This window comes from Blautia sp. AF19-1 (assembly GCF_003479155.1).
Classification (GTDB): Bacteria; Bacillota; Clostridia; order Lachnospirales; family Lachnospiraceae; genus Fusicatenibacter; species Fusicatenibacter saccharivorans.
The window spans coordinates 1-57,671 of the sequence record NZ_QUGQ01000016.1; the positions used below are offsets into that span (position 1 = coordinate 1).

A 57,671-nucleotide genomic window follows, 5' to 3' on the forward strand; every position below is an offset into this window, starting at 1 on the left:
GCCGCCGCCCGCCATCGAGCAGAGTTTTACACCTAATTGGGGATAAAACAGTTGATGGCCGGCGGCGGTGTCGCCCTCATCGGCATCACCCTTGTACCTCTGCTCTCCGGCCTGTTCGGTTGATCGTCCGGCGGTGATCGCTTATGGGCGGCATACTCGACAAACTCGATGAATGGCTCCGAGGGCTGCTCATCGAGGGGATCACGGGAAACCTGTCGGGCATGTTCGATACGGTCAATACCAAAGTAGGCGAGATCGCCGGTGAAGTGGGACAGACGCCGCTGGCATGGAACAGCGGCGTCTTTTCTATGATCCGAAACCTCTCTGAAACGGTGATCGTTCCAATCGCCGGGGTTATCCTGACATTCGTAATGTGTTATGAGCTGATCCAGCTTGTGACAGAGAAAAACAACCTTCACGATGTAGATACCTGGATGTTCTTCAAGTGGATTTTCAAAACATTCTGTGCTGTTCTCATTGTGACGAACACATGGAATATCGTCATGGGTATCTTCGATGTGGGGCAAAGCGTTGTGAACAGCAGCGCAGGCGTCATCATCGGGAATACCTCCATTGATATCAGCAGCGTCATCACGGATATGGAGGCGCAGCTTGAAGCCCTGGGCACGGGAGAACTGTTCGGGCTGTGGTTCCAGTCCCTTTTCGTGGGGCTTACCATGAACGCCCTTTCCATCTGTATCATGCTTGTCATTTACGGCCGCATGATTGAGGTGTATTTGACAACTTCCGTTGGACCGATTCCGCTTGCCACTATGACAAACCGGGATTGGAGCCATACAGGACAGAACTACTTGAAATCCCTGTTTGCATTGGCGTTCCAGGCATTTCTAATCATGGTGTGCGTGGGAATCTACTCTGTTTTGGTACAGAGTATCGCCACGGACGGAAATATCTCAGGCGCGATATGGGCCTGCATGGGCTACACGGTCCTGCTGTGCTTCGCCCTGTTCAAGACCGGCAGCCTCTCTAAGAGCCTGTTCGGAGCGCATTAAGGAGGCTTGATAAATTGGCGTATGTAACCATTCCAAAGGATTTGACGAAAGTAAAATCCAAAGTGTTGTTTGGACTTACCAAACGGCAGCTTATATGTTTCGGAGCGGCGGCACTCATCGGAGTACCGCTTTTCTTTTTGCTCAGACGCACGGCCAGCAACAGTGCCGCCGCGTTCTGCATGATTATCGTCATGCTCCCGTTCTTTCTACTTGCCATGTATGAGCGGCATGGTCAACCCCTGGAGGTGGTGGCCGGACAGGTCATCCGCTGTATGTTCCTGCGGACGAAAGAGCGGCCTTACCAGACAAACAATTTCTACGCAGCCCTGGAGCGGCAGGCCCAGGCGGAAAAGGAGGTGAAAGCCATTGTTCAGAAAGCGAAAGCCAGAGCCGCAGGCACGACAGGCGGCAAAACCAGCGGTAAAGCTGACCGCTGCGGAAAAGCGTGAGATCAGCCGTATCTTGGAAACTGCCAGAGGCGACGGCAAGGTACATTCCGCACAGGATACCTTACCGTTCCGCCAGATGTACCCGGACGGCCTGTGCAAGCTGGACGACCACACCTGGTCGAAGTGTATCGAGTTCGAGGATGTGAATTATCAGCTTGCAAAGCCTGACGACCAGACGGCGATCTTTGAAGCTCTCTGCGATATGTATAACGCCCATGACGCTTCTATCGGAATGCAGCTCTCCCTTGTGAGCCGCCGCATGAATCGGGAGGATTTTGTGAAGCGTATCGAGATCGCAGCGCAGGGAGATCACTTCGACCATATCCGTGAGCTTTACACGCAAATGCTCCGCAAGCAGCTTGAACGGGGCAACAACGGTCTTATCAAAACAAAGTATCTGACCCTCACCATCGAGGCACGGGACAGCAAAACCGCACGGGCACGATTTTCCCGGATCGTCATGGACGCCCTTAACCATTTCAAGGTCATGGGTGCTTTGGCAAAGGAGCTTGGCGGCAAGGAGTGGCTGGAAATGCTCCACGGCATCCTGCACCCGGACGGGGAACGGTTTGCCTTTGAATGGAGCTGGCTTGCCCCTTCCGGCCTGTCGGTCCAGGATTTTATCGCACCTTCTTCTTTCCGCTTCGGTGAAGCAAGGAAGTTCACGATGGCGGATAAATTCTGTGCCGTGTCCTTTCTGCAGATCAGCGCACCGGAAATGGATGACCGTATGCTCACCGAACTGCTGGATACGGACAGCGGGCTGCTTGTCAGCCTCCATATCCGCAGCATGGATCAGAACGAGGCAATCAAAACGGTCAAGCGGAAGATCACTGACATTGACAGTATGAAGATCGACGCGCAGAAAAAGGCAGTGCGGGAAGGTTTCGATATGGATATCATCCCCACCGATCTTGCCACCTACGCAGGCGAGGCAAAGAATATCCTCCGTGACCTGCAAAGCAGAAATGAGCGAATGTTCCTGATGACCTTCCTGGTGGTGAACTTTGCGGACAGCAAGCAAAAGTTGGAGAATGACCTTCTCCGTGCGGCAAGCGTGGCGCAGAAATATAACTGCTCCCTGGTGCGGCTGGATTTCCAGCAGGAGGATGGTTTCGTGTCGGCTCTGCCCCTGGGTGTCAACCGCATTAAGATACAGCGCGGGCTTACCACTTCGGCGGTGGCGGTGTTCGTTCCCTTCACTACGCAGGAGATTTTCCACGGCGGCGAAGCTCTCTATTACGGGCTCAATGCCACTTCCGGCAACATGATCCTTGCCGACCGCAAAAAGCTGAAAACGCCCAACGGCATGATCTTAGGCACACCCGGCAGCGGCAAGAGTTTTTCCGCAAAGCGTTCCATCGTGGGTGTGTTCCTGAACACAAAGGACGATATCCTGATCTGCGACCCGGAGGCGGAATATTTTCCGCTGGTGAACCGTCTGGAAGGCCAGGTCATCAAAATCTCACCTACCAGCACGCAGTATGTGAACCCTATGGATATCAACCTCAATTACAGCGAGGATGATAACCCGCTGGCGCTGAAATCCGACTTTATCCTGTCGTTCTGTGAGCTGGCGGCAGGCGGCCGGAACGGTCTGGAGCCGGTGGAAAAAACGGTCATTGACCGTGCCGTTCGGATCGTGTACCGCCCCTATATCGCAGACCCCCGCCCGGAGAATATGCCGCTGCTGGAAGATTTGTATGACGAGATCAAACGGCAGCCGGAGCCGGAGGCGCAGCGGATCGCAGCGGCACTGGAACTGTATGTGCATGGCAGCCTGAATGTTTTTAACCACCGTACCAATGTGGATATCAACAACCGCATTGTCTGCTTCGATATCAAGGAGCTGGGAAAGCAGCTCAAAAGTCTGGGTATGCTGGTGATCCAGGATCAGGTGTGGAACCGTGTTTCTCAGAACCGGGATCAGGGCAAATCTACCTGGTATTTCGTGGACGAGTTCCACCTTCTGCTGCGGGGCGAGGTTGGTTCCTGGAGCGTGGAGATTTGGAAACGCTTTCGCAAATGGGGCGGAATCCCCACGGGGATCACGCAGAACATTAAGGACCTGCTTTCCTCCCCGGAGATCGAGAACATTTTTGAAAACAGCGATTTTGTGTACCTTCTGAATCAGGCCAGCGGAGACAGAAAAATCCTCTGCGAGCGCCTGAATATCTCCAACCAGCAGGCGGCGCATATCAGCAACGCAGGCCCCGGCGAGGGGCTGATCTTCTTCGGCAATGTAATCCTGCCTTTTGTGGATGACTTCCCGAAGGACAATGAACTTTACAGCATTATGACAACAAAACTTGGTGAAACTGGGAAAGGAGAAAACGAACATGAATGATCCCCGCTATTTGAATACGGAAGAAAAGCAGGAAGGTGAAACCTTCTTTGATGTGATGAACCGGCTGATTGCCAGAAGCAAGGCGGTCACGGCGGATATGGAGGCGGTCCTTGCGGAGCTGGAAAGTGAGATCGAACCGTTCCGTGCGCCGAAGGACCATGAATAAACTGACCCATGTGAGCCTGTTTTCCGGCATTGGCGGTCTGGACCTGGCGGCGGAGGCTGCCGGGTTTGAAACCGTCTGCCAGTGTGAGTGGGCGGATTTTCCGCACTCCGTCCTCTCTGCACGATGGCCGGATGTTCCCAGGTTCCGGGATATTACTACTTTTACGAAGAAGGCGTTTTTTGAAAAAACAGGACTTGAAACAGTTACCGTTATCTCAGGCGGCTTTCCCTGTCAGCCCTTCTCCACCGCCGGAAAACGGAAGGGCTTTGCGGATGAACGCTACCTGTGGCCGGAAATGTGCCGCGTTATTACCGAGCTGCGGCCCCGTTGGGTGCTTGGGGAAAATGTTGCTGGCTTCATCAATATGGGGCTCGACAAAACGATCTTTGACCTGGCAAAAGCGGGATACGCTGTTCTCCCATTCGTATTTCCGGCTTGCGGCGTCGGCGCATGGCATGAGCGCCAGCGAACTTTTATCGTCGCGGCTGATGTTTCCCACGCCCCTTGCCTCCGACAACAACACCGCCAGGGACGCGGCAAGCCTGGATGTGTTCCTGTCGGACAATGGGATATTCCGCAAGAGGAACCGAAACGGGGCGATCTGGAGCCTCAGCCTGTCGGCGGCGGTATTCTATCTGACCCCGGTGGCGTCGGACGGTTTCCGCTCAACCTTGAAGCCGTCGGCCTTCGATCCGGCGAAGAAGGACGGGAACCTGTCGGCACAGATCATCTCCCAGGAACAGCCGGTATCCGAAACGGCAGCGCTGAACCCGGATTGGGTGGAATGGCTCATGGGCTTCCCGAAAGGATGGACGGACGTATCCTCTGGGCCGCCGAACCGGAAGGAATCCCCCGCATGACCGAGCGCATGGATGACCGGGCACTGCGGCTGAAAACTTTGGGAAATGCGGTCTGCCCGCCCCAGGCCTATCCCATTTTCCGCTATATCGCCATGATCGAGAATGGCACCTGCGGCGACTTTTGCCCTTATGGAAAGGAAGGTGACTGCCTATGAGGGAACTGAAAGCGACCGATAAGATCACGCAGAAAATGACCCGTGACGGTGCGGTATCGGAAAACCTTGCCACGGGAGAGGTGGAACATATCAGCAGCCGGGAGCCGGAAACGGAACTGTCCGCTTCTTCGGAAGAATCCGCTGGCGCTGCGGCTGACCTTGCCCTGCGTGCGGCGGAGCACCATGAGAAGAAAAACGCACGAAAGGCGGAAAAGGCTGACACCCAGGCGGTGCGGGATGGTTCTGCCGCAAGGCAGCGCCCGTCCTCCCGCCTGCAATTTACCGAGGAAGAACGCGCCGATCCCACACTTGGAAAATATATCGACCGTTCCGACCGTGCGGCGGACCGGCTGGACGCGGCAAAGGCCGCTATCCCCACAAAGAAAATTCTCCGTACCGAGCGTATTTTTGACGAGACAGTCGGAAAAGGCAAAACACAGCTTCACTTTGAAGAAGTGGAGAAACGCCCCAACGGACGCCTGCGGCACAATCCGCTTTCCCGGCCGGCCCATGAGATCGTCCACGCTGCCCATGCGAAGGTGCATGAGGTAGAGCAGGAAAATGTGGGTGTAGAGGCCGGACACAAAGGCGAGGTGTTGACGGAACGCGGGTTTGCCTATGGTAAAGGTAAAGTCCGTGCCGCCGTCCACCATCACCGCACAAAGCCCTGGCGTGATGCGGCAAAGGCGGAACAGGCTTCGGTCAAGGCAAACGCCGAGTACCTTTACCAAAAGGCACTGCATGATGATCCGGCACTGGCAGATTCTAACCCGCTATCCCGCTTTCTGCAGAAACAGCGGATCAAGCGGAATTATGCAAAGGAACTGCGGCAGGCAGAGAAAACCGCAAAGAACACAGCGGCCACGGCGAAAAGTGCGGCGCAGAAAGCAAAGGACACCTTCAAGGAAACTTTCCTCTACATCAAGCACCATAGCCGTGCGGTGCTACTGGTGATTGGCATTGGCGCCTGTGTTGCCCTGCTGTTTGGCGGGGTATCTTCCTGTTCCATGATGGCAGGCTCCGGCATAGGTAGCGTATTTACTTCCTCTTATCTCTCCGAGGACGCGGATATGCTGGCTGCAGAGGCGGCCTACTGCGAACTGGAACAGGAACTTCAATACGAGCTGGACCACTATGAGGCTTTGCACCCCGGATATGATGAATACCGTTTTGACCTGGACGAGATCGAGCATGACCCTTATGTGCTGATCTCCATTCTCACGGCGTTCCATGAAGGGGTGTTTACCATCAATGAGGTTCAGGAGGAACTGCAAATGCTCTTTGAAAAGCAGTACATCCTGACGCAGACCGTGGAAGTGGAGGTACGCTATCGGACGGAGACACGGACAGACAGCGAGGGAAACGACTATGACGTGGAAGTACCGTATAACTACTATATCTGCAAGGTGAAGCTGGAAAACTTCGACCTTTCCCATGTGCCGATCTACATCATGGACGAGGAAACACTTTCTTTGTACGCGGTCTATATGGCGACGCTGGGGAACCGGGAAGATTTGTTCCCAGGCTCCGGCTATGTAGACAAGTACACCAAACCGCCAACCACCTATGATATCCCGCCTTCCGCACTGGAAGATGAAACCTTTGCAGCGCTCATTACCGAGGCGGAGAAGTACATCGGCTATCCCTATGTCTGGGGCGGCAGCAATCCGAACACTTCTTTTGATTGCTCCGGCTTCGTGTCCTGGGTGCTGACGCAAAGCGGCGTCTGCAATACGGGCAGGCTGGGAGCCCAGGGACTCTACAATATTTCCACCCCGGTATCTTCTGCCAACGCAAGACCCGGCGACCTGATCTTTTTCGTCGGCACTTACGATACACCGGGCGTTTCCCATGTGGGTATCTATGTGGGCGGTGGAAAAATGCTGCACTGCGGCGACCCCATCCAGTATGCGGATATCAACACAAGCTACTGGCAATCCCACTTTTACGCTTTCGGGCGACCGCCCTACAACTAAAAAACGATATGGAGGTAATTTGATTTATGGCAACGACACAGAAGATCCGCAACGATATTGCGAAAACCAAAGAAAAGATTGCGGAACAGCAGAAACGCCTTCGCGCGCTGGAGACCCAGCTTGCGGAGGAAGAAAATCTGGAAATCGTCCGCATGGTGAAAGCCGTGAAGATGGATAACAAGGAACTGACCGCCTTCCTGAAAGCCTATGCCAGCGGTATGATCTCCCTGCCGGAAGGTATGCTGCAGGAGGCCAGCACCGAGCATGAGGAAACGGAGGGATACGAGGATGAAACATAACTTTATGACAAAAATGGTATCGGCTCTTTTGGCGGTGGTGCTCAGCACTGCCGCTTTTTCTGTCACTGCCTTTGCCAGCGGCGGCGAGGAAAGCACGGAATCCGTGACCGAACAGGAAACGGTCGGGGATGTTTCTGATCTGCTTTCCGCTCTGGCAGGCAGCCAGGTCACGGTATCCGTCACCGAGGATGGTATCCAGTTCAGTTCCGGCGAAAATGACTCCGGGCAGACCGGCACCGTCACCACGGGCGGCGGCAATCTGAATGTCCGCACGGGTGCGGGAATGGACTACACCGCCTTCACTCAGCTTCCCAACGGAACGACCGTGAAGGTGATCGGCACGGATGGAGACTGGCTGAAGGTCATCCTGCCGGAGAAAGTCGGCTATGTCTATTCCGGCTACATGACGGTAAGTGACGGCGAGGCTGGCTCCGGGGAAGGTTCTTTCTCTCTGGATGCGGAAACGCTGGAAAATCTGCTGGGGATGCTGGGCGGCGGTCTGAATGGCGGTGCCGCTTTGACGCCGGACGGGAACCTGTCACTGATTGACGATATCGGCAACCCTGTCACCAGTGGCAAGCAGTTTATTACAGTAGAAACGAAGAACGGCAATGTGTTCTATCTCATTATCGACCGTGATGACGAGGGCGAGGAAACCGTGCATTTTCTGAACCAGGTGGATGAAGCCGACCTCATGGCACTCACGGAGGATGGAGAAAAGGCGGAAACACCTATTGTCTGCACCTGTACGGAGAAGTGCCAGGCCGGAGCGGTCAATACCGCTTGCCCGGTCTGCGTAAAGAACCTCAGCGAATGTGTTGGCACGGAACAGAAAGCTGCGGAGCCCACCGAACCGGAGAATCCGGAACCCGAAAAGAAAAGCAATGCCGGGGCGATCCTGGCGGTGCTGCTGATTCTTGCAGCTGGAGGCGGCGCGGCAGTCTATTTCCTGGTGCTGAAACCGAAGCAGGGAAAGAAAGTTCCCGCTGATCTGGATGATTTCGACCTGGAGGATGAAGAAGAATATCTGACCGAGGACGAGGAAACGGAGGAAAAGAATGAGTAAACTGATTATTGCGGAAAAACCGAGTGTGGCAAAATCTATCGCGTCGGCCCTGGGTGCTTCATCCAAGGCCGATGGCTTTTATGAGGGCCGCGGCCTTCTTGTGTCCTGGTGTGTAGGGCACCTGGTATCCCCGATGGATGCTGGCGGCTATGACGAACGTTTCAAGAAATGGCGCTATGATGATCTTCCCATTCTGCCGGAACCGTTCCGCTATGTGCTGGCACCGGGCAAAGAGGACGCTTTTGAAAATCTCCGTACCCTGATGGACCGCCCCGATGTGGATACCATTGTCAATGCCTGTGACGCCGGGCGTGAAGGGGAGCTGATCTTCCGTTTGATGTATGAAATGGCTGGATGCCGCAAGCCGGTCCTCCGTCTTTGGATTTCCTCGATGGAGGACAGCGCTATCCGGGAGGGCTTTTCTGATCTGCGCCCCGGCACCGATTATGAAGCCCTGTATCAATCTGCCCTCTGCCGCCAGAAAGCGGATTGGCTGGTGGGGATCAACGCCACGCGCCTTTTCTCCGTTCTCTATCACCGCACCTTGAATGTGGGCCGTGTTCAGACCCCCACACTGGCCATGCTTGCCGAGCGTGACGCGAAGATCACGCTGTTCCACAAAGAAAAATATCATCTGCTGCGCCTGACGCTGGATGGAGCCGAAGCAGTGTCGGAGAAATTCACCGATCCGGCAGCGGCGGAACAGGCAGCGGTCATGTGCAAGGGTGCGGCCGTCACCTGTACCTCTGTCACGAAGGAGCAGAAGAAGGAACAGCCGCCGAAGCTCTATGACCTTACCACCTTGCAGCGGGAGGCAAACCGCCTGTTTGGATACACGGCGAAGCAGACCTTAGACTACGCCCAGAGCCTCTACGAAAAGAAGCTGCTGACCTATCCCCGCACGGACAGCCGCTATCTGACCTCCGACATGGCGGAAACGGTCTCCTGTGTGATCCACCTGGCGGTAAAGCTGCCGCCTTTTGATGGCTGCGGCAACTTCTTTCCGCTGGTGGAGGCCATGATCTCCGATAAAGATGTATCCGATCACCACGCCATTATCCCCACGATGGAGATTGAAAAAGCGGATATCAAGGCTCTGCCTCTGGGCGAACGCAATTTGTTTCTGCTGGTCTGCTGCAAGCTGCTGTGTGCATCGGCAGAGCCGTATGTGTATGAGGCGGTCACGGCAACTTTCAACTGCTGCGGCCATTCCTTCACCGCAAAGGGCAAGCGCGTCCTTGCCGAAGGCTGGCGGGAAATCGACCGCATTTTCCGTGCCTTCTTGAAGGAAAAGCCTGCGGATGGGGACGGTGGCACGCTCCCGGACTTCACCGAAGGGCAGACTTTTGACGGTGCGGAGGTTGCTGTTACCGAGCATTTCACCCAGCCGCCGAAGCCCTACACGGAAGATACCCTCCTGTCCGCTATGGAGAACGCAGGCAAGGATGGTATTCCAGACGAGGCGGAACGAAAAGGTCTTGGCACACCTGCGACCAGGGCGGCCATCATCGAAAAGCTGGTGGCAGCCGGATTTGTGGAGCGCAAGGGCAAGAGCCTGATCCCCACGAAAGCCGGTATCAACCTTGTCACGGTCCTGCCGGAGCCGCTGACCTCTCCCATGCTGACAGCGGAATGGGAACAGAAATTGACGGAGATCGCAAAGGGCGGCGCTGACCCGGATACCTTCATGGATGGTATCCGCACGATGGTTCAAGAGATCGTGTCCACCTATTCCTGTATTTCCGAGGATGGCAAAAAGCTGTTTGCCCCAGAGAAGGAAGTGATCGGCACCTGCCCCCGCTGCGGCCAGCCGGTCTATGAGGGCAAGAAGAACTTTGCGTGTTCAGATCGGTCCTGCGGTTTTGTCCTCTGGAAAAATGACCGCTTCTGGACGAGCCGCAAGAAGGAACTGACAAAGAAGATGGCAACGGACCTTCTGAAAAAGGGTCGTACCAATGTCAAGGGAATGTGGTCTGAAAAGAAACAGGCCACTTATGACGCTGCGGTGATCCTGAACGACACGGGCGGCAAGTACATCAATTTCAAGCTGGAATTTCCAAAAAGAAAGGAAGGTGTCAATGGCAGAAAATAAGACTTTGGAACATTTACCCGAAGTGAGGGCGGCGGTGGCTGCCCTCTCCCCGGAGGACCGGGAGGTGCTGGCGGCGGTGCAGACCTCGCCCTTCAAGCTGACAGCGCCGGAGCAGTTCAAGGAGTTTGCGGCCAACATCGACTATTTCGTATTTGAGCCCAATATCCACGATCTGAACGATCTGGGGTGGCGGTATCTGGCACAGCACATGGATATGCTGCTGCCCCCGGAACTTCTGAAAGCAATCGACCCTGTTCCGTTTGGCAAGTACGCCATGCAGGAGGAACAGGGCCATTTTACGGAACACGGATATATTTCTCTTTCCGGCGACGAGTGGAATCATGAACGCCCTGCGGAGCCGGAGAAAAAGCCTTCCATCCGGGAACGGCTGGAACAGGGCAAAAAGGAATGTGCGGAGAAAAACAAGGTGCAACTCCATAAGGAAAAGTCTGCGCCGGAACTGTAAGGAGGTGCTGATATGCCATATTACGATCACGACAAGGATTATCCCTTTGCCGCCTTTATCACCAATCTTGGGAAGTACAATGAGGGCGAGCTTGTGGGCGAGTGGGTGAAGTTTCCCACCACCGCCGAAGAATTGAAGGAAGTGTTCAAGCGGATCGGGATCGGCCAGAAGGATGACTTCGGCCAGCCCTACGAGGAATGGTTCATCACGGACTATGACTGCTATGTGGACGGTCTTTACAGTAAGCTGGGTGAATATGAAAATCTGGACGAGCTGAATTACCTGGCATCGAAGCTGGATGAAATGAGCGAAAGCGAATACGCACAGTTTCAGGCCGGTATGGAAATGGGCGACCATTGCGGCAGCCTGCAGGAGATCATCAACCTCACCGAGAATCTGGATTGCTATGAGGTTTACCCCAATATCCATGACTATGACGATCTGGGCCGCTATTACATCGAAGAACTGGACGTTATGCAGGTGCCAGAGCATTTGCAGAATTACATCGACTATGAGGCCTACGGCCGGGACGTTGCGTTGGAGGAAAACGGCACCTTCACGGATCAGGGCTATGTGCGTGATACGGGTGACAGTTTCCATGAGTATTACGACGGTGAGCGCGGCAGTATACCCGACGAGTACCGGGTGATGACCTTTCAGGACGATCTTCCCGAAGAAGAAAAATCCGAGTGGGCTATGGATATCGCCTTTGACATGGATGAGTTTTTCCGTCAGAACGATCCGCAGTATGCAGCGGAGCACCCGGAGGCACACGCCGCAAAAGAAGAACTTTACGAAAATCTGATGGCCGGACGCATTTCCACTTTGGATGAAAAGCTGGCGGCACTGGGGCAGACGCAGGAGGACTATCTTCCTTCGGAGATTGAAAAGTTCAAGGACGCCACGGGCTATGAGGAATTTCTGGACTTCGACCCCGCCGAGATCAAGGCAGCGTTGGAGAACCCGGACAAGTCCCGTATTGACGAAATGCTGGCTTTTGCAGAAAAGGCAGAACGGGAGTATGCGGCGGAGGCGGCCGCCTATGTGCAGACGCCCGCCGACATTGCGGAGCAGGCGCAGGCCGTTCCGAGAGATACCTTTTCCATCTACCAACTGAAACCGGGGGACGCCACACGGGATTACCGCTTTGAACCGCTGGATGCCATCCGCAACAACGGGCTTTCCGTAAAGCCGGAGAACTATGAACTGGTCTATACCGCCCCGCTGATAGAGCAGGACAGTTTGGAAAGCATCTATACCCGCTTTAACATCGACCACCCGGCAGACTTCAAGGGACACTCCCTGTCTGTGTCCGATATTGTGGTGCTGCATCAGGACGGGAAGGACACCGCCCATTACTGCGACCGTTTCGGCTTTTCTCAGGTGCCGGAATTTTTGCAGCCGGAACGGGCAGCGGAGGTCACGATTCCCACGCCGGATCAGATGGCGACACAGGAGCGGATCAGCACGCCCAGAGGCAGCTTTTGTGTGACCAATATGACGCGGGAGCAGATGGAGGCGGCCGGTTACGGTGTCCACCATATTTCCGATGATGGAAAGTATCTTATCATGGGAAACGGCACACGGGCCTTTGCCGTGGCAGCGGAACAGCCGGAAAAGGACAATCCTCTCCGCACCGCTGAAATGACGCTGGAGGATGACTACGGCATGATCGACGGCGTTATCAACAACGGCAGACGCGGCGAAGAATTGGAAAAAGCCCAGGAGTATGCAGAGCGGACAACGCCAGAGAAGTCTTCCATCCGTGAGCGGTTGGAGGACGCCAAACGGGAATGTGCCGAGCATAAGCCCCAGGAGGGCAAAAAGCCCGGCCGTGATGTGCCGGAGCACGACTGCCTATGAGCCGAAGCAAGAAGTGGAGGCTGGAATGGGCGTTATTCCTGGGTGAGAACGGCAGGCGGCAGTATAACCATATCTGTAAAAAATGTGTTCACGGCTGCAAGCAGAGTTTCCGGGCGTGTCTAGTCGCTTGTCCGCATTACAGTTCCAAACGGTCTAAAATTTGTGAGGATAAGGGTAGAAAAACCGCAGAATAATTCCCTGTATCTGTACTTTCAAAGAGAGCCTTTATGATTTCTCATGTGTCGGTCTGCTTGCTGGCACATAGAGAAAATGGCTCGATTCCAAACACTTTCTGATACACAAAACGGGAGTACAGCTTTTCGGTTCATCCGATTGGCTGTACTCCCGCTTTTTCTTTTTGCTATCATCAAATTACTTTAACACGGTTCTGTTGTTTGAACAGGGGTACAAATTGTACCTCCGTTGAAAAGGAATTTCCATAGTATTTTCTCATTAGGATTGGATAGGAAAGGATGGATAGCCGCCGCAGTAGGCGTTGTGGGAATGTGTGTAAACTGCCAGGATTGTGAGGCTGTGAGAAAGCTGTTTGCAGACTTGTGGGAAAAGGCTTGTCTTTTTCCATCAGGTTGTGAATGGCTTTTCCATCGGCACGAGCGGCAGTTTTCCATATTTCCATGACGCAAGAAAATCATCCAACGATCAGCCGGTACACCGTCAGCGGCACATACCACACCGCCACAATAAGCCGCCAGGCCAGAACGAAACCGCCGATTACACCGCCGATAATAAAGTTCAATGCAAACAAGGCGATCCCTCCACCAAGGGAGCCGCCGCTCGGCACGATCCAGAGGCACATCCGATGGAGGCCAAACGGCAACCCGCAGAGTATCCAGAGCCATACATAGTCAATCTCTCCGTTCTTCATGCAGACGGATTTGAAGATACAATATAGGATCAGTGCCACGGTCACGGGCAGTACACTTTTGAAGAAAAATGCTTTGATTGCTTCGCTTCTTGTCATCGGTAAAACCTCCTTCCGCAGTTCCATTATACAGGATGCCGGGAGCTGCGCCCAGCGTCTTTTAGAGAAAATTATTCAAGCTCATGCCGCCGCTGTTGTTCCTGTTCCTTTGCAACGGTCAGCAGCGCATCCACATTTTGCTTGACGGTCTCGTATTCCTGGGCTTCGGCTCTTGTGGCTTTATATTCAGCAAGGAGCCGTTCCTTTTCTGCGTTGAGATTGGCAAGCTCCGTTTTCATGCTTTCCGTTGTTGGCAGCGGCACAGCCCCCATCCGTTTCAATTCTCTGGTGGCCGCTTCAAAAAGGATGATCTCGCCCTCATGCCCCCGCAGGAACTTTTCTTTATCATTCGATCTGCGGTATCGGTCATAAAGCGGCTTTAGCTGACGGTAAGTTCCGGCGTGCTTCATCACAAGGGCAAGTTCGGCACTTCTACTTTCTATCCGCTTGATTTCTGCATGAGCGGTATCTCTCCGTGCGGATAATGCGGTCAATTTGCTTTCCAGTTCTCCATAGCTGCCGATCCCGTGTTCGGTCAGGAAATTCATGGTCTTGGCGGCCTGTTTCAGATTGTTCAGCTTCGCCCAATGGGTGAAGCCTGCACTCTGCTGTGCTTTGATGTTATTCTGGATATCAATGAGCAGGCTGATCTTTCCGTCCTGCCGTTTCGGTTGGCGGGAAGGTCTGGATCGTCCGGCGATCCGGGCGGTAAGGGCTTCTTCGGTGTAGTCAACCCCCAGCGTTTTCAGACGGGTGAACCGTTCCTGATCCGGTGCTCTGGCAGAGATATACTTGCCGCGCTTGATCTCATAACCTTCTCTCTGCAGGCGGCGAAGCAGTTCTTCCAGATTGGAACAGGCTGGCAGGAGCCGGTCGATGGCCGCTTTCAGCTTTGCCTTATAGCTGGTGCCGTTCTGCGTGGCCTGATGTTCAATATAGCTCTTGCCCTTGTCCTGTCCAGGAATAATGACAGACAGACCATGTTCCTTGCAAAGCCGGTCGGAGGTGCGGCGGATATAGTGATAACTCCGCTTGTTGGAATGATAATGCTTGTGATCCGCAAAGCTGACCGCATTGAAAATCAGGTGGTTATGAACATGATCTTTGTCTATGTGGGTGGTAAGGACAAACTCATACTTGCCGCCCAGGATTTCTTTTGCGAGTTCCATGCCGATCTCATGGGCCTGTTCCGGCGTGACCTCCCCAGGCTGAAAGGCTTGGATCAGGTGGCGGCCCAGGTTTGTTCCCTTGTCGATGGCGTGGCGGCGGGTCCAGGAAAATTCGATATCCGCAGTTTCGGCGGCGCAGCCATAGGCGGATACCAGGAGCTTCCCGTCTGTTTTCTCCGGGTTGCAGATATAGTCAATGGCTGCTTTCAGCGTTGACTTGATAGGATGTGTCTTTGTAACTGCCATATCTGATCCAGCCTTTCCCGTATCTCGTCCATGTCGGCCTGATACGCAGGACCTCCGGCGTTGATCCGCTTGGCGATCTGGTTGATGTTCCGACCGATGGCGGAAAGCTCTTTGGTAAATGCCTTGATATCTGCGGTGTCAGTATAGATGATATACCCGTCAATCGCCATCTTGCGGAGGTAGGCGCCATATCTGCGTGTGGGTAGCTGGCTCATTTTCTCGTCTATAAGCCGTTTTTCGTCCTCCGTGACATAGAATTTCATTTGGATATTCCGTTTTCTGTTTGCCATGCGCCGCCTCCGTTCTTCATAAGGGTTTGGGACTATCCCAACAAGCAATTTTGAATTTTCGGGCAAGGGGCCTGAAAATCTCAAAATTCGCAAGCGGGTACTCGCTTGCTGTGCTTGCTACCGTATCTTATCCCTACTTATAAAGCGTTTCGGAAACCTCAAAATGCTCGCAAAATAAGAAAAACAGAGGATGTTCAGACACCCTCCGTTTCTTCATTCGGCTTTTCAATTTTTAAGGCCCCGTCAATGGCACCCTCCACGATAGGCAAATACTGTTCCGGGCAGAGCTTTAACTTCTGTCCGACCCGCTGGCGCAGCTCGCTTTCCTCTCGCATGACCTCTGGATTGAAATATCTCTCCATCGGCAGGCCGCAGATTTTTACAAGCTGTATGATGACCGGCAGGCTGGGGATCGTGCCCTCGTTTTCAATGTTGGCAAGATACCTGGTATCAATATTCACCTTTTCGGCTAAATCTTTTCGTGCAAGGTTCTTCGCCTTCCGTGCTTCTTTTACATCTGCACCGAAGGTTTCAAAGCCAGGGCAGTCTTTCACTTTTGCCATTCAACATCACCCACATACATTCTATATTTCATAGTTTGCGCGTGGAATGATGTGATATCCATTCTGACTACATTTTATAATTCATATCTTTAACCTTGTATTCTTCGAGCAGACGAAATATAATATTTTAGGAGGTGCAAAATGGACTATATAACATTAAAAGAGGCAAGCCAAAAATGGAATGTTACGCCGCGCCAGATAAATTATTTGTGTACATCTGGGCGCATCCCCGGTGCTGTAAAAATGGCGACGATTTGGCTTATTCCTAAAAATGCAGAGAAGCCAGTAGACAGGCGGAGAAAAGAAAACAAATCTCAGTGAGGTTTCTGTGACATTTGGGTGCTACACTGAAAATGAAGGAGTGTGATACCATGCGAATTTTAGTAGTCGAGGATGATCGGCTTTTGAATAATACTTTATGCTATAACTTGAATACTGCGGGCTATACGGTTGATTCTGCACTGACAAAATCAGTGGCCAGTAGTTTCTTGACAAAGCAGGACTATGACCTGATTGTGCTGGATGTAAATTTGCCGGACGGGAACGGTTTTGACTTCTGCCGGGAAATAAAAGAGCGTCGCCCTGATACCGTTATTATTTTTCTGACCGCAAATGATATGGAAAGCGATATGCTCAAAGGGTATGAACTGGGCGCAGAGGATTATGTGACAAAACCTTTCCCTATGAGCGTCTTTCAAAAGAAATTAGCGGTAGTGCTGGGTAGGCTGACAAAACAATATGGTGGTGATACTTATGAGGATGGCACACTGACCATCAATTTTTCAGAAATGAGTGCTACTCTATCAGGAAAGCCACTTACATTCACCCCACTGGAATATCGACTTTTGAAAATCCTGATGAAAAATCCGCAGATTGTTTTGACCCGGCAAGTCTTGTTGGAAAAGCTGTGGGACGCAGACGGAAATTTTGTGGATGAACACGCTCTGACTGCGGCGATCAGCCGGGTACGAAACAAAATCGAAACACCTGACCGTCAGTATATCAAAACGGTATATGGTATGGGCTATATGTGGATCGGAGGAGCGCTGAAATGAATGTGCGAAAACTTTCCGTCAACAAAGCCTGTATCTTTTTTGCTGTTCTCCTGCTGGTGGCAATGGGGACGGTTTCAGCAGCTTTGTATGGGCTGACCCAAAATATAACCGCTGTCTGGTATGTATTATTGTTCGGCATTTTTGTGCTGGTTTGCGCTGTTTGTTTTATGGTGCTGGTTCGCCGCAAACTGGCAATGTTCTCCGATGCTTTTTGCAGTTTAATGGATGATATGTTATCCGGGAATATGCAGCCGAAACAGACTGTGGAAGAAGAAAGTCTTTTCTATAAAATTGAATATCGGCTGAACCGTTTATATGAAGTCATGCAGGAAAACAAGAACGGCATTGCACAAGAACGGGCTGACCTGCAAGAACTGATTTCCGACATCTCCCATCAGGTCAAGACCCCGATTGCGAACTTGAAAATGATTAACAGCACTCTGCTTGAAAATGAAGTCCCTGTGCAAAAACAAAAAGAGTTTCTAACGGCACAGGCCAGCCAGCTTGATAAACTGGATTTTCTCATGCAGGCTATGATTAAAACCTCTCGTTTGGAAACAGGTGTTATTTCTCTGGAAAAGAAAAGCCAGCCGCTTTATGACACGCTTGCCGCCGCATTGGGAGGTATTCTTCTGAACGCCGAGAAAAAACAGATCAATGTTCAAGTGGACTGCCCGGAGAACTTGGTCGTTTCCCATGACAGAAAATGGACAAGCGAAGCACTGTTCAATATTTTGGACAATGCAGTGAAATATACGCCGGAGGGCGGTCAAATCCGTGTTTCGGTTGAAAGTTGGGAAATGTATGTGAAAATCGACATTGCAGATACAGGCATTGGCATTTCAGAACAGCATCAGGGAGCAATTTTCAAGCGTTTCTATCGAGAGGACATCGTACATGATGTAGATGGAATTGGTATTGGTCTATATCTGGCTCGTGAGATCGTAACCTTGCAAGGCGGTTATATCCGGGTAACATCCGAGGTTGGGAGGGGTTCAACTTTTTCCGTCTTTCTGCCTCGACAATAAAATAAGTACGCTAAAAAACAAAATGTCACAGGCCTATGACATTTGAGATTTAATTAAACAGAGGTATTTTGTTTCCCGTGACATTTCTGTGAGGTTTACCTTTTATGATAGAGCCATCAAAAAGAAAGGGTGGTGTTCTATATGAGCATATTACAAACGACAGATTTGAAGAAATATTACGGCACCGAACCGAACATTACAAAAGCATTGGATGGCGTGACCCTATCCATTGAGGAAGGTGAATTTGTTGCCATTGTTGGTACTTCCGGCAGCGGTAAGTCTACTTTGCTGAACATGATGGGCGGGTTAGATACGCCAACTTCCGGCAGTATTAAAGTAAAAGGGAAAGAATTATCGAAACTCAAGGATGAACAGCTTACCATCTTCCGCAGACGTAACATCGGGTTTATCTTTCAGAATTACAATCTTGTTCCTGTGCTGAATGTCTATGAAAATATTGTCCTGCCGGTGGAGCTGGATGGTGATACCGTGGACAAGCGGTTTATGGATGAAGTCGTGAAAATGTTGGCTCTCGATGGGAAGCTGAACAGTATGCCTAACAATCTGTCCGGCGGCCAGCAGCAGCGTGTAGCGATTGCCCGCGCCCTTGTTTCCAAACCAGCTATTATACTTGCAGATGAACCGACAGGCAATTTGGATAGCCGGACAAGTAGTGATGTTCTTGGTTTGCTGAAAGTTACAAGTCAGAAGTTCCATCAAACGCTTGTAATGATTACCCATAACAATGAAATTGCCCAGCTTGCCGACCGAATTATCCGTATTGAGGACGGAAAAATCGCACAGTGACAGGGGGTGACATTGATGGATGATATTTTATTTGGGAACAATAATCAGGCAACAATCAATCGTCTTGCCAAAAGAAGCTACCGCGCTAATAAGCAGAGAAATGTTTTCGTTACCATCGCATTATTCTTGACCGCCTTTATGATCACATCTGTATTTAGTTTGGGGTGCAGTTATTTTGAAACCTATCAAATGCAGCAAATTCGTGCGATGGGCACGACTGCGGATGTGGCAATTACAAGCCTCTCAGAAGAACAATATGAAGAATTGAGCCGATCCAGCTTGGTATCCGTAGTTGGTATCAGTCAGAGATTGGGCAGCATTGATACATCTGGAATGGACGATGCCCTGCTGAGTATTACTTGGATAGACGAAACAGAATGGCAAGAACACCGTGTACCAACAATTTCGGATATACACGGAGATTATCCGCAAGCAAAAAATGAAATTATGCTCCCTACATGGGCTTTGCGTGCAATGGGGATTGATGATCCACAGATAGGGATGAATATTTCCCTTTCCTATCAACTCGGAACAGATTATCAATATATCTCCGATGAATTTGTTTTGTCGGGCTATTACACAGATTATTCGGCTTCACGTGCAGGCAACCGTGGTGCCGCTTATGTTTCGGAGCTTTTTGCAACACAAACAGGGCTTCCCTTTGATAGTGTGTCTACCGCAATGATTTCTTTTTCTGATGACAGTAATGCCCTGCGATCCTGTGAAAAACTAAAACGGAAGATTTCGTTTACAGAAAGTCAGTCCTTTGAAATTGTACCTATTGCTCAGAGCAATTCCACCACCATTGTTCTTCCACTGGCTGCTATTATCGTCTTTATCATTATCAGCGGCTATTTGCTGATTTATAACATTCTGTATATCTCAATTTCAAGAGATACACAATTCTATGGACAGCTTAAAACGATAGGCACGACAAAAAGACAAATCAAGCGGATCGTGCGTTCTCAAATATTCAGAACGGCGGTGATCGGTATTCCCAGCGGTCTGATTGTCGGTGGTATTGTTTCGCTTGGACTTGTTCCGTTTGCCATGAATATGATGTACTCAAGCGATACAGACCATGGGGAGATAGTGTCCTTTTCCCCCATTATTTTTGCGGGTGCCGCAATCTTCACATTTTTTACTGCAATCATCGGCAGCATGAAACCAGCGAAAATAGCTGCAAGTATTTCTCCTGTTGCGGCTTCACGCTATACGGAGGCAAATACAAGGAGTTACCGAGATCATAAGAGCCATAGAACAAAATTATCTCGGATGGCACGAGATAATATTTTTAGAAACCCTAAAAGCGCTTTCCTTACTTTTGCGTCCTTATTTTTAGGCTTAATATTGTTTTTGGTTTCTGCTGGTCTACTATCAAGCCTAAGTCCCGACAATTTTGTAAATCAATGGGGAGAAAGTGATTTCGCATTGACTTACAGCATTTCCGAAGAAGGAAACCTGCTCTCTGATGAAATGTTGCAGCAAATTGAAACAATGCAGGGAATTGAAAATCTGCGCGTCACTTATTCTGCTTCACCGTGGCCCACTATGGATGTCATTTACGACGAAAATGTATTCGGGAAATATATTGATTCCTTGGATGGCGTATCAGGTCTTGATTTTTCAAATGCGGAAACACGAAAAAACTATACAGATAATTTTTGGAGCGGCGTTTACGGAATAGATTCCAGATATATCGAAGAACTTAATAAAACGCTTGATAAGCCTATTGACTTAACCGCCTTTGAAAAGGGAGAGTTGGTGGTTTTGTCCGCTATGACGGATGATGAGGGAAACCTATTGATTCAGCCAGGGCAAGCAATCACCGTTGTCGGTGAGTCCGGGGAACAGGTCTTTACAGTGGCAACTGGCTTTCTGGACGCTGATTTTCAGAGTGGTCGAGGAAATGAGAGAGGTACTGCCCCTGATTTGTATATCAGTGAGCAGGCAATAGAGAAGTTGTCTGGAGAAACCAAAATCTTTCGGATTGCTTTTGATACGATTGATAGCAGTTATGACAAAGGGATTATGGAGCAGCTTCAATCCATTACTGCTTCGTCACCGGGCATTACGATTCTGTCACGATATGAAAAGCAGCAAGAAATGGCCGGATATTTGCTGACCTCAAGGATTATAGCCGCAGGGTTGTCCGCTGTATTTTTGCTGATAGGAATTATGAATTTCATTAACACAATGGTTGTTAGTGTAAATACTCGGAAACATGAATTTGCAACACTTGAAAGTATAGGAATGACGAAAAAGCAAATTAGAAATGTATTGCTTTGGGAAGGCGGGTATTATTGGAGTATTTCTTTCCTACTGCTTGCCACACTGGGAACAGCGATATATATTCCAATATACTCAGCCTTTAGAAGAATGGTTCCTTATGCAGCTTTTCACTATCCTGTAATTTCTCTGTTGGTTGTCGCAGCTATTGTTTTGCTGGTCTGCTTGGCAACCCCCGTCATAACTTTCATGCAAAATGTTAAGCAAAGCGTTGTAGAGAGACTGCGGCAGAATTAAATATTTGCGATGAAAACCGGGAGATTATTCTCCCGGTTTTTCAAATCTCACAGGTTCGTGAGATTTCAGCCCATTATTCTGTCGAAACAGCGTGTGTCAGTGACATTTCTGTGAGGATTGCTTGTTAAGATAAGCGCAAAAGGAACAAGCTGCCGCACGACGGCAAAAGAAAAAAAGCCGTCGTACAGCAGCCTATCAACACGCCCATTTGAAACGGCGGCTTTGATTTTCAGAGCCGCCGTTTCTTTGCGTCTACACAAACCAATGACGACTTGTAGGGACACGGTAGCCGATGGGAGGTTATTTTGCCGTGTTCATTTTATTATTTCATTGTTCGCGTGATCTGCACCAGCTAAAAAAAGCGTAGCCCCTCCATCGGAGCAGTCCGACTTTGGATATGAACTATACCATGTAAGCAATCTTCTTCATAAAACATTTCTGCGCCCTGCAGGTCCGTTGCGACTTGCTGGGCGCTTTTTGCTGTTTTCCGATGACAAGCCCGCCTCGAAAAAAATTTTTGAGAAATTTTCAAAAAGGAGGCTTTTAGCGGGTAGCGAGCGGCTTTGCGTTCGCCTTGTTAGCGGAAAGGGAGAAACCCACCTCATTCCCCCAGGAAAGGGGGTGAAAAGATGGATATGATCCCCCGCAATGACTATGGCGAGCGGTGCCAGTTCGATGCTTACTGCAAGCTGGTACTGTACCATGAGGCAATCGACTACCTCCGGGAAATGCAGAGGCGCCGTGACAGGGAACTGTCATTCAGCGACCTTCCGCAAATGGAGATGGACAAGCTCTGCGTTGTAGATAATTACCCCAGTGACAGATTTACATTCTCGTCCCACGGGTATGACCTACATATTGAAAACGAGCTTGTGGCTGATGCCTTCGCTGGTTTGTCTGTTCAGGAGCAGAGTATTTTGATCCTGCATTTTGTTCTGGACTTGCCGGATCAGGAGGTTGGTCGCCTTGTTGGAATGTCTCGCAGTGCCGTTCAGCGGCGAAGGGCAAAATCATTGACCGAGCTGCGGATCAAGTTGGCCGCACTCATGCCGAAGGGAGGTTGAAGGTATGAAGAAACCCACTTACAAGGGCAAGGAGCTTCTTCCTCTTTCGGTAATCGACGCCGCCCGTGACGGGGACTCTCAGGCTGTGGATCAGGTACTCCGGTATTATGAGGGCTATATCAATAAGCTCTGCACCCGGACGCTTTACGATCCTGACGGCCAACCCCATGTTCGAGTGGACGAGTACATGAAGCGCCGATTGGAGATCAAGCTCATTCATTCCATTGTCAGCATGAGTTGACAAGCCCGGTCTGAAAGCAGAAACAGCTTACCCTTTCCCTGTTTCTCTCTTTCGTGAACGGAGGCAGCTCCTTGACAAAGAAAGCCCGTTGGGAGGCCAACGCCGCAGTATAAGGCAAACGGATACATTCCTGTTTGTGCCGAGCCATACGGCCGGTGCGCCATGACCTCGTTTCAAGTCCGCAGGACGGAACCACTGTAACGGGCGAGCGAACAGCACCAGACCGCAAAGCAAGCGTGGCTGCTTGCGGGCGACGACGCACGGGCAGGGTCAAAGATACTCGCGCATTGAACGCCCACAAAGCATTGTGCGCCGCACCCATCAGCATGGGCCGGGGTTAGACTCCCGTGGAGCTGTGCCAGCAGCCGTCCGTAAGCCTACTTTTCTTTTTTGAAAGTTTATGGATAGATCGTAAACTTTTCAATTAGCAGCAGACAAACACGGAGCAGCACGGTAAAATGATGGTGGAAGTTATATTACCCACACATATTCGTGCTGTTCCTTTTCATAACTGAAAGGGGGTTCTCATGTCTCAAACATGGAACGGCACGAAGAAAGAAACCCCTGAAAGAAGGACGTATACGGTTGACGATATTGCTCAAATTCTGGGCATCGGAAGAACTTCCGCATATATCCTTGTAAAAGAAGGGCACTTCAAAATCGTGCGAATTGGTAACGCCATACGCATTTCCAAGCGGTCATTTGACGAGTGGCTTGACTCCCTCGACCTGTGATCCAAGAAAGGAAGATCGATATGGCATCTATTATCAAGCGAAAGAAAAACTATTCCGTTGTTTACAACTATGTGGACGAAAACGGAGAAACCAAACAGAAGTGGGAAACCTGGCATACCCACAAAGAGGCCTTGAAGCGCAAGGCGGAAATTGAAAATCAGCAGCACACGGGAACTTTTCTCCCGCCAAGCAATCAGACGATCACCGAGTTCCTTTATGACTTCGTATCTCTTTACGGAGAAAAGAAATGGGGCGTGTCTATGTATGACAGCCAAACGGCGCTGATTGCGAACTATATCAATCCGATTATTGGAGATATGGAGGTACAGGCGGTTACTCCCCGTGCGGTTGACGGTTATATCCAGACCTTGCAGAAAACCAAGTCGGTGTCTACCAAGACCCGAAAGGCCGTTACCACCTATGTCAGCGACAAGACCATTGAAAAGATTATCAAGCTCCTGCGGTGTGCGTTTAAGCAGGCGGTACGCTGGGAAATCATTGCAAGAAATCCCTTTGACAATGTGATCCTCCCGAAAACGGAGTATGCGAAACGGGATATCTGGACGGCGGATATGATCCGTCTTGCCCTGGACAAATGCACGGACAGCAAGCTCTATGTAGCAATGAACCTTTCCTTTGCCTGCTCTCTGCGGATGGGTGAAATCCTGGGGCTGACCTGGGAGAACGTCCATATTTCCGATGAAGATATTGCGGCGGATAACGCCTATGTCTACATCGACAAGGAGCTGACACGGGCATCCAAACGGGCGATTGAAACGCTGGGCGAGAAGGATATCTATTACATCTTCACTCCGCTCATGCCGAACACCAGCACAAGAATTATCCTGAAAAAGCCGAAAACCGATTCCAGTATCCGTAAGGTGTGGTTGCCGAAAACGCTTGCCTACATTCTGCGGGAATGGAAGAAGTCCCAGGACGAGCTGAAAGGCTTCCTGGGTGACGAGTATCAGGACTTCGATCTGGTGGTGGCACTTCCAAATGGACGGCCCTGCGAAGATCGGATCATCCTCAAAGAGTTTGCAAAGCTCCGTGAGGACGCAGGGCTGCCGAAGGTGGTCTTTCATTCTCTCCGTCATTCCAGTACCACTTACAAACTGAAACTGAACCACGGCGATCTGAAAGCCACCCAGGGCGATACGGGCCATGCCGAGATCGACATGATAACCAGTATCTATGCTCACATTCTGGACGAGGATAGAAAGGTCAATGCTCAGAAATTCGAGACTGCCTTCTATGCCAAGCCTGATCTTCGCAATGTCCGTCCGCCGGAGGAACCGGCAAAATCGGAGCCTGCGACCCTGGACCTTGAAAGCCTTGTGGAGCAGCTTCAGAAGTCGCCGGAGCTGGCGAGTGCGCTCGCAGCCCTGATAGCGGCGCAAGCCCCGGCAAAGTGATCCGAAAAATCGAATTAGCAAAACGCAGAATTTTCTTAGCAAATTTCTGAAAAGCGTTCGAGTCCAATTAGCAAATATACATCATGCGGCGTATAAAAATCTCCCGGTAACGGAAGTGAAATTACCGGGAGAAGGAGGAACAAAAAAACGCTGCAAACCCCGAAAAAAGGCTTGCAGCGGTGCTTTCTGGCGTCCCAGAGAGGATTTGAACCTCCGACCCCACGCTTAGGAGGCGTGTGCTCTATCCAGCTGAGCTACTGAGACATTTTTAAGATTTATGCAATTTTTACTGCTCGAAGGAATCGAACCATCTGCCGCTTAGGAGGCGAACCCTCTATCCTGCTGAGGTACATGGACGTATATAAAATTTTCAGTGTTGGGCGATTGCTCCAACAAGCCCTTAGGAGGCGAGTGCTCTATCCAGCTGAGCTATGACGACACATGCCGCAAACCCTTGATTTTACTGGGTTTCTGGGATTTTTCCCTTCGGCCATATATAAGATTATCAACTCTTTTTCGAGTTGTCAATCTACAGATTTTTTTACTTTGGTAACATTAGAACGTTCCCCAAATTGGGGAATGCTTTGTTGTCACCTTTGGCATTTTTCAGAATAGATTCGAACTGAAAGTTGTTTTTCATTTTTTCCCTTTGGGGAATGCCTCGGCTTTCTCTTAGGAGGGGGACGCTCTATCCTGCTGAGCTACAGAAACAAGAATTATAAATGTTTCAGCCAGGTCAGAAACAAAAATATTATACTATATTTTTGCTGCTTTTTCAAGACGAAACACATACTTGCGATTCCGCAGTTTACTTCAGGAATTTTCCATTGTGAGTACCTGATAAATTCTCTTATAGGCTTTTTCATAGGTCCAGCAGCCTTCGACATTGTTGTAGTATTCATTATTTTTTTCGACAACATATTCTAAATCGTTTTCTGTTATGAGTCTGTATTTCATCGTACACCTCCAATGTTAAAAACAGTAATCTGCCAAAATCCAGAGGTCATTATATCATATTCCGATGGGAAAGGAGAAGAGAGTCTTACAGCAATGAATTAAAATAAAAAAAGAATCTCGGCAAAGCAGTCGAAAGGCTGTGACGCAAAGCTACAGGGCCTGTAAAATGGCAGCCAGCTGCGTAAATATGGAACATTTCGGTGATGGATGGCATCGAGGCGACGAAAAAAATTCGAAACAGTGTGCGTGAGGACAATGATGTTCCGATTTTTGCGATGACAGCAAATACCTTTGCAACGGACCGCAAGCGGTGCGCGGATGCGGGCATGACGCGGGTATATTCCGAAACCGGTGAACTTAAAAGAGATTCAGACGACGCTGGACGAGAAAGTGCGGACGGCATGCGCCGGATAACGGGACGGATTAATAACAGAAAAATTTGGAGAAGGGGCTCTACTGCTTTGGATTGCAGTGGAGCCTTTTTATGGTGTATCATAGGAAGTAAAAGAAAACAGGGGAGAATCACGGAATGGAAATTGCAGAAAATATCACATGGACCGAGGAACTGGAAAGGCTGGATGTGCTTCTTTCGCAGGGGCAGTTCGAGCTGCTGCTTCCGGGTGAGCGGTACGGTGGAGGAGAAAAGGAGATCTGGCTTGTCTATCTGATGAACGATGCGGCAGAGAGCTTTCTCGTTTTTCATGACGCGGAGCTGACGGGAACGTATCAGAAGGAATACGAGGGAGAAATAGATGCTGCACTGGAAAAAGACGGGGAGCAGTACGTTCTGATCGTGCGGCAGAAAGAGACGGTGTGCACGCTGTTTTTCAGCCGCCTTTCACTGGAAGTGCATCTGTTTGATTACGGAAAAACGGGTCATTTCTGGGTGGACGGATACGAGTATCTGCGGCAGATTGAGTTCCGTATTGCGATCCTGCGGGACAAGCTGGAATACCTCGGCGAGGCGTTCTGCACCGAGGAAGAAATGCGTCTGGCATCGCTGGCCAATTTCCCGCCGCTCAATTTCTGCTGCTACCCGGCCGTGCCGGATCAGTATCTCGTACCGTCATGCCCGTGGTGGGAAGCGACGGAAGAGGCAATTACGGAGATGAAAAAACTGGCATCGGAGGCAGGCGATAAAGTGCTGCTGTGGTATCTTGCACTTTATGAAAAATGGCAGGGAAAACTCCTCGCAAAACAGATCGCAAAACTGCTGCATACGAGCCGCCACGCGAAAGTCGTGGATTTACTGGAAAAAAAACTGGCCCGCGAAGCACAGAATTATCCGAAACGACGCTTCACCGGCGAAGAAGGAACCCAGATCCGAAAAATCCAGGAGCAGGCAATGAAACGGAAAAAGATACTGGAAGCCGAAGGAAAACGCGCATCATTGCTGCGCGAGGAGCCATTCTTTTATGCACGGGATTCGGTGGAATATAAGGTCCATCTGATGATCTGGGGAACGAGAGGGAAAGAGCGGGTTGTGGAGGTTGAGACGTTTAAAATTTCCAGAACGCAACGGCAATGATCAGCTCCTTTACGGATGAGCCGGAAGTGATTCAGTTTTAATACCAGTAGACAAGAAGTCCCCCGCTTCTAAAGTGGTGGGATGAATTGTTAAAAGAAACATAACGGCAGTGGCGGGCGGAGAGAAATCGGTATCCTCCACAGACATGAGGCAAGTCACAGTCGAACTATTTTCGACATGTCAGACTCCGTGAAAATACCGACTGTGAATTGAAACAAGGGATAAGGTAAAATAGAAAGCGCTTATTTGAGGCGGGAATGAAATCTCAAATAAGCGCTTTTTCTATACGCTGCCGCCAAGTCAGGCTGCGGGCAGTTTATAATATTTCGATGTATGCTGGCGGTAGAGCAGCAGCAATCCGCGGATGCAGAGCTCGATAGCCATGGCGATCCACATGCCGCGCAGGCCGAGCGGGGTGATGAGAAGCACCGCGAGACCGAGGCGGATGACCCAGATGCTGCCAAGGTTCAGAAGGCTTGGCACAAACGTATCGCCTGTTCCGCGGAGGGCTCCGGCGGCAACGATGGAAGCGCCGAAAAACGGCTCGGCGAGCAGTTCGATGCGGAGTACCTCGGCGGCAAACGAGCGAACCTGCGGGTCAGGAGTCAGAATACTAAAGACGAACGGACAGAAGATCATCATCAGACCTCCAGTGATGGCCATCAGAACTGCGCCCATGGCAATGCAGATATTTCCGTAGCGTTTCGCCAGCTTGTAATTTCCGGCGCCGTAGCTTCTGCCGACGAGCGTTGTCGCGGCGGAACCGATGCCGTAGCCTGGCATGTAGCAGAGGCCTTCGGCGGTGACGGCGAACGAATTGGCCGCAATCGCAATGGAGCCGAGCGGGGCAATCAGCATGGTGGCAGCAACCATGGCGCTGTTCATCGCGATTTCCTGTACGGCAACCGGCACACCGATTTTGAATGCAGTTTTCAGAATTTTCGTATCAAAAACCGTTTTTTCCTTCCGGCGGAGACGCAGCCGCGGATTGCGGACACAACAGAACCAGGCACCCGTGAGGCTGATGACGGCGCAGGCCAGCATCGTTCCCATACCGGCACCCATGACACCGAAAACCGGAATCAAAAGAGCATTGAAAATGACATCGAGCACGCACATGACGGCATTTAAAATACTGGGTGTCACCATATCACCGCTGCACTGCAGGAAGGACGACATCAGCGAGTTGAGCTGGGAAAACGGAAGCATGATGGCAAACATCATAAAATAGAGCGTGGCATTCCGCCGGATCTCCTGCGCACCGCCGAGCCACCCCGGCAGCGGATGACTGATCAGAAGCCCGATCAGGCACAAAACAGCCGACACAACAAGCGCGGACGCGATGCCATGCCGCACAACATCCCTTGCCTTCTTGTCATGATTTCCCCCGATCTGATGCGCTACCTGAACAGAAAAACCGGCTGAAACCGCATAAATCGCACCGCTGAGGAGCCACGTCGTCGACGAAACCAGCCCGATCGCCGCCGAAGCATTCGCCCCAAGCGCGCCGACCATCGCGGAATCAATGTATTGCATCGCAATCGTAGTAATCTGTGTAAGAATCGCAGGCAGACTTAATCGCCCGACCTGCTGAATCTGCGGTTTCAGTTCAGTCCAGTTTATTCTATTCATCATTTTCTCCAGAACATGTATTTTATCGTATGGTTTTTCTTAAGAATGTAAAGATAAGTGCGTATTTTACGCTAACATGCTTTGAAGAAAGTGTCAATCAAAAACGAGGTTTAATTTGACTTTTTTCTATGCGTATTAGGCATAGGGGCGGAGAGGATTCGAATTTAATTTTCCGGCGGAAGGTTGTTCTTCACAGCGGGGTTCGCCTGGGTCGTGTTGGTTGCAGTCGGCAGGGAATCTGTCGGGGCGACCGGGCTCATGAGGACGCGGCCGGTTCCGCGGTAGACGTTGACGAGGCCTTCACCGCTGACGGCGGAGCCGACGAGGGTTCCGGTGGAGCGCTCTACGGTGAAATCAAGGTTGGAGGACCAGCAGACGGCGAGGTTTCCATCGATTTTCAGTTCGTCGTTTTCGAGTTCGACTTCGATCAGCTCGTCCTCAGGTACGTTGCTTTCGAGGGCAACGGCGCCTCTGCCGACGAGGCTCAGATTGAAGAAGCCTTCGCCGCCGAGGACAGCGGAGGAAATGCTCTTGCGGGCGGTCAGTTTGGTTTTGACTCTGCCGTCGCAGGCGAGGAACATGCCGTCCTCAATCGTCATTCCGGAGGAGCCCCATTTCTCGACATCCACAAGAATGATGTATTTGTAGGTCGGTTCCAGCACGAGATATCCGTCGCCGACGTACTCCGGTTTTACGGCAGATTCCTTTGTCATGGCGCCTTTGATGGCCTTTCCGAACAGGTCGCCGATCCCTTTGATTCCGGCGGTCGCCTGTACATGGCCGCCCATCCACTGCATCGCACCGGACTGGATAATCGCGGAGTGCTCCTTGTCCAGTTCAATGACAACCTGGCGGCGGCGCACATTCATTTTGCTCATGTAATACTCCTCCATGGCAGTCATCGGCGAGACGCTGGAATCCTGGAGATATTCCATGACGTGGAAATTTTCGATGGACTTGGTGAATTTCCGGTTTTCGTTTTCGAGATTTAAAATTTTCATAGGCACGTTCCTTTCTTTCATTAAGAAGAAAAATAGTGATCCGTCTTGTTTCTTTTATTATACAGGAAAGAAAGCAAAGAGCACAGAAAAATTTAGAAAAAAAGGAAATCTGGAAATCATGTTGTCCATTTTTCAGCGGAGTGATAAGATAAAGTTCAGAAAACGCAAGCAGTACGGTCAGAGGAGGAATTTATTATGAGTACAATTACTGTCAGAGATGCAAAAATAGAGGATGCCGCACGCATTCTGGAGATTTATGCTTATTATGTAGAATACACCGTCATTTCTTTCGAGTGGGACGTGCCGTCTCTGGAAGAATTTGAGAACCGCATGCGTGATATCATGAAAAAATATCCATACCTCGTCATCGAGCAGGATGGAAAAATCGAAGGTTATGCATACGCACATGCCTTTGTCGGCCGCGCCGCATACGACTGGTCGAGCGAGCTGACCATTTATCTCGATCACAATGCAAGAAAAGGAGGCCTTGGCCGGAGACTGTATGAAGAGCTGGCGGACCGCCTGAAAAAAATGGGCATTCTGAACCTCTACGCCTGCATCGGCTATCCGCAGGTCGAGGATGAATATCTGACGAAAAACAGCGCCGAGTTCCATGCGCATCTCGGATTCGAACTCGTGGGAACCTTCCACAACTGCGGCTACAAATTCGACCGCTGGTACGATATGGTCTGGATGGAAAAAATCATCGGCGAGCCGCACGCGGGACAGCCGGCAGTAAAGCCGTACAGCGAGGTTAAAGAATGAGTACGATAACGACGTATACAAGAAAACACTTCGATCCCGTACATCCTGATCCGGGGCTGCTCTGTGTGGAGGATTTTGCGCATGCGCTGCCGATGATCTGCCGCGGAAACGGCCATGTGACGACGTTCTGGTCAGTGGGAGAGCACTGCATCTGCTGTGCGAAAGAGGCTGCCGCGCGCGGCTATTCCCGGCGGCTGGTGCTGGCGTGCCTTCTGCATGACGCGAGCGAGTGTTACATGTCGGACGTGCCGCGGCCATTAAAGCAGGAGATGCCGCGGTACCGCGAGATCGAGGACCATCTGCTTTCGGTGATTTATGAGAAATATCTTGGCAGTGATCTGACGGCGGAGGAGCAGCGGATGATGAAACAGATCGACAATGATCTGCTGTGGTACGATTTGACGAATCTGCTGGAGGAGCCGCAGGCGGGGGATGCGCCGAAACTTCACATCACGCTGGACTACACGGTGCGGCCGTTTGCTGCGGTGGAACAGGAGTATCTGGAATTATTCGAACAGTATCGGGAGACGGGCGATGAGAGAGGATAAAAACGAAAACCGCTGGGACAAGCTGCTGCAGATCCACACAATGGGGCGGGATGACAGCCGGTCGGATCTGTACTGGTATCCGTATGAGCCGACCCCGTACTGCGTGCTGGAGCGGATGGCAAACACGGGGATGATCCGAAAGGGAAATACGCTGCTCGATTACGGATGCGGAAAGGGCCGCGTAGATTTCTTCTTATCGGCGCAGACCCGGTGCCGGTCCATCGGTGTGGAGTATGATGACCGGATTTATGCGAAGGCGGTGGAAAATAAAAAAGCGGCGGTCTCCGGCGCGCGGACAGAGTTTGTGCTGGAGAGCGCCGAAAATTTTCCCGTTCCTGCGGAAGTGGACCGGGTGTATTTTTTTAACCCGTTTTCGCTCGAAATTTTAAGAAAAGCAATGGCAAGACTGCTGGAATCGTACTATGAAAATCCGCGGGAGATCCAGTTGTTTTTCTATTACCCGTCGGATGCTTATATCTCGTATCTGATGACGGTGCCGGAACTGGAATTTCTCGATGAGATCGACTGTATGGATCTGTTTCCGGGCGGGGACAGCCGGGAGCGGGTTGTGATTTTTACGATTCAGGAATAAAAAGTTTTGTAACAGCAAAAACCGTGTGGAATACAAAAAAGCATGAATTATATTTGAAGAAAGGGCGTTTTTATGAAATATCAGGTAATGCGAATTGAGGAAGACCTTGATTTCGGCTGCGAGGAACGCAGCGCCGATGAGCCTGTCATGGCAGTTGTTGTTTTGAAAGATGAAAACGGAACAGAATCGCGTATCCGCCAGGAGGATCAGATGCTGTATGACTGGAACATCGAGGAGGGCGATACCGTCATTCTGAATGAAAACGGCGAATTGCGAAAAGCACTCTCCGGTGATTGGACGCAGAACTGTGATTCGAAAAATGTAGATACGACAAAATTCGTCAACATGATGCAGGTTGTCAAAGCCGGAAAACAGATCGACTGGATCTGCCCGTTCTGCGGCGGAACAGTAGAACGACTGGAGCAGGAAGGCGGAAAAACCGTAATCGGATGCACATCGTGCGATATGCAGATTCAAATAGAAAATTAAACGATTTCAGCCTTTAAGGCCGAAAGAGAAAGGAAACACAAATGGTAAAACCAATTATGAGAGACGTTCTCTTCCTCGGACAGAAATCCATCCCGGCGACAGAGGAAGATCTGCAGGTGGGAAGAGATCTGCAGGACACACTGGCAGCAAACCGCGAGGCATGCGTCGGCATGGCGGCAAATATGATCGGCGTGAAAAAACGCATCATCATCGTAAACGCCGGATTCCGCGACATCATCATGTTCAACCCGGTGATCGTCCGCAAAAGCGGCCCCTACGAAACAGAAGAAGGTTGCCTCTCCCTGCCAGGCGTGCGGAAAACAAAGCGGTACCAGAACATCGAAATCGAATACTACGACTGGAATTGGAAAAAACAACGCCAAAAATTCACCGGCTGGCCAGCCCAGATCTGCCAGCATGAGATGGATCATCTGGAAGGGATACTTATTTAGATCCTACAGCAGACAGGAGGACAGTATGACAGACAGAGAATGAATGGTAAAAGGAATCATTTACAACCCGAATGTGGAAGAGCTGGCCAAAGAGCAGTCCGGCTATATGGAGCGTCTGTGGAAGTTCAACCAGCTGAAGTCGTCAGAGGGAGACAAGAAAGTCAAATAAATCAGGACAAATTTCGAAAATATAAAATTTTTGTAAAATAATGTCGAAAAAACGATTGACAAGTAGCGAAAAGAAACATATGATAATACCTGTCAATATACATATTCGGCAATAGAGGCGCGAAGGCTAAGAGTAGCTGTCCTGAGACAACGGGGTCTGGGACGGGCAGGGAAAGGAGCATTCGCCGAAACGGGGCAGTTCCCGAAAAACTGTCTGCGTTGGGGTACAGTCGAACAGGCTGTGCACTCTCACCGTACTGGTGGAGGAGCTATTGCTTCATGAACGTAGATTTAATGGAGCAGTGGTGAAGACCGCTGCTCTTTTTATTGTACTGCAGTTGGAACCGTGACAAAAGGTTCCAGGGGTGGAAATCTGTTTGGTTGGAGAACGAAAGACGAAACGGGTGTTACAGGATACGTCTGAAGAAAACTGTTGCCGGAAAAGAAAAAAGGGAGGATTTTGACATGATAGCATTTCTTAACTGGCTGGACGGTGTCCTTTGGGGCGTGCCGCTGATCGCGCTGATGATTCTGACCGGTCTGTACTTTACCGTTCGTTCTGGATTTTTCCAGTTTCGTCACTTTGGCTGGATTATGAAGAGAACCGGCGGAAAACTGTTCCAGAAAGAAGACAAAGCAAGTGAAGGAAAGGGTATGCTTTCCTCGTTTGAGGCGATTTCGACCGCTATCGGCGGTACCGTAGGATTCGGTAATATCGCCGGTGTTGCAACTGCAGTTGCAGCAGGCGGCCCGGGAGCCATTATGTGGATGTGGCTTTCGTCTCTGCTTGGTATGATATTAAAACAGGTTGAGGTTACCCTCGGCTGCTACTACCGTCACACCAACGAAAAAGGTGAGTACTACGGCGGTCCGACTTACTACATGGAGTGCGGACTTGGCGAGGAGCGCCACTGGGGCAAGCTGTGGCTGATCCCGGCGCTCATCTTCGGCATCGGTATTTTCTCCACCTTCTTCGTAACCTCTTCCAACCTGACCGCATCTCAGGTCGTAGCCGGTGCGTTCGGTATTGAGAATATCAATCTTGGAAGCTTCAAAGTAGAAGGCGTTATCGTGATGGGCGTTCTGCTCTGCATTCTGACCTATGTCGTTACAAGCGGCGGTACGAAGAAAATCGCAAGTCTGTTCAGCAAGCTCGTTCCATTTATGAGCGTTCTTTATATCTTGATGGGAATTGGCATGATCATCATCAACATCAACCGCGTTCCTGGCGTATTTGCAGCCATCGTAACAAACGCATTTACCGGAACAGCAGCGATCGGCGGTTTTGCCGGCTGCGCAGTCAGCGAGATTATCCGTGTGGGTATGGCGCGTTCCGTATACTCCAATGAGGCTGGATGGGGTACTTCTCCAATGATCCATGCTTCCGCAAAAACACCGCATCCGGTAGAGCAGGGTCTGTGGGGATCTTTCGAGGTATTCTTTGATACCATGGTTATCTGTACGATCACCGCACTTTCCGTTATCTTAAGCGGAAACTGGACCGACGGAACGAACGGCGGAACACTTGCTTTAAGTGCATTTGCAAGCGGATTCGGCAAATTTGGAAGCATCCTTCTGGCAGTCATCATGGTCATTTTTACTGTAACGACTTCCGGCGGATGGTTCACCTACTATCTGGCAATTCTGGAGCATCTGTATAAAAAAGAAGGCAAGATGAAAGATATCGTCATGAAAATCTTCTACGCAGTCCGCGCTCTGCCGGGCGTACTGTGGACGATCTATCTGGTAAAGACAAACAACCAGGGCTTTATCTGGACTGTCGTTGATATCACATCTGCGATCCCGACCTTCGTCAACGTAGCAGTGATCCTGATTCTCTCGAACCAGTATTTCAAACTGCTGAAAGACTACAAAGCAAGAAACTTCGGCCAGGGCACGGTAGACAAGAACGCCTGCCTGTTCTACGAAGAGAAAACGAAATAAAAAATATTCAAAAGCGAATCCAGACACGCAAGAGAATAGCGTGTCTGAATTTGTATATTGCGCAAATGGGAAGAAAAGAATAGAATCAAATTTAGATGACAGTAGGAGGATAATGATATGAAAACAATTTACAAAAACGGAGCTGTCTACACCGGAAAACTGCCGCTTGTCGAAGCGTTTGCAGTAGAAGACGGCAAATTTGTTTTCGCCGGAAGCAGCGCAGAGGCAGATGCCCTTGCAGCAGCCGGCGACAAAGTTGTAGACCTCGGCGGAAAATTCGTCTGCAGCGGTTTTAACGACAGCCATATGCACCTTTTAAATTACGGAAGCTCCCTGCTGAAAGCGCAGCTTGCCGCACATACTGAAAGCCTGGAAGATATGCTCGCCTGCCTCGACACCTTCCAGAAAGAGCATCCGCGAAAAGACGGCGCATGGCTGATGGGCCGCGGCTGGAATCAGGATTACTTCACGGACGTGGACCGCATGCCGAACCGCTACGATCTTGACCGCGTATCAACCGAAGTTCCGATCTGCGCGACGAGAGCGTGCGGCCACTGCCTCGTAGTCAACAGCAAAGCGCTGGAACTCCTCGGCGTCACCGCAGATACCCCGCAGCCGGAGGGCGGAGAGATCGGTATGGAAAACGGTGAGCCGGACGGAAGATTCTTCGACAATGCAATGGAACCGGTTTACGACAGTATTCCGGTGCCGAGCAAAGAGGAAATCAAAGATATGATCCGCAGCGCCTGCAAAGCCCTGAACAGCTACGGCGTCACCAGCAGCCAGAGTGATGATTACTGCGTTTACCGCGCCGTTCCGTGGCAGACCGTCAACGAAGCATACAAAGAACTCGAGGAGTCCGGCGAGCTGACCGTCCGCGTTTACGAGCAGAGCAACTTTACCGATCTGGAATCCTTAAAAGGTTTCGTTGAGGCTGGAAATGTGACCGGCATCGGCACAGACCGCTTTAAAATCGGACCGCTGAAAATGCTCGGCGACGGCGCACTCGGTGCGAGAACAGCATTCCTCAGTCGCCCATACGCAGACGACCCGTCCACCTGCGGAATCCCGGTATTCACCCAGGAAACCATGGATGAGATGATCGGCTACGCCAATGCACACGGCATGCAGGCTGCAGTTCACACGATCGGTGATGCGTGCCTCGACCGCGTGTTAAGTGCCTATGAAAAAGCCCTTGCTGAAAACCCGAGAGAAGATCACCGCCACGGCATCGTGCACTGCCAGATCACAAGAGCCGATCAGCTTGAAAAAATCGCGAAAATGCATCTTCACGTTTACGCACAGAGCATCTTCCTCGATTACGATAACCATATCGTAGAGGAGCGCGTCGGCAAAGAGCTTGCGAGCACAAGCTACAGCTGGAAGACGCTGATGAATAACGGCGTCTCCGTCAGCAACGGAACTGACTGCCCGGTAGAGCTGCCGGATGCCCTCGCCTGCATGCAGTGCGCTGTCACAAGAACAACGCTGCGCGACCATGTCGGCCCGTACCTGCCGGATCAGAAATTCACCGTACAGGAAGCACTCGACAGTTACACGATCCGCAGTGCCGAGGCAAGTTTCGAGGAGAACGTGAAAGGCCAGATCGCAGAAGGCATGATGGCAGACTTCGTCGTACTGGGTCAGAATCCGTTTGAGGTGGATGAGAGCACGATCAAAGACATTCCGGTGTGCCGGACGTATCTTGCTGGTGAACTGGTATATGAAGCATAAAGATATAACTCAAATGAGCGATAAATGTCAAATGAAAATTCATACAATGAAGGGAAAAACGTGAAATAAGATAACCTGGAAATAGTATGGAATAAAGGCAGAAACAGAGGAGAACCTCCTGCGGCGATAAACGGTCGCAGGAGGTTCTTTTTTGATCCTGATAGGACCATACGGTCGTAAAAGAATCGAACAAATGGTTGCATAAAAGGGCGGGAATGTGCTATGATAAAGGAAATTTTACAAAAGGAAAAAACAGACAAATGCTTGGAAGAACACATTTTTTTATTGGAACAGCAGCGGCACTTGCTGTTTTACAGCCGCAGACGGTTCCCGCGCTTGTGGCCGGTGCCGGGGCTGCCGCGATCGGCGGTTTGATCAGTGACATTGATGTCGGCACTTCACAGGCGCACCGCGATGCCGATAAGATCATTACGGCAACAGTTGCAGTTGCGGTGCTCACAATTCTTGCGGAGTATAAACTGAATCTTGGAATTTACCGCCGCCTCACAAGCGACAGCAGCGTGCTGCGTCTCCTCGCCGGAACGGCAGCATTTTTGCTGATCTGCGCCTATGGGAAACAGCAGCCGCACCGCTCCTTCATGCATTCATTTGCGGCGCTGGCATTGCTGACGGCGTGCGTGGACATCATCTACCCGGATGTGTCCGCTTATTTTGCCGTGGGCTTTCTGTCCCATCTGGTGCTCGATTTTTTCAACCGGAAACCGGAAAAGCTGTTCTGGCCCTGGAAGAAGGGATTCTGCCTCGGACTCTGCTCAGCACGGGGACTTGTGAACCGCGCACTGCTCGGGTGCGGCATGGTATCTCTTGCTGTAATACTGGTGATCTCGGCGCCTGCAGGGCGGCTGATGGCTAAAATCATGCGGGCAATTTACGGATGAGATGGGATTGACAAAAAGATAACAAGACAAAGGAAGAAAAAGCAGGAATTTTTCGGTGTTAAAGTTAATATTTTATACATTTTATAGTAGGATTTTTGATTAAAATGATGTAAAATAGAAAACAGAAATCCGGCGTCCGTAATTGTTTTTGAAATGAACGAACAGGGAACCGCCGGCCCGTTACCGCAGCCGATTGCGGAGCGCAGCGCAACCGACAACAGAGATTAGAGCACAACAGGCAATACAGGAGTTAGTATGAACGAAGAAATGAAAAACCAAACAGAACAGTTACCGCTTTTAAAAGTACACATGATGGGAAGTTTTTTCCTGGAGTACGGCGACCAGCCGATTTCCTTCCGGAAAACAATGGCAACAAAATCGATGAGACTTCTGCAGATTTTCCTCTATAACAAGGACAATGGAATTTCCAGAGGAAGACTGTTGGAGAGCACATACGGAAGAGAAGATGTGGCGGACGCGGCAAACAGCCTGCGTGTCGGCGTACATCGCCTGAAAAGAAGCCTTGTCGAGGCAGGACTTCCGCAGTTTGAGTACATTTATACACAGAAAGGCGTTTACCACTGGACCAGCCCGATGCCGGTCGAGGTAGATGCGATTGATATCAAAAATAAGATCCTGGAAGCAGGAAAAGAGACAGACGAGAAAGCGCGCATGGATCAGATGATCGAAGCACTGGAGCTGTACACCGGAGAGTTCCTTGCAGATTTCGGCGAGGAAGAGTGGGTACAGGCGGAGCGCGCGCAGCTGAAAAAAGTATATTCCGATGCACTGAAAGAAGTAAGTGAGTATCTTCTGAAAAACGAGGAGTTCGATGAGCTGCAGAAACTGACTTCTGTTGCTTCCGAACTGTATCCGTTCGACGAGTGGCAGGCAGTCCAGATGCAGGCGCTGATCGGCCTGGAGAGATACAAAGAGGCCATGAAACTGTACGAGCAGACCTCGAAACATTACTTTGAAGAGCTTGGCGTTACACCGAGCGAGAAACTGGTGGAGCAGTACCGCTATCTGGGAAGCCGCATGGGCAGCAGACACCGCGTGATCGAAGAGGTACAGGCAGATCTTCAGGAGAGCCCGGGAGAAAAGGGCGGAGCATTCTTCTGTTCCCTCGCCGGATTCCGTGACTGCTACCGACTTGTTTACCGTATGTCCGAGCTGAACGGACAGATGCCGTGGCTGATGCTGTGCACCATTACAGACGGAAAAGGTTACCCGGCAAAAGGCGGTCCGCGCCTTGACCGTATGTCCGAAAAGCTGCTTGAGGTAATGAAACGCAGCCTGCGTCATTCCGATTTCTTTGCAAAATACAGCCCGTCCCAGTATGTGATTCTGCTGCAGGGCGGCAGCCAGAGAGGATGCGAACTCGTCTACAAGAGAATCAGCGAGCGCTTCTCCGAGGAGAAAAAAGGCTGGGCAAAGAATCTGAAATACAGTGCACTGCCGGCAATTCAGACCGAAAAAGAGCTTGAGTTCTTAGAAGGAGACGATGTTTTATGATTCGCGTACAGCTGCTTGGAAGATTCCGCATGTACGATGAAACACGCTGCCTCAACGAGGAAGCGATTCATTCCCCGATGATCACAAAGCTGCTGGTTTATATGATCTGCAACAAAAACCATATCGTAACACTGGAACAGTTAACCGAAGCACCCTGGACGGATGAGGAGAGTGAAAATCCGTACGGAGCACTGAAAAATATGATGTACCGTCTGCGCGGAACGCTGCGGAAGGTATGGCCGGTTGAGAGAGGATCATGCCTGCTATATGAAGGCTGTCATGGAACTGACGAAAAGCCTGGAGCACCGCAGACCGCAAAGGAAAAGTACAGGTTCTCAGTGATCTAAAAGAGCTTTATCAGGAACCAAGAGAATTAGAAAAAATAAATTAATTTTTAAGTTGACAGCAGACTAAACAAATGGTAACTTTAAGCTGTGATGAAACGAGCTTAAATCCAGAAAAAGTCTGCTGTCTTAAGTTAAATAAAGTACAACAGACAGGGAGGATAACAAACATGAGTTACAGAGAAGTATATGAAAAATGGTGCAATGATCCATATTTTGATGAGGCATCCAGAGAAGAGCTGAAAGCACTCGAAGGAAATGAGGCAGAAATCGAAGACCGTTTCTACCGTCAGCTTGAGTTCGGTACCGGCGGACTCCGCGGTGTCATCGGAGCGGGTACCAACCGCATGAACATCTACACCGTACGCCAGGCAACCCAGGGCCTTGCCAACTACATCATTTCCCAGAACGGACAGGAAAAAGGCGTAGCCATCGCACACGATTCCAGAAGAATGTCTCCGGAATTCGCACGCGAAGCAGCACTCTGCCTGAATGCAAACGGAATCAAAACGTATCTGTTCGAGTCCCTGCGTCCGACACCGGAGCTTTCTTTTGCTGTCCGTGAATTCGGCTGTATTTCCGGTATCGTCATTACCGCAAGCCACAACCCGAGAGAGTACAACGGATACAAAGTATACTGGGAGGACGGCGCACAGATTACACCGCCGCACGACAAAAACATTCTCGCAGAGGTAGCAAAAGTAACCGAGTTTTCTGCCGTTAAAACGATGGAAGAAGATGATGCAAGAGCAGAAGGCCTGTTCCAGGTCATCGGAACCGATTTTGATGACCGTTACGTCGCAAAATTAAAAGAGCAGAGCATTCATCCGGAAATCATCAAAGATGCGGCAAAAGATATGAAGATCGTCTACACACCGCTTCACGGAACCGGAAATGTGCCGGTACGCCGCGTTCTGCGCGAGCTTGGCTTTAATCAGGTTTACGTTGTAAAAGAGCAGAAAGTGCCGGACGGAAACTTCCCGACGGTGGCTTACCCGAACCCGGAAGACGAGAAAGCATGGACACTGGCGCTGAAACTGGCAAAAGAAGTAGACGCTGACATCATCCTTGCAACCGACCCTGATGCAGATCGTCTCGGCGTTTATGCAAAAGACAGCAAGACCGGCGAGTACGTAAGCTTCACCGGAAACATGTCCGGTATGCTGATCGCAGAGTATATTCTGCGTGAGCGCACCAAGAACGGAACCATGCCGGAGAACCCGGCACTCGTTGAGACGATTGTTACGACCGATATGGCAAAAGCAATCGCAAAAGCTTATAACGTGGCACTGATCGAGGTTCTGACCGGATTCAAATACATCGGCGAGCAGATCAAATTTTTTGAGCAGAGCGGTGCACACAATTATGTATTTGGTCTGGAAGAGAGCTATGGCTGCCTGGCCGGAACATATGCAAGAGATAAAGATGCCTGCGTGGCAGTTATGATGCTCTGCGAGGTTGCTGCATACTACAAACAGCAGGGCAAAACACTGTGGGATGCCATGGTGGATATGTACGAGGAGTACGGCTACTACAAAGAGGGTCTTGCAACGATGACCTTAAAAGGTATCGACGGTGCAAAAGAGATCCAGACCATGATGACCAACTTCCGTGAGAACCCGCCAAAAGAGCTGGGCGGTTTCCAGGTTCTTGCCGTACGCGATTACAAAGCAGATGTACGCCAGGATCTCGTAAGCGGAGAGAAGAGCGCGACCGGACTTCCGTCCTCCAACGTTCTTTACTATGAGCTGGAAAACAACGCATGGTGCTGTGTGCGCCCATCCGGTACTGAGCCGAAGATCAAATTCTATTTCGGCGTAAAAGGCACATCCCTTGAAGATGCAGCCGAGAAACTGGAAAAATTAAAAAATGCAATGGTAACTGCTTAAACGCTGTGTGATATAGAAACAAAAAAAGGCCTCAGCCCGGCGGGTGAGGTCTTTTTGTACAAAAATCGGCCCGGCGGATCAAGCTTACCTGAAATAAGGAGAAGAAAATGGCGATTTTATATTATGATGAGAAAAAGCTTTTTCAGTTAAATACAGAGAATACGACGTATGTGATCGGCCTGAGCCCGGAAGGCTACGTCGGACATGTTTACTATGGACCCCTTCTGCACGGAGAGCCGGATCTGTATCCGCTCCGCATGGATGAGCCGCCGTTCACCCCGTCCGTCAATAAGAGAGAGAAATCTTCGTTCCTCGACCGTTTTCCAATGGAATACCCGACCGGAGGAGTCGGCGATTACCGTGAGAGCTGTCTGAATATAAGAAATGCACAGGGCCGTATGGGATGTGAGATTTTCTTTGATTCCTATGAAATTTTCAAAGGAAAACGCCCGCTGACCGGTCTTCCAGCTTCTTTTGGAACCGAGGACGAAGTAGAAACTCTGGAAATCACCTGCAAAGATCCTGTTCTTGATCTTGTTGTTGTCCTTTCCTACTCTGTTTTTACAAAAGAAAACGTTATCACCCGAAGTGTCCGCGTGAAAAATGAAGGCAGTGAAGCGCTGAAGGTAGAGAAAATCTACAGTGCCTGCCTCGATATGGACAACGAAGACTTTGAGATGCTTTCTCTTCATGGATCCTGGGGAAGAGAACGCCACATCCAGCAGGGTGCGCTCCGTTACGGAAAACAGCTCGTTTCCTCCGGAAAAGGAGAGTCCAGCCATCAGGAGCACCCGTTTGTGGCCCTGGTGACACCGGGAACGGATCAGGAGCGCGGCGAGGTTTACGCAATGCACTTCGTATATTCCGGCAACTTTATCGGACAGGTGGAAAGATGCCAGTTTGATACCGTTCGTATGGTCATGGGTATCAACCAGGAGGAGTTCTGCTGGAATTTAAAAGCCGGCGATGAATTCCAGGCGCCGGAGGTTGTTATGGTCTACTCTGCCGAGGGACTTGGCAAAATGACGCGTTCCTACCATGCATTTTATCGCAGACATATGATCCGCAGCCCGTACAACCACAAAAAACGCCCGATTCTGATTAACAACTGGGAAGCAACTTACTTTGATTTTGATACCGATAAACTCCTCGATATCGCAAGAGAGGCAAAAAAAGACGGCATCGAGATGCTTGTTATGGATGACGGCTGGTTCGGAAAACGAAATAAAGACGATTCTTCCCTCGGTGACTGGGTTGTCAACGAAGAGAAGATCAAAGGCGGCCTGAAAAATCTGGTTGACAAAGTGAATGAAATCGGTCTTGAATTCGGTATCTGGTTCGAGCCGGAGATGATCTCCCCGGACTCTGATCTCTACAGAGAGCACCCGGAATGGGCGATTCAGATTCCGGGAAGAGAAGCGACTGAGATCCGCTGCCAGTACGTGCTGGATCTCTCCCGCCCGGAAGTGCAGGATTATGCGTATGAATGTGTGGCAAAAATCCTGCGCAGTGCAAACATCAAATACGTGAAATGGGATATGAACCGTCAGTTAAGCGACCTGGGAAGCACCTACCTGGACAAAGATTCCCAGCAGGAGCTGTTCCACCGCTACGTGCTCGGTATGTATGCGATGCAGGAGCGTCTGATACAGGAGTTCCCGGATCTGCTTCTGGAGAACTGCTCCGGCGGCGGTGCACGTTTCGATCCTGGAATGCTTTACTACAGTCCGCAGATCTGGTGCTCCGACGACACCGATGCGATTGAGCGTCTGGAAATCCAGGAGGGAACAGCCCTCATTTACCCGCTCTGCTCAATGGGTGCACACGTCAGCGTATGCCCGAACCACACGGTTGGCCGTGTAACTCCGTTTACAACGAGAGGCCATGTGGCACTGGCCGGAACGTTCGGCTATGAGCTTGATATCACAAAACTGCCGGAAGAAGAGAGAAAGCTGATTCCGGAGCAGACCGCAATGTATCACAAATATCATGAACTGATCCGCGAGGGAGAGTATTACCGTATTCTTTCCAGCCGTGAAAACCACAGATCCGACTGCTGGGCAGTAGCATCGGAGGATAAAAGCGAAGTGCTTGTGACCTACGTACAGGTGCTGGCACAGGCAAATATGCCGTCCCGCAAGGTTCGCCTGCGCGGCTTTGATCCGGCGAAAAAATATCGTCTGGAGGGAACCGATGAGGTTTACAGCGGCGAGATGCTGATGAATGCCGGTTTCCGGATGAAAGATTTCTGGGGTGATTTCGTCAGCAGACTGTATCACTTTGTTGCAGTAGACTAAGGAGCAACGGATATGGCAAAAGTAAGATTGGCAGATATTGCAAAGGTGGCGGGCGTCAGCGCCGTCACCGTGCATAACGCGATTACAGGACAGAAAGGGGTCAGCGATGAGATGCGCGCCCGGATTCTGGAAATTGCAAAGGAAATGGGGTACCGCCAGCCGGGAAGCGGAGCGAGAAATACACAGGGAAAAAGCCTGCGCTGCATCGGAGTGGTGATTCCGGAACGGTATCTGGCAGAGTATACGACATTTTACTGGAAAATGTATCAGGAGATGGCACTGGCGGCGACGGAAAAGAGCTGTATGGTGACCGTGGAGATCCTGAAACAGGAGATGGAAGATGAGATGATCGTGCCGTGCATCGCCAAGGAGCAGACCGTCGATGCACTGATCCTTATGGGAGACACGAGCCGCGATTACATCCACTATCTGAAGAAAAACGTGGATCTTCCGATCGTATTTCTGGATTTCTACGACAATGAGCTGGCAAAAGATGCCGTGATCGCAGATAACTTTCACGGAATGTATCTGATGACGGAATACCTGTATGAGCATGGCCTTACCAAGCTGGCTTTTGTCGGTTCGATTCATTTTTCCAGCAGTATCATGGATCGGTACTGCGGTTTTTCTAAGGCTGTTCTGGAACACCGCGATGTGACACCGGCGGAATGGATTCTGGAGGACCGTGATGAGCGGGGCCAGATCGAAATTCATCTCCCGGAACAGATGCCGGAAGCGTTCGTCTGCAACTGCGACCTGACCGCCGGCCTTCTGATGCTCGAGCTGGAAAAACGCGGCATCTCCGTGCCGGAGGACGTTTCCGTTGTCGGCTTCGATAATTACCTGTATCCGGGTTTCCCGGATCTCAAGATCACTTCGTATGAGATCAATACGAAGGCGATGGTAAAAGTAGCGCTCGAAAAAGCGCTGAAGCAGATCCGCGGCGCGGCATCCGGCAAAAATATGGAAATTGTCTCCGGACAGCTGGTGCCGAAAGAGAGCGTAAAGCTTTGATTTTTATAACTGAATTATAAATTAAGAAACGGGGCATTTTGAAATGCCCCGTTTTTGTACATATTACACAACAAAGTCACTTAAAAATTGACAGTATCTAACGGAACTTATTTTTTAAGTAATTTCCAGTTGAAAAATTAATCATCTATGTTAAAATTAAGCTAAAGGACTGGGCGTGAGGGTGATAAAACACGGCGGTTCGGAGAAAAAAGAATGAAAAAACAAGATTCTGTCCACTAACAGAAACTTAAAAAAACAAAGTACAACTCATAAACAAACAATATTTTTCATGGAGGTTTCAAAAAATGAGCGAAGTTAAAATTATTGGAGATGCTGTCAAAAATATGCCATGGCAGGAAGGCCCGGCTGAGTTTTCCGGTGCACCGGTATGGAGATACAGCGAGAATCCGATCATCGGAAGAAATCCGGTGAAGGAAGTAGCAAGAATCTTCAACAGCGCCGTTATGCCGTACGGCGACGAGTTCATCGGAGTATTCCGTGGTGAGCAGACAAACGGAATCCCGTACATCTACCTTGGAAGAAGCAAAGATGCGATCCACTGGAATTTCGATGAGAACAAAATCCAGTTCGTTGACGAAGAAGGCAAACCGTTCATGCCGGTTTACGCATATGACCCGCGTCTTGTAAAAGTAGAAGATACCTACTACATCATCTGGTGCCAGGACTTCTACGGTGCAGCCATCGGAATGGCAAAAACAAAAGATTTTGAAACCTTCGTACGTGTGGAGAATCCATTCCTTCCATTCAACAGAAATGCCGTTCTCTTCCCGAGAAAAATCAACGGCAACTTCGTGATGCTGTCCCGTCCAAGCGACAGCGGCCACACACCGTTCGGTGACATCTTCCTGTCCGAGAGCCCGGATATGCTGTACTGGGGCAAACACCGCCACGTCATGAGCAAGAGCCCGGAGTGGTGGGAGTCCTTAAAGATCGGCGGCGGCGCAGCTCCGATTGAGACCAACGAAGGATGGCTGCTGTTCTACCACGGTGTAAGCGGCACCTGCAATGGCTATGTATACAGCATCGGCGGCGCAATCCTCGACAAAGAGAATCCGTCCATCGTAAAATACCGCTGCCAGAACTTCCTTCTGACACCGGAAGAGTGGTATGAGGAGAGAGGCTTCGTTCCGAACGTAACCTTCCCGTGCGCAACCATTCACGATGCAGAGACCGGAAAGATCGCGATCTACTACGGCGCAGCCGATACGTATGTAGGACTGGCATTCACAACCGTAGATCTGATTGTAGATTATATCAAGAAAAACAGTGTCGTACGCGAGTCTGACACCGAAATTGGAAGAAGATAAGAAAGAAGGAAAGAAAAGATGCAGTCTTTGGCAAAGGAAGTAAAGCAGGAGCTTACTGGACGGATCGTTCCGTTCTGGGAGGGCTTAAGAGATGAGGAATACGGCGGATTTTACGGCTATCAGGACTTTGATCTGAACGTGCAGAAAACGTATGAGAAGGGCTGCATCTTAAACAGCAGAATTCTCTGGTTTTTCTCGAATGCGTACCTGACCTTAAAGGACGAGAAGCTGCGCGCCGATGCGGAGCATGCGTACCGCTTTATGAAACAGGCGTGTGTGGACCGCGAGTACGGTGGCGTGTTCTGGTCTGTCACCTACGACGGAAAACCGCTCGATACGACAAAGCATACGTACAATCAGGCATTTGCAATTTATGCGCTGTCTACGTATTTTGATGCGACGGGCGACACCGAGGCGCTGGAGCTGGCAAAATCGCTGCAGCAGATCATCGAGACACACTGCACCGACGAGTACGGTTATCTCGAGGCATTTACCCGCGATTTCAAGCCGGAGAGCAATGAAAAGCTCTCGGAGAACGGCGTCATGGCAGAGAAGACCATGAATACGCTGCTGCATGTTTTCGAAGCATATACCGAGCTGTACCGCGTGACAAAGGATCCGTTTACCGGTGACCGTCTCCGCTTTATGATGGATCTCTTCGCGGATAAAGTATATAACAAAGAAAAAGGCCGTCAGGAAGTATTCTTCGACCGGACATGGAATACGCTGATTGATCTGTATTCTTATGGCCATGATATCGAGACTTCCTGGCTGATCGACCGGGGTACAGAAGTGCTCGGCGATCCGGCTTACCGGGAAAAACTGCTGCCGATCACCGGAGAGATTGCGGAAAATATCTACAACACGGCATACAAAAATCATTCGCTGATGAATGAGTGCGAGCGCGGTGTGGATGATACCACAAGAGTCTGGTGGGTACAGGCAGAAGCAGTCGTTGGATTTTTAAATGCATGGCAGAAAAAACCGGAGGAAACAAAGTATCTCGATGCGGCAAAAGACATCTGGGGCTACATCAAGGAATATGTGATCGACAAACGAGAGGGGTCTGAGTGGTTCTGGTGCGTGAATGCAGACGGAAGCCCGATTCATGAGCCGATTGTAGAACCGTGGAAATGCCCGTATCACAATGGACGTATGTGTATGGAAGTAATTGGGAGGTTAAAAGATGCTGAATAAACAGTATTATGTGGAAAAAGCCAAGGTAGACCGCCTTGTGGCAAGAAAGAACACAAAAGCAGATTTTTACAACGGTATTTATGACCGCTATGAGTATCCGGTGCTGACAAGAGAGTTCGCTCCGGTTCACTGGAGATATGATCTGGATGAGGAGACGAATCCGTACTTTATGGAGCGTCTCGGCATCAACGCTGTGATGAACTCCGGCGCGATTTATCTGAATGGAAAGTATTATCTCGTTGTCCGCGTGGAGGGCAATGACAGAAAATCTTTCTTTGCTGTTGCAGAGAGTGATACTGGTATCGACGGATTCCATTTCTGGGATTACCCGGTTGTGCTGCCGGATACCTGCGCAGAGGAAACCAACGTTTATGACATGCGTCTGACCCAGCACGAGGACGGCTGGATTTACGGAGTGTTCTGCTCTGAGAGCAAGGACAAAAACGATCCGGATCTGTCCGCGGCTGTTGCTGAGGCTGGTATCGTAAGAACGAAAGACCTGAAGACCTGGGAGCGTCTGGACAACCTGAAAACCTTACGTTCTCCGCAGCAGAGAAACGTTGTTCTGCATCCGGAGTTCGTAGACGGAAAATATGCCTTCTACACCCGTCCGATGGATGGTTTCATTGAGACCGGAAGCGGCGGAGGAATCGGCTTCGGACTCTGCGATGATATCACACACGCTGTCATCGACGAGGAGAAGATCATCAGCAAACGTATTTATCATACCCTGACCGAGTCCAAAAACGGTGCTGGAGCAGTGCCGATCCGAGGTAAGAAATGCTGGATCAACATTGCACACGGTGTAAGAAATACAGCAGCAGGCCTTCGCTACGTTCTGTATGTCTTCGGTACCGATCTGAACGATCCGTCCAAAGTCATTGCAGAGCCGTCCGGTGTATTCCTGGTTCCGCTTGGAAAAGAGAGAGTCGGAGACGTTTCCAACGTTGTATTTACAAACGGCGCGATTGCGCGTGAGAACGGAGAGGTTTACATCTACTATGCATCCTGCGATACAAGAATGCATGTAGCAACTACCACAATCGACAAACTCGAGGACTATCTGTTCAACACACCGCAGGATCCGCACAGATCCCCGGACTGCGTAAAACAGAGATGCGAGCTGATCTCCAAAAACCTGGAGCTGCTGAAAAACGAGAAATAAAAGCGTCCGCTGCGGCGCATGAAAAAAGGAGCTGTTCTCTTTACGGGAACGCTCCTTTTTTCATGCATATTATTTGTTTTTGGGTTTCTGATCGTCGATGGAAGTTAAAATTCCATAGAAGAGGCGCGGTGCATCGGGATCTGTAAAGGTCATGAAAACCTGGAAAGTGTTTCGAGAAGAACCGAAACGTCAACGGGTTTCGCGATATGGGCGTTCATGCCGGATTCCAGTGCTTTTCGGCGGTCCTCTTCAAACGCGTTTGCCGTCATGGCGACAATCGGGATTTCCCCGCGTTTTCCCGGGAGTGCACGGATCGCTTCTGCGGCCTGATAGCCGTTCATGTTCGGCATCTGAATATCCATCAGAATAACATTGTAATAATCTTCTGGTGCGTTCTGGACTGCTTTTAAGCAGAGGGCGCCGTCTTTTACGTGCTCGGCGTGAATGCCGTTTTCTTCCAGAACGGTGAGTACAATTTCTGCATTCAGGTCATTATCCTCGGCAAGCAGCACGCGTTTTTCGGAAAGCGTCTGCAGGGACTGCTCGAGAATCTCGTCTTTATGCTGGTGAGCCGCAAGCTGTTCTTCGGTCGGAAGTTCAAACGTGAGGCAGATCGTAGTTATTGTTCCGGCACCGAGTTCGCTTTCCACATCGATCGTTCCGCCCATCAGATTCACGAGGGATTTTACGATCGGAAGGCCGAGGCCGGTTCCGGTGATGTGGCTTTCGGTGGAGGAATGTTCTCTTGTAAATTCTTCAAAAATATGCGGCAGATACTCTTTGCTCATGCCGATGCCGTTGTCCTTCACGGTGATGCGGTAGGAGGCAAAGCCCTTCCTTGGTGCCGGTGTCTCTTCGATTTTTACGGAAATTTTTCCGCCCTCCGGCGTATACTTGATGGAGTTGCTGATGATATTCAGCAGAATCTCCCGTATTTTTGTCCGGTCGCAGAGGATGGCATCGTGTTCCACCGTGTTGTAACAGAGATAGGAAAGATTTTTGCTTTTTAACGAAGGCTCAAACACTGCATTCAGGGAATTGATCAGCTCGCTGTAGCTGCCGAGCTCGATTTTCAGCGAGGCTTTACCGCTCTCAATGCGCGCCATCTCAAGCACGTAGTTGATCAGGGAGAGCAGAAAACTGCTGGAGGACTTGATTTTTGCAATGTAGTCGACCGCGCGGTCCTTCTCGTCGATGTGCTTTTCCAGCAGATCCGAGAAACCGATGATGGCATTCATCGGGGTTCGGATGTCGTGGCTCATGTTGAACAGAAAACGTGTTTTTGCTTCGTTGGCAGACTGTGCTTCCTGTACGGCTTTTTCCAGTTCTGCTGCGTGAATCTCGTCTTTATAGCGGCGCATCTGGAACTGCAGAAAACCAATAGAGGCAAGCAGGGAAAGGATGAGCCCGAGTGCAAAGAAAACAAAAACCTGCAGCAGACTGAGCCAGCCGTTTTTCGGTACAATTTCAAAATGCCAGGTGTCGTTCGGCACGGTGCAGAGAACTTCCATGGCATCGGAACGCCGGGAATTACCGGAGTGTGCGATGGAAACGTGTTCGCCGGTGGCCGGAGAAATTTTCCAGATTTCGTAGGTATAGCCGGCTTCTTCCAGCGTATTCAGTTCGATTTCATCCAGAAAGGATTCCCAGTCGAGAACGAGAAGCGAAAAGCCCCAGAAGGTCTTGTTTCCACTGTCATCGGTTGTGTAGATCGGGTCAAAAAGCAGTGCGCCGATGCCGCCCTGCTGCAGTTCAAATGGTCCTGCGATGGTGTACTCACCGCTCTCTTTGGCAAGAGTGGCCTCCTGCCGTCTGGCAGGATTTTCGAGCGTATTGAGTCCGAGAGCGGCTTCGTTTCCACGCATCGGATAAATCAGTGTGACAATGCCGTCCTTTGCAAGCTCATGTGCTTTGATGACATTCTGGTCGTCCTGCATCAGCGAGGAGAGGACGGAAAACTCTTCGTCATTGACGGTATAACCGGCTTCAATCATGTGTTTCATCAGATTGGATTCGGCAAGATAATGGTTTAACTGCGATTTCACGCGGCCGATGGTCGTCTGTGCGGTATAGTCAGCTTTCAGCTTTGCTTCCTTTAACTGATTCTGATACAGAAAACCGGCGCAGAGCTCGACAAGAAAAAATGTAATAAAAAACAGCAGAAGCGCCTGAAATCGAATCTGTTTTTGCGTTAATTTTGTTTTCATATCGGATGCTCATCTAAATTCGTAATATTTCCGGCTTTTTCAGGTGATTTTTTTGAGTAAAAACGAAGGCCGGAGTTAAAAATATTATATCGGATTTACCCTGGGATTTCAATAAAAGAAGCGTTAAGTTTGAAAGAGAACAGGATGAAATGAATGGGAAATGTAATGCACAGGAAGAAAATTGCCAGAATGGGCAGAGAATGGAATTGCCAGATAGTTGCTCATTATATCAAAATCATTTATAATAGGGACAGACGACACAGAATGAAGGATTGACAATACAATGGACTATGTGATTTTTGACCTGGAATGGAACCAGTGTCCCTATGGAAAAGGAAAAGAGAACCCGAAGCTGCCATTTGAGATTATTGAGATCGGCGCGGTGAAGATGGATGGTGAGCGGAATGTGCTGGGAACGTTTCACCGGATTGTAAAACCGGTGGTCTACCAGCATCTCCATCACCGGACGCGCGAGGTCGTCGGACTGACAGAAGAGGATCTGCAGAACGGAATCCCATTTGCGCAGGCCGTGCAGGAATTTTTTGCATTCTCCGGCGGTGCGTGCATGTTCGGCACCTGGGGACCGGGAGACCTGACGGAGCTCCAGCGGAACATGAAATTTTATAACCTCCTGTCGCTGATCCGCGGGCCGATTCATTTTTACGATGTACAGAAACTGTTCGCGATCCAGTACGAAACGATGAAGAGCCGCCGGGCGCTCGAGTACGCCGCCGACTTCCTCCATCTCCCGAAGGACGAGCATTTTCATCAGGCGCTTTCGGATGCAAAATATACGGCCGACATTTTTGCGCGCATCGATATGGATGTTGTGCTGGCGTACGACTCGATCGACGTATATCAGAACCCGAAATCGAAAAAAGAGGAGATCCACGCCGTCTATAATGGCTACACGAAATTCATCTCCCGCGAATTCGACACAAAAGAAGAAGCCATGCACGACCGCGAGGTCTGCAGCACGCACTGCTGCATCTGCGGGAAAACGGCAAGAAAACGCTTACGCTGGTTTTCGGCCGGCGGGAAAAACTACTACTGCGTAGCCTGGTGCCCGGAGCACGGATATTTGAAAGGCAAAGCCCGCATGAAACATTCGGATGAAGGAAAACTCTTCGTCGTGAAAACCATCCGCATCAGCAGCGAACAGGAGGCGAGGGAAATCCGGCAGAAGAAAGAGAACCTGCGGAAGAAGAGGAATCAGAAGAGGAAAGAAATGTAAGAAAGGCAGAGGAAATGGAAACGGGATAAAAGGTTTCATTTCTTCTGCCTTTTTAATTGGAAAACAGAGCGGGATCGGTTATAATAAAAATTGAAGAAACTATCGATAAAAGCAGGTTTGTCGGTAGTTTTCTGTTATAGAAAAGAAATGGGGGCAGAGCCGGAGATGATGCATGTGGAAGCGGTGGATCGGGAAGGGCTGCGAAGAAGAGTAAAAGATCCCTTCTATCAGAATACAATATCCATTCTTGCTATGGAGAATGATCAGGTTCTTGGGCGGATTGAGTATCATTTTTACGGATGTATGCAGGACGGTTACCGGATGGCGTATGTGGACTGGGTTTATGTGCTGCCGGAAGCCAGACATAAAGGCGTTGCGCAGGGGCTGTTTCAGGAGATGGAAAAAGACTGCAGGAAACATGGGATTAACCAATATTATCTGATTCGGGCGACAAATCCAAATGCAGATAAATTTTATCACAGCTTTGAAAACGCAGAGCTTGATGAGGAGCCGTTTTTACGGAAAGAACTGAAAGAATAAGAAAAGACAAAAGGACGAAAAACAATGGCAAAATTATATTTCCGCTACGGCGCGATGGGCAGTTCGAAATCTGCTAATATTTTGATGGTTCGCTATAATTATGAGGAGCGCGGGCAGTATGCTGTCCTGTTGAAGCCGCGGACGGACAACCGCGACGGAGAACATGAAATCAAGTCCCGCATCGGGCTGGAGGCACCGGCGGAATATGTGGATGAATTTTTAAAAGAAATTTCAGAGACCTGGAGTACAGACAGCGGGGAATACCGGTATCACGGAAAGAAAGTGGATGCGGTTCTGATCGACGAGGCGCAGTTTCTTTCTCCGGAGGAAGTTGATACGCTTTCGGACATCGTGGATTTTTATGGGATTCCGGTTCTCTGCTACGGTCTGCGTGCGGACTTCCAGACACATCTGTTTCCGGGTTCGAGAAGATTGATGGAAATCGCTGACATCATCGAGGAAGTCCCAACGGTCTGCTGGTGCGGAAGACGGGCGCAGTGCAATACGAGATACGCAGACGGAAAAATCGTTCGGGAAGGCGCGCAGATTTTCCTTGGATCGAACGAGAGTTATGTGGCGCTTTGCAGGAAACATTATAAAGAAGGAAAGCTGTGGAAGGAAGATGAGTAAGATAACAATATATGAAGTACAGGAGAGAATGCCGCGGATGGAAACGCTGGTGGAACTGTGGGAAGCTTCCGTCCGTGCGACACATCATTTTCATCGTTAATAGGAGCTTCTTTTGCAACAACATCCATTCGTATCAGTTTATCAAGAATATCCACAAGAGCAGGTCCGCTGGAAACATTTGATTGCTGCAATATAATCTTTTCTGGGATAATACTCCGTTTTGCACCATGCTTTTTATCGCTGGGGAACATCAGAAAAAGGATATGGAAAAAAGCCGATGGAGATGTTTTTGATTAAAAAACTTTAGGAATAACAGCAGGGGAGAGTGAAATGAAAAAAATATTTTTAATGAGGCATTCCATCCCGGAAAAAGGGGATATGCCGAATGAGCAGATTCCTCTATCGGAAGAGGGAAAAGCGCTTGCTGTATCAAAAAGAAATATATTTTCAAATGTGGACAGATGCTTTTCTTCACCTTATCGGAGAGCAATGGAAACGGCTGAATTCATCGCAGATCACCCGGTCATTGTGAAGGAGCTGCATGAAAGAACGATCGGGGATGCCAGGGAGGATTTCTGGCTGAAACAGTATGAAGATCACGATTTTCGCAATCCGGGCGGGGAATCGTTAAATCAAGTGAAGGTGCGGATGAAAACCGCGATCGATTCTATCGTCGGACAGATGAAAGAAGGAGAAACAGCACTCGTGGTTTCTCATGCGACGGCGATCTGTGCATATTTGCTTTCTTACTGTGAAATTGAAGTGAAAGATGCGGAAAACAAAGTAAGAAAAATATCCTTCCATGGAAAAGAAATCCTGAATGGCAGATTTCAGCCGGCAGATGGATTTGAAATCCTTTTTGAAAACGATATTTTTTCGGATATTCGTGTTATGGGGAGAGAAAAATGAAAACATTATATTTGATCGGCGGAACGATGGGCGTTGGCAAGACGACGGTAAGTCAGCAGCTGAAAAAAGATCTGGCGAACAGCGTTTTTCTTGACGGCGACTGGTGCTGGGACGCCGATCCGTTTCAGGTGACGGATGAGACGAAAGAGATGGTGATGGACAACATCTGTTATCTGCTGAATAACTTTCTGCATTGCAGCGCTTATGAAAACGTTATTTTCTGCTGGGTGATGCATGAGCAGAGTATTGTTGATGAAATCGTCAGTAAGCTGGACACGGAAGAATGCAGAGTGATTAAAATTTCGCTGATCGTGGATGAAGCAAATTTGCGGAAGCGGTTATTATCCGACATCGCAAATAAGATTCGTACGGAAGAGATTATGGACAAAAGCATTGCACGAATTCAGATGTATCAGGTACTTGATACGGTAAAAATTGATACGAGTAATAAGAGTGTCTGTGAAATTACAGAGGAAATTGCAGCACTTTAAGATCAAAAAACAAGGAGCCAAACCAAAATGACCGAACGAATCATAGACAATGAACTCCGGCTGATCCCATATTACAGGAATGACGAGGCCTCTCTTCCGTGGTATCAGGATCTGGACGTGTGTAGGCAGGTGGACAACCGGGAGAAGCCGTATGATGTGGAGCTGTTGCATCGGATGTATGATTATCTTACCGCGCACGGTGACTGCTATTATATAGAATATAAGGGCGTGCTGGTGGGAGATGTTTCGCTGAGAGAGAATAGTGAAATCGCTGTCGTTGTCTGTAAAGAATACCAGAATCAGCATATTGGAAGACGGTGCGTTCTGGAGATGCTGAAGCTTGCAAGAGAAAAGGGAATGGAGCGGGTAAAAGCCAATATTTATTCTTTTAATGGACAAAGCCAGCGCATGTTCCAGTCGGTCGGATTTGAGAAAACGGCGGAGGAATGGTATGAGTCTAAGCTGTAAGTGATTGCAGAGAAAGAGAGAAGAAATGAACATAAAATACAATCAGCTGTGCATTAGAAATGCCGAAAAGAAAGATTGTGAACAATTAGCCGTCTGGTGGAACGATGGAACCGTCATGGCCCACGCCGGATTTCCAAACGGGCTTGGGACAAGCGCAGCGGAAATTGAAAAACAGATTGCCGACGACAGCGATGAAACAAGACGAAGACTCATCATAGAATACAACGATGTGCGAATCGGCGAAATGAGTTTCTATGTATTCGAAAATCATCGATATGAAATCGGAATCAAAATCTGCGAATCCGATTACCAGGAAAAAGGCATTGGAAGAGTTGTACTGAGCATGCTCATAGAAGAATTGTTCCGCATGGGAGCCAACGTTATTTTTCTTGATACCAACCTCAAAAACACAAGAGCACAGCATGTCTACGAGAAACTCGGCTTCCGCAAAACCGCAGTCCATTACAATTCCTGGAAAAATCAGCTGGGGGAAATGGAATCTTCTGTCGACTATGAGCTGACGGCGGATGAGTTTTGCAATCTGAAATAGAAATTGTAAAATAAATGAGGGACGAGTGTAAAGAAAGTTCGATGGGAGAAAGAAGTATGGTATCTTTGACATTGTCTAAAAAAGAAATGGGTTTTCACTGGGTAAGGTTTATGCCTGACAGGACTTGCTCGTTTCTTTTTTTGCTTTATAAACGATTATAATTTATCCATTGCGGCAGTGTTAATGTAAAAACAGCAAGTCCTCTTGACAATGTGATTAGCCTGAACTAACATGAAGCTATAAGAAACATAAACGGTAGTCTGAGGAGGAATGTGAGATGCTGTTGTTGCAAAACATATTATACTGTCTTCTGTTTATTCTGATGGTAAAGTGTCTGGTAAGAAATGATGGAATGAACTGTGTTTATTTTTACCCAAAGGAATATATAGAAGAAGCCGATAAACGTGGACTGATCGACAAAGATGCGGTCATGAAAAAAGGAAAGCAGGTTATGATTCCATTTTGCATCATTTTGTTCGTGGTGCTGATCGCGATCATTTTTGTCTGGAATAAAGTCACCGATTTCAAGACGGCATATCTCCAATCCTACCTCTTCCTTGTGGTGATGAACTGGTTCGACGGAATTATGCTTGACCGGGTGTGGGTTGGACACAGTAAAATATGGGAGATCAAAGGAATGGAAGGGATTCCGTACATAAAACCATGGAAAACCGTGCTGACAAAACGAGGCCTGGCGACGATTCTGTATCTGATCATTGCACTTGTGACAGCTGGGATTGTAGTGCTGGTTGGGAAAATCTGTTAAGAGACAGCATTGAAAAAAAGAGAAGAATATTATATACTACTCATGAGTAGTATTTTTGCGTAAGGGACTTTCGGAATATATAGGAAGTTAAATATCTCTGTTTTACTGGAGCAAATCAGTAAAACAGAGATATTTTTATGCCGCAGGCGTACCAAATTTGATTCGAAAAATTTTTGGCATTGAGAACGAAGGGCGGAGACGGTATAATGGAAGCAGAATTTTAACATCAGTAGACAAGAAGTCCCCCGCTTCTAAAGCGGTGGGATGAATTGTTAAAAGAAACATAACAGCAGTGGCGGGCGGAGAGAAATCGGTATCCTCCACTGACATGAGGTAAGTCACAGTCGAACTATTTTCGACATGTCAGACTCCGTGAAAATACCGACTGTGAGGTTCACACAACAGAAAAGGTATAAAACATGAGATATCAGATCAGAAATGCAAAAGTACAGTTTGGCGCGGATACGATTTTAAACAGTGTGAATTTCGAAATTCACGATACAGAAAAAATTGCAATTGTCGGTAGAAACGGCTGTGGAAAAACGACGCTGCTGCGGCTGATTGCCGGGGATATTGAGATGAGTAATCTGGACAGCGATGAGACCTGCGGGATTACAATGAGCGGAAAACAGAACATCGGTTTTCTGCGCCAGATTAATTTTACCGATGGAGATGTGCCGGTAAAAGAGGAGCTGGAGAAGGCTTTCTCAGAAGTCTTTGCGTGCGAGGCACGAAAAAAGGAAATCGAAAAGCTGCTCGCCGAGACGGAAGATCACAAAAAGCTGCTGGCGGAGTACGATTTTCTGGAGCGGAGAATCGAGAGTCTGCACGGGTACAGCTGGAAAAAAGATATGGAAACGATGTTCCAGAAATTTGGTTTTGCGCTCGAAGATCTGGAAAAACCGATCGGTGAATTTTCGGGCGGACAGCAGACAAAAATTGCCCTGATTCAGCTCCTCTTACAGCGCCCGGACATCCTGCTTCTGGACGAGCCGACCAACCACCTCGACATCGCTGCAGTGGAGTGGTTGGAAAATTATCTGAAAAGCTACGAAAATGCCGTTATCATTGTATCACATGACCGCATGTTTCTGGACCGCGTGATTGATGTGACGTATGAAATCGAATACGGTGACATCAAACGGTATCCGGGAAATTATTCGGCATTTGTGAAACAAAAAGAAGAAGCACAGATCAAACAGGAAAAAGACTATGAAGCGCAGCAGAAGGAAATCGAGCGTCTGACGGCGTGGATTGAAAAATGGAAAAACACACCGACAAAAGTTGCGGCCACCCGTTCGAAACGAATGGCGATCGAGCACATGGTAAAAATTGAGAAACCGCGGCGGTTTGACACGAGGACATTCCACGCCTTATTCCATCCGGTACGCGAAAGCTATACGGATGTGCTCACGATGAAGAAACTGAAAATCGGATACGATACCGTCCTGAGCGAGGTTTCGGCCGTCATCAAAAAAGCAGAACGGATTGTGATCATCGGAGAAAACGGAAAAGGAAAGTCGACGCTTCTGAAAACCGTTGTGGG

General features: G+C 49.7%; 54 protein-coding genes, 1 tRNA gene, 3 pseudogenes and 2 riboswitches (1 of these 60 running past the window's edge). Of the genes and pseudogenes, 49 read left to right on the top strand and 9 right to left on the bottom strand.

Annotation, left to right across the window (positions count from 1 at the left end):
* Positions 1-39 precede the first annotated feature (39 nt).
* The 13 genes and pseudogenes from DWX26_RS11255 to DWX26_RS17915 form a co-directional block, all read left to right on the top strand.
* Positions 40-123, top strand: a pseudogene (locus tag DWX26_RS11255) (Maff2 family mobile element protein); the annotation flags it as partial.
* Positions 124-143: 20 nt separating this feature from the next.
* A complete protein-coding gene (locus DWX26_RS11260; protein WP_021739912.1) occupies positions 144-1,013 on the top strand; it encodes a VirB6/TrbL-like conjugal transfer protein, CD1112 family in 870 nt (289 codons plus the stop codon).
* A 14-nt stretch (positions 1,014-1,027) separates the two neighbouring features.
* Positions 1,028-1,462, top strand: coding sequence for a PrgI family protein (locus tag DWX26_RS11265; RefSeq protein ID WP_118601442.1), 435 nt, complete (start codon positions 1,028-1,030; stop codon positions 1,460-1,462).
* Complete coding sequence (locus DWX26_RS11270; RefSeq protein ID WP_199676802.1) at positions 1,380-3,809, top strand: VirB4-like conjugal transfer ATPase, CD1110 family; 2,430 nt, start codon at positions 1,380-1,382, stop codon at positions 3,807-3,809. The genes DWX26_RS11265 and DWX26_RS11270 overlap by 83 nt, the downstream gene beginning before the upstream one ends.
* Positions 3,802-3,975, top strand: coding sequence for a hypothetical protein (locus DWX26_RS16910; RefSeq protein WP_199676803.1), 174 nt, complete (start codon positions 3,802-3,804; stop codon positions 3,973-3,975). The genes DWX26_RS11270 and DWX26_RS16910 overlap by 8 nt, the downstream gene beginning before the upstream one ends.
* Positions 3,968-4,990 (top strand): DNA cytosine methyltransferase, encoded by a 1,023-nt coding sequence (locus DWX26_RS11275; RefSeq protein ID WP_118601443.1) that lies wholly within the window; start codon positions 3,968-3,970, stop codon positions 4,988-4,990. Before DWX26_RS16910 ends, DWX26_RS11275 begins: the two co-directional genes overlap by 8 nt.
* Complete coding sequence (locus DWX26_RS11280) at positions 4,987-6,966, top strand: C40 family peptidase (protein WP_118601444.1); 1,980 nt, start codon at positions 4,987-4,989, stop codon at positions 6,964-6,966. The genes DWX26_RS11275 and DWX26_RS11280 overlap by 4 nt, the downstream gene beginning before the upstream one ends.
* 26 nt (positions 6,967-6,992) lie before the next feature.
* The gene (locus DWX26_RS11285) at positions 6,993-7,265 is read left to right on the top strand and encodes a DUF4315 family protein (RefSeq protein WP_118601445.1); all 273 of its coding nucleotides are present in this window, start codon (positions 6,993-6,995) and stop codon (positions 7,263-7,265) included.
* The gene (locus tag DWX26_RS11290) at positions 7,255-8,331 is read left to right on the top strand and encodes a CD1107 family mobile element protein (protein ID WP_118601446.1); all 1,077 of its coding nucleotides are present in this window, start codon (positions 7,255-7,257) and stop codon (positions 8,329-8,331) included. Before DWX26_RS11285 ends, DWX26_RS11290 begins: the two co-directional genes overlap by 11 nt.
* A complete protein-coding gene (locus DWX26_RS11295; RefSeq protein WP_118601447.1) occupies positions 8,324-10,423 on the top strand; it encodes a type IA DNA topoisomerase in 2,100 nt (699 codons plus the stop codon). Before DWX26_RS11290 ends, DWX26_RS11295 begins: the two co-directional genes overlap by 8 nt.
* Positions 10,410-10,889, top strand: a complete 480-nt coding sequence (locus tag DWX26_RS11300; RefSeq protein WP_118601448.1) for a hypothetical protein — start codon at positions 10,410-10,412, stop codon at positions 10,887-10,889. Before DWX26_RS11295 ends, DWX26_RS11300 begins: the two co-directional genes overlap by 14 nt.
* A gap of 12 nt (positions 10,890-10,901) precedes the next feature.
* A pseudogene (locus DWX26_RS17910) lies at positions 10,902-11,408 on the top strand (antirestriction protein ArdA); the annotation flags it as partial.
* A 552-nt stretch (positions 11,409-11,960) separates the two neighbouring features.
* Positions 11,961-12,719, top strand: a pseudogene (locus DWX26_RS17915) (YodL domain-containing protein); the annotation flags it as partial.
* Between the two features lie 682 nt (positions 12,720-13,401).
* Here DWX26_RS17915 and DWX26_RS11315 read toward each other — a convergent pair.
* The 4 genes from DWX26_RS11315 to DWX26_RS11330 form a co-directional block, all read right to left on the bottom strand.
* Positions 13,402-13,734 carry a DUF6050 family protein gene (locus DWX26_RS11315; protein WP_118601451.1) on the bottom strand — a complete coding sequence of 111 codons (333 nt, stop codon included), beginning with the start codon at positions 13,732-13,734 and terminating at the stop codon, positions 13,402-13,404.
* Positions 13,735-13,805: 71 nt separating this feature from the next.
* Entirely contained in the window at positions 13,806-15,149 is a 1,344-nt protein-coding gene (locus DWX26_RS11320; RefSeq protein ID WP_118601452.1) for a relaxase/mobilization nuclease domain-containing protein, read from the bottom strand.
* Positions 15,110-15,439, bottom strand: a complete 330-nt coding sequence (locus DWX26_RS11325) for a plasmid mobilization protein (protein WP_118601453.1) — start codon at positions 15,437-15,439, stop codon at positions 15,110-15,112. Before DWX26_RS11325 ends, DWX26_RS11320 begins: the two co-directional genes overlap by 40 nt.
* Before the next feature lie 194 nt (positions 15,440-15,633).
* Entirely contained in the window at positions 15,634-16,002 is a 369-nt protein-coding gene (locus tag DWX26_RS11330) for a helix-turn-helix transcriptional regulator (protein ID WP_021738115.1), read from the bottom strand.
* Between the two features lie 141 nt (positions 16,003-16,143).
* Here DWX26_RS11330 and DWX26_RS11335 point away from each other — a divergent pair, with 141 nt between their 5' ends.
* The 9 genes from DWX26_RS11335 (at position 16,144) to DWX26_RS11380 (ending at position 24,872) form a co-directional block, all read left to right on the top strand.
* Positions 16,144-16,323, top strand: coding sequence for a hypothetical protein (locus DWX26_RS11335; protein ID WP_005335797.1), 180 nt, complete (start codon positions 16,144-16,146; stop codon positions 16,321-16,323).
* 50 nt (positions 16,324-16,373) lie between these two features.
* Positions 16,374-17,057, top strand: coding sequence for a response regulator transcription factor (locus DWX26_RS11340; RefSeq protein WP_117718965.1), 684 nt, complete (start codon positions 16,374-16,376; stop codon positions 17,055-17,057).
* Positions 17,054-18,085: a sensor histidine kinase gene (locus DWX26_RS11345; protein ID WP_117461331.1), complete on the top strand. Its 1,032-nt coding sequence runs from the start codon at positions 17,054-17,056 to the stop codon at positions 18,083-18,085. The genes DWX26_RS11340 and DWX26_RS11345 overlap by 4 nt, the downstream gene beginning before the upstream one ends.
* Before the next feature lie 141 nt (positions 18,086-18,226).
* On the top strand, positions 18,227-18,892 hold the full coding sequence (locus DWX26_RS11350; protein ID WP_054754173.1) for an ABC transporter ATP-binding protein: 666 nt from the start codon (positions 18,227-18,229) through the stop codon (positions 18,890-18,892).
* Positions 18,893-18,907: 15 nt separating this feature from the next.
* Entirely contained in the window at positions 18,908-21,418 is a 2,511-nt protein-coding gene (locus DWX26_RS11355) for an ABC transporter permease (protein WP_118601454.1), read from the top strand.
* Between the two features lie 629 nt (positions 21,419-22,047).
* Positions 22,048-22,482: a sigma-70 family RNA polymerase sigma factor gene (locus DWX26_RS11365; protein ID WP_118601455.1), complete on the top strand. Its 435-nt coding sequence runs from the start codon at positions 22,048-22,050 to the stop codon at positions 22,480-22,482.
* Positions 22,483-22,486: 4 nt separating this feature from the next.
* Complete coding sequence (locus DWX26_RS11370; RefSeq protein ID WP_007705888.1) at positions 22,487-22,723, top strand: helix-turn-helix domain-containing protein; 237 nt, start codon at positions 22,487-22,489, stop codon at positions 22,721-22,723.
* Positions 22,724-23,250: 527 nt separating this feature from the next.
* A complete protein-coding gene (locus tag DWX26_RS11375) occupies positions 23,251-23,457 on the top strand; it encodes a helix-turn-helix domain-containing protein (protein ID WP_005541444.1) in 207 nt (68 codons plus the stop codon).
* Positions 23,458-23,477: 20 nt separating this feature from the next.
* A complete protein-coding gene (locus DWX26_RS11380; RefSeq protein WP_172680789.1) occupies positions 23,478-24,872 on the top strand; it encodes a site-specific integrase in 1,395 nt (464 codons plus the stop codon).
* A 187-nt stretch (positions 24,873-25,059) separates the two neighbouring features.
* Here the strand turns inward: DWX26_RS11380 and DWX26_RS11385 are convergent.
* A tRNA-Arg gene (locus tag DWX26_RS11385) sits at positions 25,060-25,136 on the bottom strand.
* A 549-nt stretch (positions 25,137-25,685) separates the two neighbouring features.
* Entirely contained in the window at positions 25,686-25,829 is a 144-nt protein-coding gene (locus tag DWX26_RS16765) for a hypothetical protein (protein WP_158565922.1), read from the bottom strand.
* Between the two features lie 109 nt (positions 25,830-25,938).
* Positions 25,939-26,014, top strand: a riboswitch (cyclic di-GMP riboswitch).
* Positions 26,015-26,358: 344 nt separating this feature from the next.
* Between DWX26_RS16765 and DWX26_RS11390 the strand changes: the two genes are divergently transcribed.
* Positions 26,359-27,357: a DUF3878 family protein gene (locus DWX26_RS11390; RefSeq protein ID WP_117510510.1), complete on the top strand. Its 999-nt coding sequence runs from the start codon at positions 26,359-26,361 to the stop codon at positions 27,355-27,357.
* Between the two features lie 300 nt (positions 27,358-27,657).
* On the opposite strand, the gene DWX26_RS11395 is transcribed toward DWX26_RS11390, so the two are convergent.
* Together DWX26_RS11395 and DWX26_RS11400 are read right to left on the bottom strand one after the other, a co-directional pair.
* Positions 27,658-28,989 (bottom strand): MATE family efflux transporter, encoded by a 1,332-nt coding sequence (locus DWX26_RS11395; RefSeq protein WP_243030642.1) that lies wholly within the window; start codon positions 28,987-28,989, stop codon positions 27,658-27,660.
* Positions 28,990-29,153: 164 nt separating this feature from the next.
* Positions 29,154-29,990 (bottom strand): AIM24 family protein, encoded by an 837-nt coding sequence (locus tag DWX26_RS11400; RefSeq protein WP_117805128.1) that lies wholly within the window; start codon positions 29,988-29,990, stop codon positions 29,154-29,156.
* 195 nt (positions 29,991-30,185) lie between these two features.
* On the opposite strand from DWX26_RS11400, the gene DWX26_RS11405 reads away from it, so the two are divergent.
* The 17 genes from DWX26_RS11405 to DWX26_RS11480 all read left to right on the top strand — a co-directional run bounded on the left by DWX26_RS11405 (position 30,186) and on the right by DWX26_RS11480 (position 48,330).
* Positions 30,186-30,755 (top strand): GNAT family N-acetyltransferase, encoded by a 570-nt coding sequence (locus DWX26_RS11405; protein WP_118601457.1) that lies wholly within the window; start codon positions 30,186-30,188, stop codon positions 30,753-30,755.
* Entirely contained in the window at positions 30,752-31,303 is a 552-nt protein-coding gene (locus DWX26_RS11410; protein WP_022461824.1) for a hypothetical protein, read from the top strand. The genes DWX26_RS11405 and DWX26_RS11410 overlap by 4 nt, the downstream gene beginning before the upstream one ends.
* Positions 31,290-31,895 (top strand): class I SAM-dependent methyltransferase, encoded by a 606-nt coding sequence (locus tag DWX26_RS11415; protein WP_118601458.1) that lies wholly within the window; start codon positions 31,290-31,292, stop codon positions 31,893-31,895. The genes DWX26_RS11410 and DWX26_RS11415 overlap by 14 nt, the downstream gene beginning before the upstream one ends.
* Before the next feature lie 72 nt (positions 31,896-31,967).
* Positions 31,968-32,384, top strand: a complete 417-nt coding sequence (locus DWX26_RS16915) for a hypothetical protein (protein ID WP_199676804.1) — start codon at positions 31,968-31,970, stop codon at positions 32,382-32,384.
* A 41-nt stretch (positions 32,385-32,425) separates the two neighbouring features.
* Complete coding sequence (locus DWX26_RS11425; protein WP_022461821.1) at positions 32,426-32,836, top strand: peptide deformylase; 411 nt, start codon at positions 32,426-32,428, stop codon at positions 32,834-32,836.
* A gap of 43 nt (positions 32,837-32,879) precedes the next feature.
* Positions 32,880-33,005 carry a maltose acetyltransferase domain-containing protein gene (locus DWX26_RS17395; protein WP_279220572.1) on the top strand — a complete coding sequence of 42 codons (126 nt, stop codon included), beginning with the start codon at positions 32,880-32,882 and terminating at the stop codon, positions 33,003-33,005.
* A 104-nt stretch (positions 33,006-33,109) separates the two neighbouring features.
* Positions 33,110-33,284, top strand: a riboswitch (Lysine riboswitch).
* Between the two features lie 185 nt (positions 33,285-33,469).
* A complete protein-coding gene (locus tag DWX26_RS11430) occupies positions 33,470-34,948 on the top strand; it encodes an alanine/glycine:cation symporter family protein (RefSeq protein ID WP_117510525.1) in 1,479 nt (492 codons plus the stop codon).
* Positions 34,949-35,065: 117 nt separating this feature from the next.
* Entirely contained in the window at positions 35,066-36,682 is a 1,617-nt protein-coding gene (locus DWX26_RS11435; protein ID WP_055266833.1) for an amidohydrolase, read from the top strand.
* Between the two features lie 260 nt (positions 36,683-36,942).
* Entirely contained in the window at positions 36,943-37,581 is a 639-nt protein-coding gene (locus DWX26_RS11440; RefSeq protein WP_022461817.1) for a metal-dependent hydrolase, read from the top strand.
* Between the two features lie 255 nt (positions 37,582-37,836).
* On the top strand, positions 37,837-39,096 hold the full coding sequence (locus tag DWX26_RS11445; protein ID WP_055266837.1) for an AfsR/SARP family transcriptional regulator: 1,260 nt from the start codon (positions 37,837-37,839) through the stop codon (positions 39,094-39,096).
* A complete protein-coding gene (locus tag DWX26_RS11450; protein ID WP_118595640.1) occupies positions 39,093-39,443 on the top strand; it encodes a hypothetical protein in 351 nt (116 codons plus the stop codon). The genes DWX26_RS11445 and DWX26_RS11450 overlap by 4 nt, the downstream gene beginning before the upstream one ends.
* Positions 39,444-39,610: 167 nt before the next feature.
* Positions 39,611-41,329: a phospho-sugar mutase gene (locus DWX26_RS11455; RefSeq protein WP_055225852.1), complete on the top strand. Its 1,719-nt coding sequence runs from the start codon at positions 39,611-39,613 to the stop codon at positions 41,327-41,329.
* A gap of 107 nt (positions 41,330-41,436) precedes the next feature.
* Complete coding sequence (locus DWX26_RS11460; RefSeq protein WP_117761369.1) at positions 41,437-43,626, top strand: alpha-galactosidase; 2,190 nt, start codon at positions 41,437-41,439, stop codon at positions 43,624-43,626.
* 12 nt (positions 43,627-43,638) lie between these two features.
* Entirely contained in the window at positions 43,639-44,640 is a 1,002-nt protein-coding gene (locus DWX26_RS11465) for a substrate-binding domain-containing protein (protein WP_055266843.1), read from the top strand.
* A 305-nt stretch (positions 44,641-44,945) separates the two neighbouring features.
* The gene (locus tag DWX26_RS11470; protein WP_117510535.1) at positions 44,946-45,968 is read left to right on the top strand and encodes a glycoside hydrolase family 130 protein; all 1,023 of its coding nucleotides are present in this window, start codon (positions 44,946-44,948) and stop codon (positions 45,966-45,968) included.
* Positions 45,969-45,986: 18 nt separating this feature from the next.
* Positions 45,987-47,165 (top strand): AGE family epimerase/isomerase, encoded by a 1,179-nt coding sequence (locus DWX26_RS11475; protein ID WP_055221154.1) that lies wholly within the window; start codon positions 45,987-45,989, stop codon positions 47,163-47,165.
* On the top strand, positions 47,155-48,330 hold the full coding sequence (locus DWX26_RS11480) for a glycoside hydrolase family 130 protein (RefSeq protein WP_022461807.1): 1,176 nt from the start codon (positions 47,155-47,157) through the stop codon (positions 48,328-48,330). The genes DWX26_RS11475 and DWX26_RS11480 overlap by 11 nt, the downstream gene beginning before the upstream one ends.
* A 149-nt stretch (positions 48,331-48,479) precedes the next feature.
* Here the strand turns inward: DWX26_RS11480 and DWX26_RS11485 are convergent, their stop codons facing one another.
* Positions 48,480-50,537 (bottom strand): ATP-binding protein, encoded by a 2,058-nt coding sequence (locus tag DWX26_RS11485; RefSeq protein WP_118601459.1) that lies wholly within the window; start codon positions 50,535-50,537, stop codon positions 48,480-48,482.
* A 283-nt stretch (positions 50,538-50,820) separates the two neighbouring features.
* On the opposite strand from DWX26_RS11485, the gene DWX26_RS11490 reads away from it, so the two are divergent.
* The 9 genes from DWX26_RS11490 to DWX26_RS11535 all read left to right on the top strand — a co-directional run.
* On the top strand, positions 50,821-51,771 hold the full coding sequence (locus tag DWX26_RS11490; RefSeq protein WP_118601460.1) for a 3'-5' exonuclease: 951 nt from the start codon (positions 50,821-50,823) through the stop codon (positions 51,769-51,771).
* Between the two features lie 165 nt (positions 51,772-51,936).
* Positions 51,937-52,311, top strand: coding sequence for a GNAT family N-acetyltransferase (locus tag DWX26_RS11495; protein ID WP_243030644.1), 375 nt, complete (start codon positions 51,937-51,939; stop codon positions 52,309-52,311).
* 24 nt (positions 52,312-52,335) lie between these two features.
* Positions 52,336-52,941, top strand: a complete 606-nt coding sequence (locus tag DWX26_RS11500) for a thymidine kinase (RefSeq protein WP_117802704.1) — start codon at positions 52,336-52,338, stop codon at positions 52,939-52,941.
* Positions 52,942-53,289: 348 nt separating this feature from the next.
* Positions 53,290-53,850, top strand: a complete 561-nt coding sequence (locus DWX26_RS11510) for a histidine phosphatase family protein (RefSeq protein WP_279220573.1) — start codon at positions 53,290-53,292, stop codon at positions 53,848-53,850.
* The gene (locus DWX26_RS11515; protein WP_117510549.1) at positions 53,847-54,341 is read left to right on the top strand and encodes an AAA family ATPase; all 495 of its coding nucleotides are present in this window, start codon (positions 53,847-53,849) and stop codon (positions 54,339-54,341) included. The genes DWX26_RS11510 and DWX26_RS11515 overlap by 4 nt, the downstream gene beginning before the upstream one ends.
* 27 nt (positions 54,342-54,368) lie before the next feature.
* Positions 54,369-54,809, top strand: coding sequence for a GNAT family N-acetyltransferase (locus tag DWX26_RS11520; protein ID WP_117510551.1), 441 nt, complete (start codon positions 54,369-54,371; stop codon positions 54,807-54,809).
* 25 nt (positions 54,810-54,834) lie between these two features.
* Entirely contained in the window at positions 54,835-55,359 is a 525-nt protein-coding gene (locus DWX26_RS11525) for a GNAT family N-acetyltransferase (protein ID WP_055225836.1), read from the top strand.
* Between the two features lie 277 nt (positions 55,360-55,636).
* On the top strand, positions 55,637-56,125 hold the full coding sequence (locus tag DWX26_RS11530; protein WP_117510553.1) for a hypothetical protein: 489 nt from the start codon (positions 55,637-55,639) through the stop codon (positions 56,123-56,125).
* A gap of 419 nt (positions 56,126-56,544) precedes the next feature.
* A protein-coding gene (locus DWX26_RS11535; protein ID WP_118595643.1) for an ABC-F family ATP-binding cassette domain-containing protein crosses the window boundary here: on the top strand, positions 56,545-57,671 show its 5' portion. The gene runs 838 nt beyond the window's last position; the window shows 1,127 of its 1,965 coding nt (coding positions 1-1,127); its start codon is at positions 56,545-56,547; its stop codon lies beyond the right edge, outside the window.

Bases quoted from the DNA above. Each gene is read 5' to 3' on its own strand.
- DWX26_RS11500 (WP_117802704.1), top strand. From the start codon at position 52,336: ATGGCAAAATTATATTTCCGCTACGGCGCGATGGGCAGTTCGAAATCT.
- DWX26_RS11390 (WP_117510510.1), top strand. From the start codon at position 26,359: ATGGAAATTGCAGAAAATATCACATGGACCGAGGAACTGGAAAGGCTG.
- DWX26_RS11340 (WP_117718965.1), top strand. From the start codon at position 16,374: ATGCGAATTTTAGTAGTCGAGGATGATCGGCTTTTGAATAATACTTTA.
- DWX26_RS11370 (WP_007705888.1), top strand. From the start codon at position 22,487: ATGAAGAAACCCACTTACAAGGGCAAGGAGCTTCTTCCTCTTTCGGTA.
- DWX26_RS11455 (WP_055225852.1), top strand. From the start codon at position 39,611: ATGAGTTACAGAGAAGTATATGAAAAATGGTGCAATGATCCATATTTT.
- DWX26_RS11515 (WP_117510549.1), top strand. From the start codon at position 53,847: ATGAAAACATTATATTTGATCGGCGGAACGATGGGCGTTGGCAAGACG.
- DWX26_RS11280 (WP_118601444.1), top strand. From the start codon at position 4,987: ATGAGGGAACTGAAAGCGACCGATAAGATCACGCAGAAAATGACCCGT.
- DWX26_RS11520 (WP_117510551.1), top strand. From the start codon at position 54,369: ATGACCGAACGAATCATAGACAATGAACTCCGGCTGATCCCATATTAC.
- DWX26_RS11440 (WP_022461817.1), top strand. From the start codon at position 36,943: ATGCTTGGAAGAACACATTTTTTTATTGGAACAGCAGCGGCACTTGCT.
- DWX26_RS16915 (WP_199676804.1), top strand. From the start codon at position 31,968: ATGAAATATCAGGTAATGCGAATTGAGGAAGACCTTGATTTCGGCTGC.
- DWX26_RS11330 (WP_021738115.1), bottom strand. From the start codon at position 16,002: ATGGCAAAAGTGAAAGACTGCCCTGGCTTTGAAACCTTCGGTGCAGAT.
- DWX26_RS11320 (WP_118601452.1), bottom strand. From the start codon at position 15,149: ATGGCAGTTACAAAGACACATCCTATCAAGTCAACGCTGAAAGCAGCC.
- DWX26_RS11530 (WP_117510553.1), top strand. From the start codon at position 55,637: ATGCTGTTGTTGCAAAACATATTATACTGTCTTCTGTTTATTCTGATG.
- DWX26_RS11335 (WP_005335797.1), top strand. From the start codon at position 16,144: ATGGACTATATAACATTAAAAGAGGCAAGCCAAAAATGGAATGTTACG.
- DWX26_RS16765 (WP_158565922.1), bottom strand. From the start codon at position 25,829: ATGAAATACAGACTCATAACAGAAAACGATTTAGAATATGTTGTCGAA.
- DWX26_RS11450 (WP_118595640.1), top strand. From the start codon at position 39,093: ATGATTCGCGTACAGCTGCTTGGAAGATTCCGCATGTACGATGAAACA.
- DWX26_RS11300 (WP_118601448.1), top strand. From the start codon at position 10,410: ATGGCAGAAAATAAGACTTTGGAACATTTACCCGAAGTGAGGGCGGCG.
- DWX26_RS11525 (WP_055225836.1), top strand. From the start codon at position 54,835: ATGAACATAAAATACAATCAGCTGTGCATTAGAAATGCCGAAAAGAAA.
- DWX26_RS11295 (WP_118601447.1), top strand. From the start codon at position 8,324: ATGAGTAAACTGATTATTGCGGAAAAACCGAGTGTGGCAAAATCTATC.
- DWX26_RS11430 (WP_117510525.1), top strand. From the start codon at position 33,470: ATGATAGCATTTCTTAACTGGCTGGACGGTGTCCTTTGGGGCGTGCCG.
- DWX26_RS11355 (WP_118601454.1), top strand. From the start codon at position 18,908: ATGGATGATATTTTATTTGGGAACAATAATCAGGCAACAATCAATCGT.
- DWX26_RS11375 (WP_005541444.1), top strand. From the start codon at position 23,251: ATGTCTCAAACATGGAACGGCACGAAGAAAGAAACCCCTGAAAGAAGG.
- DWX26_RS11325 (WP_118601453.1), bottom strand. From the start codon at position 15,439: ATGGCAAACAGAAAACGGAATATCCAAATGAAATTCTATGTCACGGAG.
- DWX26_RS11480 (WP_022461807.1), top strand. From the start codon at position 47,155: ATGCTGAATAAACAGTATTATGTGGAAAAAGCCAAGGTAGACCGCCTT.
- DWX26_RS11425 (WP_022461821.1), top strand. From the start codon at position 32,426: ATGGTAAAACCAATTATGAGAGACGTTCTCTTCCTCGGACAGAAATCC.
- DWX26_RS11400 (WP_117805128.1), bottom strand. From the start codon at position 29,990: ATGAAAATTTTAAATCTCGAAAACGAAAACCGGAAATTCACCAAGTCC.
- DWX26_RS11275 (WP_118601443.1), top strand. From the start codon at position 3,968: ATGAATAAACTGACCCATGTGAGCCTGTTTTCCGGCATTGGCGGTCTG.
- DWX26_RS17395 (WP_279220572.1), top strand. From the start codon at position 32,880: ATGGTAAAAGGAATCATTTACAACCCGAATGTGGAAGAGCTGGCCAAA.
- DWX26_RS11415 (WP_118601458.1), top strand. From the start codon at position 31,290: ATGAGAGAGGATAAAAACGAAAACCGCTGGGACAAGCTGCTGCAGATC.
- DWX26_RS11315 (WP_118601451.1), bottom strand. From the start codon at position 13,734: ATGACAAGAAGCGAAGCAATCAAAGCATTTTTCTTCAAAAGTGTACTG.
- DWX26_RS11460 (WP_117761369.1), top strand. From the start codon at position 41,437: ATGGCGATTTTATATTATGATGAGAAAAAGCTTTTTCAGTTAAATACA.
- DWX26_RS11465 (WP_055266843.1), top strand. From the start codon at position 43,639: ATGGCAAAAGTAAGATTGGCAGATATTGCAAAGGTGGCGGGCGTCAGC.
- DWX26_RS11510 (WP_279220573.1), top strand. From the start codon at position 53,290: ATGAGGCATTCCATCCCGGAAAAAGGGGATATGCCGAATGAGCAGATT.
- DWX26_RS11350 (WP_054754173.1), top strand. From the start codon at position 18,227: ATGAGCATATTACAAACGACAGATTTGAAGAAATATTACGGCACCGAA.
- DWX26_RS11470 (WP_117510535.1), top strand. From the start codon at position 44,946: ATGAGCGAAGTTAAAATTATTGGAGATGCTGTCAAAAATATGCCATGG.
- DWX26_RS16910 (WP_199676803.1), top strand. From the start codon at position 3,802: ATGAATGATCCCCGCTATTTGAATACGGAAGAAAAGCAGGAAGGTGAA.
- DWX26_RS11405 (WP_118601457.1), top strand. From the start codon at position 30,186: ATGAGTACAATTACTGTCAGAGATGCAAAAATAGAGGATGCCGCACGC.
- DWX26_RS11445 (WP_055266837.1), top strand. From the start codon at position 37,837: ATGAACGAAGAAATGAAAAACCAAACAGAACAGTTACCGCTTTTAAAA.
- DWX26_RS11365 (WP_118601455.1), top strand. From the start codon at position 22,048: ATGGATATGATCCCCCGCAATGACTATGGCGAGCGGTGCCAGTTCGAT.
- DWX26_RS11410 (WP_022461824.1), top strand. From the start codon at position 30,752: ATGAGTACGATAACGACGTATACAAGAAAACACTTCGATCCCGTACAT.
- DWX26_RS11285 (WP_118601445.1), top strand. From the start codon at position 6,993: ATGGCAACGACACAGAAGATCCGCAACGATATTGCGAAAACCAAAGAA.
- DWX26_RS11490 (WP_118601460.1), top strand. From the start codon at position 50,821: ATGGACTATGTGATTTTTGACCTGGAATGGAACCAGTGTCCCTATGGA.
- DWX26_RS11260 (WP_021739912.1), top strand. From the start codon at position 144: ATGGGCGGCATACTCGACAAACTCGATGAATGGCTCCGAGGGCTGCTC.
- DWX26_RS11380 (WP_172680789.1), top strand. From the start codon at position 23,478: ATGGCATCTATTATCAAGCGAAAGAAAAACTATTCCGTTGTTTACAAC.
- DWX26_RS11395 (WP_243030642.1), bottom strand. From the start codon at position 28,989: ATGAATAGAATAAACTGGACTGAACTGAAACCGCAGATTCAGCAGGTC.
- DWX26_RS11290 (WP_118601446.1), top strand. From the start codon at position 7,255: ATGAAACATAACTTTATGACAAAAATGGTATCGGCTCTTTTGGCGGTG.
- DWX26_RS11485 (WP_118601459.1), bottom strand. From the start codon at position 50,537: ATGAAAACAAAATTAACGCAAAAACAGATTCGATTTCAGGCGCTTCTG.
- DWX26_RS11345 (WP_117461331.1), top strand. From the start codon at position 17,054: ATGAATGTGCGAAAACTTTCCGTCAACAAAGCCTGTATCTTTTTTGCT.
- DWX26_RS11495 (WP_243030644.1), top strand. From the start codon at position 51,937: ATGATGCATGTGGAAGCGGTGGATCGGGAAGGGCTGCGAAGAAGAGTA.
- DWX26_RS11475 (WP_055221154.1), top strand. From the start codon at position 45,987: ATGCAGTCTTTGGCAAAGGAAGTAAAGCAGGAGCTTACTGGACGGATC.
- DWX26_RS11435 (WP_055266833.1), top strand. From the start codon at position 35,066: ATGAAAACAATTTACAAAAACGGAGCTGTCTACACCGGAAAACTGCCG.